This window comes from Pseudomonas sp. NPDC096950 (genome assembly GCF_044762525.1).
GTDB lineage: Bacteria > Pseudomonadota > Gammaproteobacteria > Pseudomonadales > Pseudomonadaceae > Aquipseudomonas.
Window position 1 is genome coordinate 13,969 of record NZ_JBIWEL010000003.1, and the last position, 55,785, is coordinate 69,753.

The 55,785-nt window shown below is 60.1% G+C and carries 53 protein-coding genes and 1 pseudogene; 31 read left to right on the forward strand and 23 right to left on the reverse strand.

Annotated features, from left to right (window positions below):
- The first annotated feature begins 59 nt into the window (after nt 1–59).
- Nucleotides 60–2,330, forward strand: coding sequence for an ATP-dependent Clp protease ATP-binding subunit ClpA (clpA, locus tag ACIQY3_RS07040; RefSeq protein WP_054053653.1), 2,271 nt, complete (start codon nt 60–62; stop codon nt 2,328–2,330).
- Nucleotides 2,331–2,551: 221 nt separating this feature from the next.
- On the opposite strand, the gene infA is transcribed toward clpA, so the two are convergent.
- From infA to trxB, 4 genes are all read right to left on the reverse strand, one after another.
- A complete protein-coding gene (infA, locus tag ACIQY3_RS07045; protein WP_403018146.1) occupies nt 2,552–2,770 on the reverse strand; it encodes a translation initiation factor IF-1 in 219 nt (72 codons plus the stop codon).
- Between the two features lie 111 nt (nt 2,771–2,881).
- Nucleotides 2,882–3,589 (reverse strand): arginyltransferase, encoded by a 708-nt coding sequence (locus ACIQY3_RS07050; protein ID WP_403018147.1) that lies wholly within the window; start codon nt 3,587–3,589, stop codon nt 2,882–2,884.
- 58 nt (nt 3,590–3,647) lie between these two features.
- Nucleotides 3,648–4,328: a leucyl/phenylalanyl-tRNA--protein transferase gene (gene aat, locus ACIQY3_RS07055; RefSeq protein WP_403018148.1), complete on the reverse strand. Its 681-nt coding sequence runs from the start codon at nt 4,326–4,328 to the stop codon at nt 3,648–3,650.
- 64 nt (nt 4,329–4,392) lie between these two features.
- Nucleotides 4,393–5,352, reverse strand: a complete 960-nt coding sequence (trxB, locus tag ACIQY3_RS07060) for a thioredoxin-disulfide reductase (RefSeq protein ID WP_403018149.1) — start codon at nt 5,350–5,352, stop codon at nt 4,393–4,395.
- Between the two features lie 306 nt (nt 5,353–5,658).
- Between trxB and ACIQY3_RS07065 the strand changes: the two genes are divergently transcribed.
- From ACIQY3_RS07065 to cysG, 6 genes are all read left to right on the forward strand, one after another.
- Entirely contained in the window at nt 5,659–8,064 is a 2,406-nt protein-coding gene (locus tag ACIQY3_RS07065; RefSeq protein ID WP_083471288.1) for a DNA translocase FtsK, read from the forward strand.
- Between the two features lie 66 nt (nt 8,065–8,130).
- Nucleotides 8,131–8,754, forward strand: coding sequence for an outer membrane lipoprotein chaperone LolA (lolA, locus tag ACIQY3_RS07070; protein WP_054053642.1), 624 nt, complete (start codon nt 8,131–8,133; stop codon nt 8,752–8,754).
- 145 nt (nt 8,755–8,899) lie between these two features.
- Nucleotides 8,900–10,222 carry a replication-associated recombination protein A gene (locus ACIQY3_RS07075; protein ID WP_403018151.1) on the forward strand — a complete coding sequence of 441 codons (1,323 nt, stop codon included), beginning with the start codon at nt 8,900–8,902 and terminating at the stop codon, nt 10,220–10,222.
- Complete coding sequence (gene crcB / locus ACIQY3_RS07080) at nt 10,222–10,596, forward strand: fluoride efflux transporter CrcB (RefSeq protein ID WP_054053639.1); 375 nt, start codon at nt 10,222–10,224, stop codon at nt 10,594–10,596. The genes ACIQY3_RS07075 and crcB overlap by 1 nt, the downstream gene beginning before the upstream one ends.
- Nucleotides 10,597–10,612: 16 nt before the next feature.
- On the forward strand, nt 10,613–11,893 hold the full coding sequence (serS, locus tag ACIQY3_RS07085) for a serine--tRNA ligase (protein ID WP_403018152.1): 1,281 nt from the start codon (nt 10,613–10,615) through the stop codon (nt 11,891–11,893).
- Nucleotides 11,894–13,288, forward strand: a complete 1,395-nt coding sequence (gene cysG, locus ACIQY3_RS07090) for a siroheme synthase CysG (RefSeq protein ID WP_403018153.1) — start codon at nt 11,894–11,896, stop codon at nt 13,286–13,288. It abuts the gene before it with no gap.
- Between the two features lie 239 nt (nt 13,289–13,527).
- Here cysG and ACIQY3_RS07095 read toward each other — a convergent pair whose 3' ends face one another.
- The 9 genes from ACIQY3_RS07095 to ACIQY3_RS07135 all read right to left on the reverse strand — a co-directional run bounded on the left by ACIQY3_RS07095 (nt 13,528) and on the right by ACIQY3_RS07135 (nt 18,566).
- Nucleotides 13,528–14,529, reverse strand: a complete 1,002-nt coding sequence (locus tag ACIQY3_RS07095; protein WP_403018154.1) for a glutathione S-transferase family protein — start codon at nt 14,527–14,529, stop codon at nt 13,528–13,530.
- 89 nt (nt 14,530–14,618) lie between these two features.
- Nucleotides 14,619–15,620, reverse strand: coding sequence for a glycosyl transferase family protein (locus ACIQY3_RS07100; protein WP_403018155.1), 1,002 nt, complete (start codon nt 15,618–15,620; stop codon nt 14,619–14,621).
- Nucleotides 15,617–15,952, reverse strand: a complete 336-nt coding sequence (locus tag ACIQY3_RS07105; RefSeq protein WP_213940386.1) for a TusE/DsrC/DsvC family sulfur relay protein — start codon at nt 15,950–15,952, stop codon at nt 15,617–15,619. Before ACIQY3_RS07105 ends, ACIQY3_RS07100 begins: the two co-directional genes overlap by 4 nt.
- Nucleotides 15,949–16,242 (reverse strand): sulfurtransferase complex subunit TusB, encoded by a 294-nt coding sequence (tusB, locus tag ACIQY3_RS07110; protein ID WP_403018156.1) that lies wholly within the window; start codon nt 16,240–16,242, stop codon nt 15,949–15,951. Before tusB ends, ACIQY3_RS07105 begins: the two co-directional genes overlap by 4 nt.
- Nucleotides 16,242–16,604: a sulfurtransferase complex subunit TusC gene (tusC, locus tag ACIQY3_RS07115; RefSeq protein ID WP_403018157.1), complete on the reverse strand. Its 363-nt coding sequence runs from the start codon at nt 16,602–16,604 to the stop codon at nt 16,242–16,244. The genes tusB and tusC overlap by 1 nt, the downstream gene beginning before the upstream one ends.
- 1 nt (nt 16,605) lies before the next feature.
- Nucleotides 16,606–16,998: a sulfurtransferase complex subunit TusD gene (tusD, locus tag ACIQY3_RS07120; protein WP_201205314.1), complete on the reverse strand. Its 393-nt coding sequence runs from the start codon at nt 16,996–16,998 to the stop codon at nt 16,606–16,608.
- A gap of 231 nt (nt 16,999–17,229) precedes the next feature.
- The gene (locus tag ACIQY3_RS07125; RefSeq protein ID WP_403018158.1) at nt 17,230–17,934 is read right to left on the reverse strand and encodes a YoaK family protein; all 705 of its coding nucleotides are present in this window, start codon (nt 17,932–17,934) and stop codon (nt 17,230–17,232) included.
- A gap of 35 nt (nt 17,935–17,969) precedes the next feature.
- Nucleotides 17,970–18,299: a DUF6388 family protein gene (locus ACIQY3_RS07130; RefSeq protein ID WP_054053622.1), complete on the reverse strand. Its 330-nt coding sequence runs from the start codon at nt 18,297–18,299 to the stop codon at nt 17,970–17,972.
- Between the two features lie 21 nt (nt 18,300–18,320).
- Entirely contained in the window at nt 18,321–18,566 is a 246-nt protein-coding gene (locus ACIQY3_RS07135) for a hypothetical protein (protein ID WP_403018159.1), read from the reverse strand.
- A gap of 149 nt (nt 18,567–18,715) precedes the next feature.
- Between ACIQY3_RS07135 and ACIQY3_RS07140 the strand changes: the two genes are divergently transcribed.
- Complete coding sequence (locus ACIQY3_RS07140) at nt 18,716–19,066, forward strand: hypothetical protein (RefSeq protein ID WP_403018160.1); 351 nt, start codon at nt 18,716–18,718, stop codon at nt 19,064–19,066.
- Nucleotides 19,067–19,188: 122 nt separating this feature from the next.
- Here ACIQY3_RS07140 and ACIQY3_RS07145 read toward each other — a convergent pair whose 3' ends face one another.
- Complete coding sequence (locus ACIQY3_RS07145; protein WP_403018161.1) at nt 19,189–19,620, reverse strand: GNAT family N-acetyltransferase; 432 nt, start codon at nt 19,618–19,620, stop codon at nt 19,189–19,191.
- 143 nt (nt 19,621–19,763) lie between these two features.
- Between ACIQY3_RS07145 and ACIQY3_RS07150 the strand changes: the two genes are divergently transcribed.
- The 4 genes and pseudogenes from ACIQY3_RS07150 (at nt 19,764) to ACIQY3_RS07165 (ending at nt 22,840) form a co-directional block, all read left to right on the forward strand.
- The gene (locus ACIQY3_RS07150; RefSeq protein WP_403018162.1) at nt 19,764–20,201 is read left to right on the forward strand and encodes a hemerythrin domain-containing protein; all 438 of its coding nucleotides are present in this window, start codon (nt 19,764–19,766) and stop codon (nt 20,199–20,201) included.
- Between the two features lie 222 nt (nt 20,202–20,423).
- Complete coding sequence (locus ACIQY3_RS07155; protein WP_403018163.1) at nt 20,424–21,059, forward strand: lytic polysaccharide monooxygenase auxiliary activity family 9 protein; 636 nt, start codon at nt 20,424–20,426, stop codon at nt 21,057–21,059.
- 42 nt (nt 21,060–21,101) lie between these two features.
- Nucleotides 21,102–22,103, forward strand: a pseudogene (locus tag ACIQY3_RS07160) (chitinase); the annotation flags it as partial.
- 143 nt (nt 22,104–22,246) lie between these two features.
- The gene (locus tag ACIQY3_RS07165) at nt 22,247–22,840 is read left to right on the forward strand and encodes an NUDIX domain-containing protein (protein ID WP_403018164.1); all 594 of its coding nucleotides are present in this window, start codon (nt 22,247–22,249) and stop codon (nt 22,838–22,840) included.
- Between the two features lie 34 nt (nt 22,841–22,874).
- Here ACIQY3_RS07165 and ACIQY3_RS07170 read toward each other — a convergent pair whose 3' ends face one another.
- Nucleotides 22,875–23,390 (reverse strand): methylated-DNA--[protein]-cysteine S-methyltransferase, encoded by a 516-nt coding sequence (locus ACIQY3_RS07170; RefSeq protein WP_403018165.1) that lies wholly within the window; start codon nt 23,388–23,390, stop codon nt 22,875–22,877.
- A 148-nt stretch (nt 23,391–23,538) separates the two neighbouring features.
- On the opposite strand from ACIQY3_RS07170, the gene ggt reads away from it, so the two are divergent.
- Nucleotides 23,539–25,266, forward strand: coding sequence for a gamma-glutamyltransferase (gene ggt, locus ACIQY3_RS07175; protein WP_403018166.1), 1,728 nt, complete (start codon nt 23,539–23,541; stop codon nt 25,264–25,266).
- A gap of 97 nt (nt 25,267–25,363) precedes the next feature.
- Here ggt and ACIQY3_RS07180 read toward each other — a convergent pair whose 3' ends face one another.
- Nucleotides 25,364–27,649, reverse strand: coding sequence for an Ice nucleation protein (locus ACIQY3_RS07180; RefSeq protein ID WP_403018167.1), 2,286 nt, complete (start codon nt 27,647–27,649; stop codon nt 25,364–25,366).
- A 482-nt stretch (nt 27,650–28,131) separates the two neighbouring features.
- On the opposite strand from ACIQY3_RS07180, the gene ACIQY3_RS07185 reads away from it, so the two are divergent.
- From ACIQY3_RS07185 to ACIQY3_RS07195, 3 genes are all read left to right on the forward strand, one after another.
- Entirely contained in the window at nt 28,132–28,665 is a 534-nt protein-coding gene (locus ACIQY3_RS07185; protein ID WP_403018168.1) for a cysteine hydrolase family protein, read from the forward strand.
- A gap of 145 nt (nt 28,666–28,810) precedes the next feature.
- Nucleotides 28,811–29,431 (forward strand): flagellar biosynthesis protein, encoded by a 621-nt coding sequence (locus tag ACIQY3_RS07190; protein WP_403018169.1) that lies wholly within the window; start codon nt 28,811–28,813, stop codon nt 29,429–29,431.
- 113 nt (nt 29,432–29,544) lie between these two features.
- Nucleotides 29,545–30,555, forward strand: a complete 1,011-nt coding sequence (locus ACIQY3_RS07195) for a lysozyme inhibitor LprI family protein (RefSeq protein WP_403018171.1) — start codon at nt 29,545–29,547, stop codon at nt 30,553–30,555.
- Nucleotides 30,556–30,630: 75 nt separating this feature from the next.
- Here ACIQY3_RS07195 and ACIQY3_RS07200 read toward each other — a convergent pair whose 3' ends face one another.
- Nucleotides 30,631–31,272, reverse strand: coding sequence for a TetR/AcrR family transcriptional regulator (locus ACIQY3_RS07200; protein WP_403018172.1), 642 nt, complete (start codon nt 31,270–31,272; stop codon nt 30,631–30,633).
- A gap of 219 nt (nt 31,273–31,491) precedes the next feature.
- Here ACIQY3_RS07200 and ACIQY3_RS07205 point away from each other — a divergent pair, with 219 nt between their 5' ends.
- The 3 genes from ACIQY3_RS07205 (at nt 31,492) to ACIQY3_RS07215 (ending at nt 35,803) form a co-directional block, all read left to right on the forward strand.
- Nucleotides 31,492–32,235 carry an SDR family oxidoreductase gene (locus tag ACIQY3_RS07205; RefSeq protein ID WP_403018173.1) on the forward strand — a complete coding sequence of 248 codons (744 nt, stop codon included), beginning with the start codon at nt 31,492–31,494 and terminating at the stop codon, nt 32,233–32,235.
- A 76-nt stretch (nt 32,236–32,311) separates the two neighbouring features.
- Entirely contained in the window at nt 32,312–32,707 is a 396-nt protein-coding gene (locus ACIQY3_RS07210) for a cupin domain-containing protein (protein ID WP_403018175.1), read from the forward strand.
- Between the two features lie 198 nt (nt 32,708–32,905).
- A complete protein-coding gene (locus tag ACIQY3_RS07215; RefSeq protein ID WP_403018177.1) occupies nt 32,906–35,803 on the forward strand; it encodes an EAL domain-containing protein in 2,898 nt (965 codons plus the stop codon).
- A gap of 15 nt (nt 35,804–35,818) precedes the next feature.
- On the opposite strand, the gene ACIQY3_RS07220 is transcribed toward ACIQY3_RS07215, so the two are convergent.
- A complete protein-coding gene (locus ACIQY3_RS07220; protein WP_403018179.1) occupies nt 35,819–36,118 on the reverse strand; it encodes a hypothetical protein in 300 nt (99 codons plus the stop codon).
- Between the two features lie 167 nt (nt 36,119–36,285).
- Here ACIQY3_RS07220 and ACIQY3_RS07225 point away from each other — a divergent pair, with 167 nt between their 5' ends.
- The 3 genes from ACIQY3_RS07225 (at nt 36,286) to ACIQY3_RS07235 (ending at nt 40,688) form a co-directional block, all read left to right on the forward strand.
- A complete protein-coding gene (locus tag ACIQY3_RS07225; RefSeq protein ID WP_403018180.1) occupies nt 36,286–37,296 on the forward strand; it encodes a helix-turn-helix transcriptional regulator in 1,011 nt (336 codons plus the stop codon).
- 131 nt (nt 37,297–37,427) lie between these two features.
- Nucleotides 37,428–39,263 (forward strand): amidohydrolase, encoded by a 1,836-nt coding sequence (locus ACIQY3_RS07230; RefSeq protein ID WP_403018181.1) that lies wholly within the window; start codon nt 37,428–37,430, stop codon nt 39,261–39,263.
- Between the two features lie 27 nt (nt 39,264–39,290).
- Entirely contained in the window at nt 39,291–40,688 is a 1,398-nt protein-coding gene (locus ACIQY3_RS07235) for a purine-cytosine permease family protein (RefSeq protein WP_403018182.1), read from the forward strand.
- Between the two features lie 76 nt (nt 40,689–40,764).
- On the opposite strand, the gene ACIQY3_RS07240 is transcribed toward ACIQY3_RS07235, so the two are convergent.
- Together ACIQY3_RS07240 and ACIQY3_RS07245 are read right to left on the reverse strand one after the other, a co-directional pair.
- Complete coding sequence (locus ACIQY3_RS07240) at nt 40,765–41,340, reverse strand: HD family hydrolase (protein WP_403018184.1); 576 nt, start codon at nt 41,338–41,340, stop codon at nt 40,765–40,767.
- Between the two features lie 118 nt (nt 41,341–41,458).
- Nucleotides 41,459–42,016 carry a helix-turn-helix domain-containing protein gene (locus ACIQY3_RS07245; RefSeq protein WP_403018185.1) on the reverse strand — a complete coding sequence of 186 codons (558 nt, stop codon included), beginning with the start codon at nt 42,014–42,016 and terminating at the stop codon, nt 41,459–41,461.
- Nucleotides 42,017–42,164: 148 nt separating this feature from the next.
- On the opposite strand from ACIQY3_RS07245, the gene ACIQY3_RS07250 reads away from it, so the two are divergent.
- Nucleotides 42,165–42,623, forward strand: a complete 459-nt coding sequence (locus ACIQY3_RS07250) for a GNAT family N-acetyltransferase (RefSeq protein ID WP_403018186.1) — start codon at nt 42,165–42,167, stop codon at nt 42,621–42,623.
- A gap of 148 nt (nt 42,624–42,771) precedes the next feature.
- On the opposite strand, the gene ACIQY3_RS07255 is transcribed toward ACIQY3_RS07250, so the two are convergent.
- Nucleotides 42,772–43,038, reverse strand: coding sequence for a hypothetical protein (locus ACIQY3_RS07255; protein ID WP_403018188.1), 267 nt, complete (start codon nt 43,036–43,038; stop codon nt 42,772–42,774).
- Nucleotides 43,039–43,546: 508 nt separating this feature from the next.
- On the opposite strand from ACIQY3_RS07255, the gene ACIQY3_RS07260 reads away from it, so the two are divergent.
- Complete coding sequence (locus ACIQY3_RS07260; protein WP_403018190.1) at nt 43,547–44,992, forward strand: SulP family inorganic anion transporter; 1,446 nt, start codon at nt 43,547–43,549, stop codon at nt 44,990–44,992.
- 6 nt (nt 44,993–44,998) lie between these two features.
- Here ACIQY3_RS07260 and ACIQY3_RS07265 read toward each other — a convergent pair whose 3' ends face one another.
- The gene (locus tag ACIQY3_RS07265; RefSeq protein ID WP_403018192.1) at nt 44,999–45,898 is read right to left on the reverse strand and encodes a LysR family transcriptional regulator; all 900 of its coding nucleotides are present in this window, start codon (nt 45,896–45,898) and stop codon (nt 44,999–45,001) included.
- 95 nt (nt 45,899–45,993) lie between these two features.
- On the opposite strand from ACIQY3_RS07265, the gene ACIQY3_RS07270 reads away from it, so the two are divergent.
- The 7 genes from ACIQY3_RS07270 to aepX all read left to right on the forward strand — a co-directional run bounded on the left by ACIQY3_RS07270 (nt 45,994) and on the right by aepX (nt 54,231).
- A complete protein-coding gene (locus ACIQY3_RS07270) occupies nt 45,994–47,190 on the forward strand; it encodes an MFS transporter (protein ID WP_403018193.1) in 1,197 nt (398 codons plus the stop codon).
- Between the two features lie 34 nt (nt 47,191–47,224).
- Nucleotides 47,225–48,049, forward strand: a complete 825-nt coding sequence (locus ACIQY3_RS07275; RefSeq protein ID WP_403018194.1) for a hypothetical protein — start codon at nt 47,225–47,227, stop codon at nt 48,047–48,049.
- 79 nt (nt 48,050–48,128) lie between these two features.
- Nucleotides 48,129–49,367 carry an MFS transporter gene (locus tag ACIQY3_RS07280; RefSeq protein WP_403018196.1) on the forward strand — a complete coding sequence of 413 codons (1,239 nt, stop codon included), beginning with the start codon at nt 48,129–48,131 and terminating at the stop codon, nt 49,365–49,367.
- 321 nt (nt 49,368–49,688) lie between these two features.
- Nucleotides 49,689–50,918, forward strand: a complete 1,230-nt coding sequence (locus tag ACIQY3_RS07285; RefSeq protein WP_403018197.1) for a pyridoxal phosphate-dependent aminotransferase — start codon at nt 49,689–49,691, stop codon at nt 50,916–50,918.
- A gap of 54 nt (nt 50,919–50,972) precedes the next feature.
- Entirely contained in the window at nt 50,973–51,818 is an 846-nt protein-coding gene (locus ACIQY3_RS07290) for a hypothetical protein (protein WP_403018198.1), read from the forward strand.
- Nucleotides 51,819–51,906: 88 nt separating this feature from the next.
- The gene (gene fumC / locus ACIQY3_RS07295) at nt 51,907–53,295 is read left to right on the forward strand and encodes a class II fumarate hydratase (protein WP_403018754.1); all 1,389 of its coding nucleotides are present in this window, start codon (nt 51,907–51,909) and stop codon (nt 53,293–53,295) included.
- Nucleotides 53,296–53,343: 48 nt separating this feature from the next.
- Nucleotides 53,344–54,231, forward strand: a complete 888-nt coding sequence (gene aepX / locus ACIQY3_RS07300) for a phosphoenolpyruvate mutase (RefSeq protein WP_403018199.1) — start codon at nt 53,344–53,346, stop codon at nt 54,229–54,231.
- A gap of 139 nt (nt 54,232–54,370) precedes the next feature.
- Here aepX and ACIQY3_RS07305 read toward each other — a convergent pair whose 3' ends face one another.
- Entirely contained in the window at nt 54,371–55,777 is a 1,407-nt protein-coding gene (locus ACIQY3_RS07305; protein ID WP_403018200.1) for a M15 family metallopeptidase, read from the reverse strand.
- Nucleotides 55,778–55,785 lie beyond the last annotated feature (8 nt).

A 55,785-nucleotide genomic window follows, 5' to 3' on the forward strand; every position in this document is an offset into this window, starting at 1 on the left:
TACTCTGTGAAATCGAGAAGGACGGTTAATCGCCGACCACTTGGGTATGAGGTGAAGCTATGTTAAACCGCGAGCTCGAAGTCACCCTCAATTTAGCCTTCAAGGAGGCTCGTTCGAAACGTCATGAATTCATGACCGTCGAACATCTCCTGTTGGCCCTATTGGACAATGAGGCTGCCGCCACCGTTTTGCGTGCCTGCGGCGCAAACCTCGACAAACTCAAGCATGACCTGCAGGAGTTCATCGACTCCACCACGCCGCTGATCCCCGTGCATGACGAGGATCGCGAGACCCAACCCACCCTGGGCTTCCAGCGTGTTCTGCAGCGTGCTGTCTTTCACGTACAGAGCTCGGGCAAACGCGAAGTGACTGGCGCCAACGTGCTGGTCGCAATCTTCAGTGAGCAAGAAAGCCAGGCAGTGTTCCTGCTGAAACAGCAGAGCGTTGCGCGCATTGATGTCGTCAACTACATCGCCCATGGCATTTCCAAAGTACCGGGGCACGGCGATCACTCGGAAGGTGAGCAAGATATGCAGGACGACGAGGGCGGTGAGTCTTCTTCTTCAGGCAATCCTCTGGATGCTTATGCCAGTAACCTCAACGAACTTGCGCGCCAGGGTCGCATCGATCCGCTGGTAGGCCGTGAGATGGAAGTCGAGCGTGTCGCGCAGATCCTGGCGCGTCGTCGCAAAAACAATCCGCTGCTGGTGGGCGAGGCAGGCGTGGGTAAAACCGCGATTGCCGAAGGCCTGGCCAAGCGCATTGTCGACAACCAGGTGCCGGACCTGCTGGCCAACAGCGTGGTGTACTCCCTTGACCTCGGCGCCTTGCTGGCCGGGACCAAATACCGCGGTGATTTCGAGAAGCGCTTCAAGGCGTTGCTCAATGAGCTGAAAAAACGTCCGCAGGCAATCCTGTTCATCGACGAAATCCACACCATCATTGGTGCGGGTGCCGCGTCCGGTGGCGTCATGGATGCCTCGAACCTGCTCAAACCGTTGCTGTCGTCCGGCGATATTCGCTGCATCGGTTCGACCACGTTCCAGGAATTCCGCGGGATCTTCGAGAAGGACCGTGCCCTGGCGCGGCGCTTCCAGAAGGTCGATGTGTCCGAGCCTTCGGTCGAAGACACCATCAGCATCCTGCGCGGCCTGAAAGGGCGTTTCGAAACGCATCACGGCATCGAATACAGCGATGAAGCGTTGCGTGCTGCGGCTGAGCTGGCCTCGCGCTATATCAATGACCGGCACATGCCGGACAAGGCCATCGACGTCATCGACGAAGCCGGCGCCTACCAGCGCCTGCAACCGATCGAGAAACGCGTGAAACGCATCGAAGTGCCTCAGGTCGAGGACATCGTGGCGAAAATCGCGCGGATTCCGCCTAAGCACGTCACCAGCTCCGACAAAGAGCTGCTGCGTAACCTTGAGCGTGACCTGAAGCTGACCGTATTTGGCCAGGATGCCGCGATCGACTCGCTGTCGACTGCGATTAAACTGTCCCGTGCCGGCCTCAAGTCGCCTGACAAGCCAGTCGGTTCGTTCCTGTTCGCCGGTCCTACCGGTGTCGGTAAAACCGAAGCGGCGCGTCAGTTGGCCAAGGCGCTGGGCATCGAGCTGGTTCGCTTCGACATGTCCGAGTACATGGAGCGCCACACCGTATCGCGTCTGATCGGTGCGCCTCCAGGCTATGTCGGGTTCGATCAGGGCGGTCTGCTGACCGAAGCCATCACCAAGCAGCCTCACTGCGTGCTGTTGCTCGATGAAATCGAGAAGGCGCATCCGGAAGTCTTCAACCTGCTGCTGCAGGTCATGGACCACGGTACGCTCACCGATAACAACGGGCGCAAGGCGGATTTCCGTAACGTGATCGTCATCATGACGACCAACGCCGGCGCCGAAACCGCAGCCCGCGCTTCGATCGGTTTCACCCATCAGGACCACTCGTCCGATGCGATGGAAGTGATCAAGAAGAGCTTCACGCCAGAGTTCCGCAACCGCCTGGACACCATTATCCAGTTTGGTCGCCTCAGTCATGAGGTCATCAAAAGCGTGGTGGACAAGTTCCTTACCGAGCTTCAGGCGCAGCTGGAAGACAAGCGCGTGCAGCTGGAAGTGACCGACGCGGCGCGCAGCTGGCTGGCAGCGGGTGGCTACGACTCGGCGATGGGCGCTCGACCAATGGCGCGTTTGATCCAGGACAAGATCAAGCGTCCACTCGCCGAAGAGATCCTCTTTGGCGAACTGGCCGACCATGGCGGTGTGGTTCACATCGACCTCAAGGACGGCGAGCTGACCTTCGAGTTCGAGACCACGGCAGAAATGGCCTGACGTTAACCGCAACAAAGCAAAAGGCGCCGAAAGGCGCCTTTTTGCTGTCTGGAGAACACCGAAGATCAAATGTGGGAGCGGGCTTGCTCGCGAATGCAGTTGCACATTCAACATGGATGCAAGCTGACCCATCGCTTTCGCGAGCAAGCCCGCTCCCACAGTAGACAAATCCCACGCACACAAAAACGCCCGGCATAACCGGGCGTTTTGTATTGACTTGATTAGCGAGCGCGGTAAGTAATGCGCCCTTTGCTCAAGTCATAGGGCGTCAGCTCGACGCGCACTTTGTCACCGGTAAGAATACGAATGTAGTTCTTGCGCAACTTGCCGGAAATATGCGCGGTTACGACGTGCCCATGTTCCAACTCCACACGAAACATGGTGTTGGGCAGTGTTTCGACGACATTGCCTTCCATTTCGAAGCTGTCTTCTTTCGACATGCAGTAAAGCCCTCGGTATCCAATGAATGGCCCGGTGCAACTGCGCCAGGCAAAAGCGGCGTGCATTGTGCCCGAAAAATGGGGTTTACGCCAAGGGGTTTACGGATTGCCTTAGTTCAGGACAACCCAGCGCTGATTAATCAGCAGTTCGATGGGGCGATACTGGGTCTTGTAGTTCATCTTTTTGCAGTTCTTGATCCAGTACCCGAGGTAGACCGCTTCCAGTCCCAGTCGCTGGGCTTCGGCGATTTGCCAGAGGATGGCATAGCGCCCGAGGCTGCGATGGTCCTCGGCAGGCTCGTAGAAGGTGTAGACCGCCGACAGCCCGTTAGGCAGCAAATCGGTCACGGCCACCGCCACCAACCGTCCGTCGAGACGAAACTCGTAGAACCGGGAAAACGGCAGGTCGCGTACCAGAAATGTCGAAAACTGATCACGGCTCGGCGGGTACATGTCGCCGTCGGCGTGGCGCTGTTCGATATAGCGCTGATAAAGATCGAAGTACTCTTCGCTGAACTTGGGCCTGGCCGGGCGCACCTGCAAGTCAGCGTTGCGCTTGAAAATGCGTTTCTGCTGACGGTTGGGCGAAAACTGCGCCACGGGAATGCGCGCCGGTACGCAGGCGTTGCAATTCTGGCAATGCGGGCGGTAGAGGTGATCGCCGCTGCGACGAAAGCCCATTTCCGACAGGTCTGCGTAGACATGCACATCCATGGGCTGGCTAGGGTCGAGAAACAGGGTCGTGGCCTGCTCCTCGGGCAGATAACTGCAAGAGTGGGGCTGAGTGGCATAGAACTTCAAACGCGCCAACTCGGTCATGATCAACCCTCGGGAATAAGCTTTTCAGTTAAGTGTAAGCCACGCGCGCAAAAGTCGCTCAGCAAACCCAAGTGGCGCGATTGGGTTGATCCAGGTGTCCCGCCAGGTAACCGGCAAACTCGTTGCGCGGTATCGCCCGGGCGCCGAGGCTGTGCAAATGGTCGGTGGGCATCTGGCAGTCGATCAGCACAAAGCCTGAGTCTTTCAGATGACGCACCAGTGTGGCAAAGCCATATTTGGAGGCGTTGTCGGCGCGGCTGAACATGGATTCGCCAAAAAACAACTGGCCCATGGCCAGGCCGTACAAGCCGCCGACGAGTTCGCCCTGGTCCCAGACCTCCACCGAATGGGCGTAGCCGCGCCGGTGCAGCTCCAGGTAGGCGTCCTGCATGGCTTCGGTGATCCAGGTGCCGTCGGCGTATTCCCGCGGTGCAGCACAGGCGCTGATGACTGAGGCAAAATCCTGATCGAAGGTCACTTGGTAGCGTTGCTGGCGCAGCAGTTTGCCCAGGCTGCGGGACACATGCAGTTCGTCGGGAAACAACACTGTGCGCGGGTCCGGCGACCACCAGAGGATTGGCTGGCCTTCGGAAAACCAGGGGAAGCAGCCGTGGCGATAGGCCTGGACCAGCCGATCGGCGGACAGATCACCGCCGGCCGCCAACAGCCCGTTGGGGTCGCGCATGGCTTTTTCCAAAGGCGGAAAAGTCAGGGTGTTGCGTTGTAACCAAGTCAGCATGGCATCCGGGCTTGCAGTAGGGGAGGGCGGTGGCGGGCATCGGGGCCCGCCGTGAAGTGCAGCGTCAAACGGTTGGAATATCGTCGAGGTATTTTTCGGCGTCCAGCGCGGCCATGCAGCCGGCTCCGGCGGAGGTCACGGCCTGGCGGTAAACATGATCAGCCACGTCGCCGGCGGCAAACACGCCCGGAATCTCGGTGGCGGTGGCATCGCCTTCATTGCCGCCCCTGATCAGCAGGTAGCCGTCACGCATGGGCAACTGGCCCTGGAACAGGTCGGTATTGGGTTTGTGGCCGATGGCGATGAACACGCCGGCCAGCGGCAATTCACTGGTTTCACCGGTATGGCTGTCGCGCAGGCGGGCGCCGGTCACGCCGCTGGCATCGCCCAGCACCTCGTCGAGGTTCTGGTTCCAGTGCAGGCGGATATTGCCGTTGGCGGCTTTCTCGAACAGTTTGTCCTGGAGAATCTTCTCCGAGCGCAACTTGTCCCGCCGGTGCACCAGATGCACTTCCTTGGCGATGTTCGACAGGTACAGCGCTTCTTCAACCGCCGTGTTGCCGCCACCGACCACGGCGACCACCTGATTGCGATAGAAGAAGCCGTCGCACGTCGCGCAGGCCGAAACCCCTTTGCCGGCAAAGGCTTCTTCCGAAGGCAGGCCCAGGTATTGCGCCGAAGCGCCGGTGGCGATAATCAGTGCGTCGCAGGTGTAGGTGCCGTTGTCGCCAATGAGTTCGAAAGGGCGCTGCTGCAACTTGGCGGTGTGGATGTGGTCGTAAACGATCTCTGTGTCAAAGCGCTCGGCGTGTTTTTGCATGCGTTCCATCAGCACCGGGCCAGTGAGGCCTTCGACATCGCCGGGCCAGTTGTCGACTTCGACGGTGGTGGTGAGCTGGCCACCTGCCTGTATGCCGGTAATGACCACGGGTTTGAGGTTGGCGCGGGCGGCATAAACGGCGGCGCTGTAACCGGCGGGGCCGGAACCCAGAATGATCAGGCGTGAATGCTTAGCTTCGCTCATAAAAACACCTCATAAGCCTTTGTCACAAAAGAGAATGCGTGCTCAAATTGAACCGTGTGTCATTTGCTTTTGGCTATGCTACACCCAAGGGCCGCAAGCATGGCATCGGGCGAACAAACCCGTACAATGCCTGCTTGTAACAGCGCTTGTAATAAAAAAGCAGTGCCTGCCCTGTTTTGAAACACCGGGGTGCAGTGTTAAAAGTAGTCCCAGTTGCACCTGTTAACTTTTTTACCTGCCTGGATTGGGCAGTTTTTATAGTCATTCAACAGATGGACGCGCCATTGGCGCAGGAAAAGTAGCGTTTTGAAGAAATCCACCGCAGCACCTAAACCAGCCGTCGTTCCGCTCTGGCGCCAGCATTTGCACTACCGACTCAAGGAAGGTGCATTGATCGCCATCGGCGCCCTGTGCCTGTTCCTGATGATGGCCCTGTTGACCTATGGCAAGGACGATCCGGGCTGGAGCCATAACAGCAAGATCGACGATGTGCAGAACTTCGGCGGTCCGGTTGGCTCCTACAGCGCCGATATCCTGTTCATGGTGCTGGGTTACTTCGCCTACATCTTCCCGTTGCTGCTGGCGGTGAAAATCTACCAGATCTTCCGTCAACGCCACGAACCGTGGCAGTGGAGCGGCTGGCTGTTCTCCTGGCGCCTGATCGGCTTGGTTTTCCTGGTGTTGTCGGGCGCGGCGCTGGCGCATATCCATTTCCATGCGGCGACCGGTCTGCCGGCCGGCGCGGGCGGCGCGCTGGGCGAAAGCCTCGGCGACCTGGCCCGCAATGCCCTGAACATCCAGGGCAGCACGCTGCTGTTCATCGCCCTGTTCCTGTTCGGCCTGACGGTGTTCACCGACCTGTCGTGGTTCAAGGTGATGGACCTCACCGGCAAGATCACCCTCGATTTGTTCGAACTGTTCCAGGGCGCGGCCAATCGCTGGTGGGCCGCCCGTGTCGAACGCAAACAACTGGTCGCCCAGTTGCGTGAAGTCGACGACCGCGTCCACGACGTAGTGGCGCCGACCGTGACCGACAAACGCGAACAGGCCAAGGTCAAGGAACGCCTGATCGAACGCGAACAGGCCCTGAGCAAGCACATGTCGGACCGCGAGAAGCAGGTACCACCCGTGATTGCCCCCGCGCCGTCCAAACCGGCCGCGCCGAGCAAGCGCGTAGAGAAAGAGAAACAGGCGCCGTTGTTTGTCGACAGCGCCGTGGAAGGCACCTTGCCGCCGATCTCGATTCTCGACCCTGCGGAAAAGAAACAACTCAATTACTCGCCCGAATCCCTGGCTGCGGTTGGCCACTTGCTGGAAATCAAGCTCAAGGAATTCGGCGTCGAAGTCACCGTGGATTCGATTCACCCCGGCCCGGTGATTACCCGTTACGAAATCCAGCCGGCGGCCGGGGTCAAGGTCAGTCGCATCTCCAACCTGGCCAAAGACCTGGCGCGTTCCCTGGCCGTGACCAGCGTGCGGGTGGTGGAAGTGATTCCCGGCAAGACCACCGTCGGTATCGAGATCCCTAACGAAGACCGGCAGATCGTGCGCTTCTCCGAAGTGCTGTCATCGCCCGAGTACGACAATTTCAAATCGCCGGTCACGCTGGCCCTGGGCCACGACATCGGCGGCAAGCCGGTCATCACCGACCTGGCGAAAATGCCCCACTTGCTGGTGGCCGGTACCACCGGTTCCGGTAAGTCGGTGGGTGTGAACGCGATGATCCTGTCGATTCTGTTCAAGTCCGGCCCGGAAGACGCCAAGCTGATCATGATCGACCCGAAAATGCTTGAGCTGTCGATCTACGAAGGCATCCCGCACTTGCTCTGCCCAGTGGTTACCGACATGAAGGACGCGGCCAACGCCCTGCGCTGGAGCGTGGCGGAGATGGAGCGTCGCTACAAACTGATGGCGAAGATGGGCGTGCGTAACCTGTCCGGCTTCAACCAGAAGGTCAAGGACGCGGAGGAGGCCGGTACGCCGCTGTCCGATCCGCTGTACAAGCGCGAAAGCATCCACGACGAAGCGCCGCTGCTGCACAAGCTGCCGACCATCGTCGTGGTCGTCGACGAATTCGCCGACATGATGATGATCGTCGGCAAGAAGGTTGAAGAACTGATCGCCCGTATCGCCCAGAAGGCCCGTGCCGCCGGTATCCACTTGATCCTCGCGACCCAGCGTCCGTCGGTTGACGTGATCACGGGTCTGATCAAGGCCAACATTCCGACGCGCATGGCGTTCCAGGTATCGAGCAAGATCGACTCCCGGACCATCATCGACCAGGGCGGCGCCGAACAACTGCTGGGCCACGGTGACATGCTCTACATGCCGCCGGGCACCAGCCTGCCGATCCGGGTTCACGGCGCGTTCGTGTCCGATGACGAAGTTCACCGTGTGGTTGAAGCCTGGAAACTGCGTGGCGCACCGGAATACAACGACGAGATCCTGGCCGGTGTCGAAGAGCCGGGTAGCGGCTTTGAAGGCGGCAGTGGCGGCGATGAAGACAGCGAATCCGACGCGCTCTACGACGAAGCCGTGCAGTTCGTGCTGGAAAGCCGTCGGGCTTCCATCTCGGCGGTTCAGCGCAAGCTGAAAATCGGCTACAACCGCGCCGCACGCATGATCGAAGCCATGGAAATGGCCGGGGTCGTGACGTCCATGAACACCAACGGTTCGCGCGAAGTCCTGGCCCCTGGCCCGGTGCGCGACTGAGTTGAATTTAAAAAGGGTGGCGCAGTGACGCGCTGCCTGAACCCCACGAATATCAAGAGGACTCCCATGCGTCTTATCCGCATGCTGTTGCTGCCGGTACTGGCTTTGACCACGCTCTCGGCCCACGCCGATGACAAGGACGTGGCGCGTCTGACCCAATTGCTGGAAACATCCAAGACCCTGACCGCGCGTTTCTCGCAGCTGACCCTCGATGGCAGCGGCACCCAATTGCAGGAAACCGCTGGCGACATGTCGCTGCAGCGCCCGGGCCTGTTCTACTGGCACACCAATGCGCCGGCTGAGCAAACCATGGTTTCCGACGGCAAGAAAGTCACCCTGTGGGACCCGGATCTGGAACAGGTCACCATCAAGACCCTCGACCTGCGCCTGACCCAGACCCCGGCGTTGCTGCTGTCCGGTGACGTGTCCAAGATCAGCCAGAGCTTCGACATCAGCGCCAAGGAAGCCGGCGGCGTGATCGACTTCACCCTGAAGCCGAAAACCAAGGACACCCTGTTCGACAGCCTGCGCCTGTCGTTCCGCAATGGCCTGGTCAATGACATGCAACTGATCGACAGCGTCGGTCAGCGCACCAACATCCTGTTCACCGGCGTGAAGGCCAACGAGCCGATCCCGGCGTCCAAGTTCAAGTTCGACATCCCTAAAGGGGCGGACGTGATCCAGGAATAACCGCCGGACCTGTGGGAGCGGGCTTGCTCGCGAATACGGTGTGTCAGGCAACAATGATGGCGACTGACACTCCCTCTTCGCGAGCAAGCCCGCTCCCGCAGTGATTGACCGGCACCAAGACTCAGTGAGGTTTCAGAAAGTTGTGATGGATCTGTTTCGCAGTGCCCCGATTGCTCAACCCTTGGCCGCTCGCCTGCGCGCAGCCAATCTGGATGAGTACGTCGGTCAGGAACACCTGCTCGCTCGCGGCAAGCCTTTGCGTGAAGCGCTGGAGCAGGGTGCCCTGCACTCGATGATCTTCTGGGGCCCGCCGGGCGTGGGCAAAACCACCCTGGCGCGGCTGCTGGCGGAAGTCTCGGATGCGCACTTCGAAACGGTGTCGGCGGTGCTGGCCGGCGTGAAGGAAATCCGTCAGGCGGTGGAAATCGCCAAGCAACAGGCCGGGCAGTACGGCCGCCGGACCATCCTGTTCGTTGACGAAGTGCATCGCTTCAACAAGTCCCAGCAGGACGCGTTCCTGCCGTATGTGGAAGACGGCACGCTGATTTTCATCGGCGCGACCACCGAAAACCCGTCCTTCGAACTCAACAACGCCTTGCTCTCACGGGCGCGCGTCTACGTGCTCAAAAGCCTCGACGAAGCGGCCCTGCGCAAACTCGTGCACCGCGCGCTGACCGAAGAGCGTGGCCTGGGCAAGCGACAACTGACCCTCAGCGATGAAGGCTTCCAGATGCTGCTGTCCGCCGCCGATGGTGATGGCCGGCGTTTGCTTAACCTGTTGGAAAACGCTTCCGACCTGGCCGAAGACAACAGCGAGATCGGCATCGATCTGCTGCAAAGTCTGCTCGGCGACACCCGCCGGCGTTTCGACAAGGGCGGCGAAGCGTTCTACGACCAGATTTCCGCACTGCATAAATCCGTGCGCGGCTCCAACCCCGACGGCGCGTTGTACTGGTTCGCGCGCATGATCGACGGCGGTTGCGATCCGCTGTACCTGGCCCGGCGCGTGGTGCGCATGGCCAGCGAAGACATCGGCAACGCCGACCCCCGCGCCCTGAGCCTGTGCCTGGCGGCGTGGGAAGTGCAGGAGCGCCTCGGCAGCCCCGAAGGCGAGCTGGCGGTGGCCCAGGCCATCACCTACCTGGCCTGTGCGCCGAAAAGCAACGCGGTGTACATGGGTTTCAAAGCCGCCATGCGCAGCGCCACGGAGCACGGTTCGCTGGAAGTGCCGCTGCACCTGCGCAATGCGCCGACCAAGCTGATGAAACAATTGGGTTATGGCGATGAATATCGCTATGCCCACGATGAGCCGGACGCCTACGCTGCTGGCGAAGACTACTTCCCGGAAGCGCTCGAACCACAGCCGTTCTACCAGCCGGTGCCACGAGGCCTGGAATTGAAGATCGGCGAGAAGCTCAACCACCTCGCACAACTTGATCGTCTGAGCCCCCGGCAGCGGAGAAAATAGTGCTTCCATTGATCGTTGCGGTTTCCGTTGGCGGGATCGCCGGCACGCTGTTGCGCTTTGCCACCGGCAACTGGATCAACGCTAATTGGCCGCGGCACTTCTATACCGCGACGCTGGCCGTTAATATCGTCGGCTGTTTGCTGATCGGCGTTCTATACGGTCTGTTTTTGATACGCCCGGAGGTGCCGATCGAGGTGCGCGCCGGGTTGATGGTCGGCTTCCTCGGGGGGCTGACGACTTTTTCATCCTTTTCACTGGATACGGTGCGCCTGCTCGAAAGCGGGCAAGTGCCGCTGGCCCTGGGCTATGCTGCCATCAGCGTATTCGGCGGGCTGCTCGCCACCTGGGCTGGCCTGTCCTTGACCAAACTTTGATAAACGAGAGACCGACATGCTCGATTCCAAACTGTTACGTAGCAACCTTCAGGACGTAGCGGACCGCCTGGCATCCCGTGGCTTCACGCTGGATGTTGCGCGCATCGAAGCGCTGGAAGAACAGCGCAAGACCGTCCAGACCCGCACCGAAGCACTGCAGGCTGAACGTAATGCGCGCTCCAAATCCATCGGTCAGGCCAAGCAGCGCGGCGAAGACATCGCACCGTTGATGGCTGACGTCGAGCGCATGGCGAACGAATTGAGCGCCGGCAAGGTAGAACTGGACCAGATCCAGACCGACCTGGACTCGATCCTGCTCGGCATCCCGAACCTGCCACACGAATCCGTACCTATCGGTGCAGACGAAGACGGCAACGTCGAAGTGCGTCGTTGGGGCACCCCGACTGCATTCGATTTCCCGATTCAGGACCACGTGGCCCTGGGCGAGAAGTTCGGTTGGCTGGACTTTGAAACCGCCGCCAAGCTGTCCGGGGCACGCTTTGCTTTGCTGCGTGGCCCGATCGCCCGCCTGCACCGCGCCCTCGCGCAGTTCATGATCAACCTGCACACCAGCGAACACGGTTACGAAGAGGCCTACACGCCTTATCTGGTCCAGGCGCCGGCCCTGCAAGGCACTGGCCAGTTGCCGAAGTTCGAAGAAGACTTGTTCAAGATCAGCCGCGAAGGCGAAGCCGATCTGTACCTGATCCCGACCGCCGAAGTGTCGCTGACCAACATCGTTGCCGGTGAAATCGTCGATTCGAAACTGCTGCCGATCAAGTTCGTTGCCCACACCCCGTGCTTCCGCAGCGAAGCCGGCGCATCGGGTCGCGACACTCGCGGCATGATCCGCCAGCATCAGTTCGACAAGGTCGAGATGGTCCAGATCGTTGAGCCATCGACCTCGATGGAAGCGCTGGAAGGCCTGACCGCCAACGCTGAAAAAGTCCTGCAATTGCTGGAACTGCCGTATCGCACCCTGGCGCTGTGCACCGGCGACATGGGCTTCAGCGCGGTCAAGACCTACGACCTGGAAGTGTGGATTCCGAGCCAGGACAAGTACCGCGAGATTTCGTCGTGCTCCAACTGCGGTGATTTCCAGGCCCGTCGCATGCAAGCGCGTTTCCGCAACCCGGAAACCGGCAAGCCTGAACTGGTTCACACCCTGAACGGTTCCGGCCTGGCGGTCGGTCGTACCCTGGTGGCGGTGCTGGAAAACTACCAGCAGGCCGACGGTTCGATCCGTGTGCCCGCCGTACTGAAACCGTACATGGGTGGCCTCGAGGTCATTGGCTAAATGGACTATCTGCCGCTGTTTCATAACCTGCGCGGCAGTCGTGTGTTGGTCGTCGGCGGCGGGGAGATTGCCTTGCGCAAGTCCCGCCTGCTGGCCGAAGCCGGTGCGCTGCTGCGGGTGGTCGCACCTGAAATCGAACCGCAATTGCGCGAACTGGTGACCGGCAGCGGTGGCGAGTGCGTGTTGCGTGGCTACGTCGAAACGGATCTGGACGGTTGCGGGCTGATCATCGCCGCCACCGACGACGAACCGTTGAACGCGCAAGTCTCCGCTGATGCTCATCGGCGTTGCGTGCCGGTCAATGTGGTGGATGCGCCAGCCCTGTGCAGCGTGATCTTCCCGGCGATTGTCGACCGTTCGCCACTGATTGTTGCCATCTCCAGCGGCGGCGATGCGCCGGTTCTGGCGCGGCTGATCCGCGCGAAAATCGAAACCTGGATTCCTTCCACCTACGGTCAACTGGCCGGCCTGGCGGCGCGTTTCCGCAACCAGGTCAAAGGCCTGCTGCCGGATGTTCAGCAGCGTCGTTCGTTCTGGGAAGATGTTTTCCAGGGCCCGATTGCCGATCGGCAACTGGCCGGGCAGGGCGCTGAAGCCGAGCGCTTGCTGCTGGCGAAAATCGCGGGCGAGCCGCCGAAAAAAACCGGTGAGGTGTATTTGGTCGGTGCCGGGCCGGGCGATCCGGACCTGCTGACCTTTCGTGCCTTACGCCTGATGCAACAAGCCGACGTTGTGCTGTACGACCGTTTGGTGGCCCCGGCAATCCTCGATTTGTGCCGTCGCGATGCGGAACGGATCTACGTCGGCAAGCGTCGCGCCGATCACGCCGTGCCGCAGGATCAGATCAACAAGCAGTTGGTGGATCTGGCCAAGGCCGGCAAGCGCGTGGTGCGGTTGAAGGGCGGTGATCCGTTTATCTTCGGCCGTGGCGGTGAAGAGATCGAAGAGCTGGCGGCCCATGGCATCCCGTTTCAGGTCGTGCCGGGCATTACGGCGGCCAGTGGTTGCGCGGCGTATGCCGGGATTCCGCTGACGCACCGTGATTACGCGCAGTCGGTGCGATTTGTTACCGGGCACCTGAAGGACGGTTCCACCGATTTGCCGTGGGCCGATCTGGTCGCGCCGGCGCAAACCCTGGTGTTTTACATGGGGCTGGTCGGCTTGCCGATCATCTGCGAGCAATTGATCAAGCATGGTCGCGCCTCCGATACCCCGGCGGCGCTGATTCAGCAGGGCACCACGGTCAATCAGCGGGTATTTACCGGCACGTTGGCCGATCTTCCACAGATGGTGGCGGAGCATGAAGTGCATGCACCGACGCTGGTAATCGTTGGGGAAGTGGTGCAACTGCGCGAGAAACTGGCGTGGTTTGAAGGGGCTCAGGCGCAGGTCTGATAGACCGAGTCGCCCCTTTCGCGAGCAAGCCCGCTCCCACATTTGATTTGTGTCGTTCACAAATCCCCTGTGGGAGCGGGCTTGCTCGCGAAGAGGCCCGCAAATCCACCCAATACTTAACCGATCGTTCCCACGCTCTGCGTGGGAGTGCCGCCAGGGACGCTCCGCGTTCCGCTTACGGAAGTGACGCAGAGCGTCACGGGATGCATTCCCACGCAGAGCATGGGAACGATCGTCTATCAGGCCCTGCGCCAAACCCCTTTCCCACTCAACCGCGCCCGATCATGGGCCGCTGTGAAATCCTGCGCCGGACCTTTCGGCACGACACCCGTCGGGTTGATGGTCTTGTGGCTGCCGTAGTAGTGATTCTTGATGTGCTCAAAATCCACGGTCTCGGCAATCCCCGGCCACTGATACACCTCCCGCAGCCAGTTCGACAAATTCGGATAATCGGCAATCCGCCGCAGGTTGCACTTGAAGTGCCCGTAATACACCGCGTCAAAACGAATGAGCGTGGTGAACAACCGGATGTCCGCTTCGGTCAGGTATTCACCAACCAGATAGCGGTTCTCGCTCAACAGCAATTCCAACCGATCCAGCTCGGCAAACACATCATCGAACGCTTCTTCATAAGCCTGCTGCGACGTGGCAAACCCGGCGCGGTACACGCCGTTGTTCACCGCCGGATAAATCCTTTCGTTCAACGCATCGATCTCTCCGCGCAACGGCGCCGGATAGAAATCCAGGTCATTGCCGGTCAGGTCATCGAACGCGCTGTTGAACATGCGGATGATCTCCGCCGATTCATTGCTGACAATGCGCTGCTGCTGTGTGTCCCACAGCACCGGCACGGTGACGCGGCCGGTGTAGTTGGCGGTGTCGGCGGTATAGCGCTGGTGCATGAAGTTGAAATGATCGAGCTTGTCGCCGGTGGAGCCGAGGCTCTGGTCGAAGGTCCAGCCGTTTTCCAGCATCAACCAACTGACCACGGACACATCGATCAGGGATTCGAGGCCTTTGAGTTTGCGCAGGATCAGCGTGCGGTGCGCCCAAGGGCAGGCGAGGGACACGTAGAGGTGATAGCGGCCGGCCTCAGCGGCAAAGCCACCGTCACCACTCGGGCCGGGCTGACCGTCGGTGGTCACCCAATTGCGGCGTTGCGCCTGTTCGCGCTGGAATGCGCCGTCCTTGCTGCTTTCGTACCACTGGTCGTGCCAGCGGCCTTCAACTAACAAACCCATTTCAAGACTCCTCAACCGATAAGCGTTGGAGAGGAGTCTATGCGCATAGGTTCGATAAAATAGCGCAAAGGTTGGGCAGTTATGATCGGTTAAATCGATCTATCCCGGGCATCCCAGTAGTGCTGGGCGGTTTCGAAGGCTTGCTCACGGGTCTGGCCGAGGCCGCGCAAGGCCAGGGCCATGGTCGAGATCAGCGCCATTTGCGGGTAGCTGTCGACCACATCGCCGCGCCACACCGCTTTCAAATGTTCAGGATCAAGGCTGGCCGGTTTGACGTGGCGCTGAGCCGACAGTTGCGGCCATTCTTCATCCCAACTCTCGCCGCCGGTGGTGCCGTACAAATGACTGTCGGCGTCCGGGTTGATCTCGATTTCGCCGCCATCGCCCTTGACCACAATCGCAGTGTCGCCGAGCAAGCCGCTGGCATCGCGGTGCACCGCTTGGTAACCCGGATGGAAAATACTTTGCAGGCCGCAGCGTGCGCCTAGCGGATTGAGAATCCGCGCCAGGGAGTGGATCGGCGAACGCAGGCCCAATGTGTTGCGCAGGTCGATCATGCGCTGAAGCTGCGGTGCCCAATCCACCAGCGGCATGAACGCCAGACCGCCGTTATCCAGCGCCTCACCCACCTGTTGCCAGTTGCGACACAGCGGGATCTTCAATTCTTCCAGCAGTTGCTCGCTGTACAGCCGACCCGCCGTGTGCGCGCCGCCACCGTGCATGAAAATCCGCACGCCGTTTTGCGCCAGGCACTTGGCCGCCAGCAGATACCACGGCAAATGGCGCTTTTTGCCCGCATACGTCGGCCAATCCAGATCGACCTTCAATGCCGGCGCTTTCAGCCGTTCACGCAACGCTTCGGTGAACCCGGCCATCTCCTCGGCGCTTTCTTCCTTGTGCCGCAACAGCATCAGGAATGCGCCGAGCTGAGTGTCCTCGACCTTGTCGTCGAGCACGAAGCCCATGGCCTCACGCGCTTCGACGCGGGTCAGGTCACGGGCGCCGCGCTTGCCTTTGCCGAGGATCCGTACGAACTGGGCGAACGGGTGCTCGGCGGGCGTTTCGAGGGTCAGTGCAGGGAAATCGGTCATAAGCAATTCGTCGGTTTGGGCAGGCCCGCCAGTTTTGCGGCGAGTTTGGCAGGGGTGCCTTTGAACAGTCGGTTCAGGTGCAGGCTGTTGCCTTTTTCCGGGCCGAGCTTCAACGCGGTGTACTTGATCAGCGGGCGCGTCGCCGGGGACAGCTGGAACTCGTCGTAGAAACGGCGCAGCAGTTCGAGGATTTCCCAGTGTTCGGGGCTCAGCTCGATGTCTTCGGCAGCGGCGAGGGCGCTGGCCACGTCGGTGGACCAGTCGCTCAGTTCGACCAGGAAGCCATCCTTGTCCAGCTCGATGGCGCGGGCGCCGACGGTCAGGGAATTCATAGCCAACTGTTGACCTTGTCGTAGTGGATCGACAGTTCGACGAAGGCCGGGTAATCGATGGCTTCGGCCCAGTCCGGAACATTCAGCGCACGGGCCTGGGCGTCTTCGGCCAGCACGAACAGTTTGAGGCCACGGGCATTCAGCGCGTTGAACGGCGCGGTGGCCGGTTGCAAGGCATACGCCGCGTCGCCAGAGAGCAGCAGCGCGTCGTCGGTGCCGATCACCCGCAGGCAACTGGTCAGGCGATCGTCGCCGAACGGGGAATGAGACAACACATGCAAAGTCGACATCAGAGGGTGATCACCTGGTCGTAACGGTCGATAAGGGCGGTGATTTCGGCGGCGGTCAGCACCTGGGCTTCTTCCAGCGCGAATCCGCTCGGGTCCAGGCCTCGTTCGGCGGCGCTGTCGGCGCAGACGAACAGGTCCTCGACACCGAACATCGGCAGCGCTTGCAGGTTGGCGCTCAGGTCCTTTTGTTGCAGGGCCTTGGCGTCCTGTTTCGCGGCGAGCTGGAACACCCCGTCATCGAGAAACAGCAGGCCGATCGGCAGGTCGAACGCGCCGCCGGCCAGCACGATGTCCAGTGCTTCCCGCGCGCTCGGCCCGGACCACGGCGCCTGACGGCTGATAATCAGTAGGGACTTAGGCATGTCACGCGCCTCCGAAACAGATGAGGCGGTCGGCGTCTTGCACTGCGTCATGCAACTGACCGAGACCGGACAATTCCCATGGCGCACCGACGGCTACGGCTTCGCGCTGATAGCGCTTGGCTTCTTCCTCGTTCAACACGCCCCGACGCAGGGCGGCGGCGATGCACACCACGCCGTCCAGTTGATGCTCGGCGACAAAGGCGCGCCATTGTTTGGGCAAGTCCTGCTCGTCCTGGGGCGTGACCACGCTGCCGGAGGCGTTGTAGACACCGTCCTGATAGAAAAACAGCCGGACAATCTCATGCCCGCCGGCCAGCGCCGCCTGGGCGAACAGCAAGGCACGGCGCGAGGAGGGCGCATGGGCGGCGGAAAACAGCGCGATGGCGAACTTCATGACGGACTCGATCAGCAAAACTGCGGCCATGATAATGCTTTATCGGTGAGGCGGCGAAGGGCGTTTGCTCGTGGACCGAGGCTGACGGGTGAAACTGGCCGGCATGGACACCAACGGCCCAGTGTGGGAGCGGGCTTGCTCGCGAAGAGGGTGTGTCAGTCGCCATCATTGTTGCCTGACACACCGCATTCGCGAGCAAGCCCGCTCCCACAGTAGATCGGTGTCTGGCCATTAGCGCGGCATGTAACCCAACTGCCAGCGGCGCGGTATTTTCAGCGATAGCAACCCCACCACCCCGGCCAGCAACCCGCTGACAAACAACGCCTTGAGCCCCAGATGATGTTCCAGCACCGCACCCAGCACCGCGCCAGCGAACATGCCGCTCCAGGGAATCAACTGCACCCGCCAGCCATTTCGCCGTTCGCCCAGCATCCACCGCCCCAGCCCCCTGCCAAAGCGCGACAGGGCACCGGTGACGTAGGTCAGGCCGACGGGCAAGCCATTCACTTCTTCCACGGCGGCATTGAGCATGCCCATGCCGATGATTGCCGCGAGCAGCGCCGGCAGTTGTTCGTCATAAGGCCACGCGGCAGCGCCGCAGAGCAGGGTGGCGATGCACAACAGCAACGGCAGCGCCCGGCGTCCGCCGAGGCGGCTGACGACAATGCCCAGCGCATTACCGACGATGAAGGTCGCGACAAGAATCAACAGGCGCAGGGTCAGCCCCAGGTCGCCATCGCTGATCGCCACGGCGAGGCGGGTGGTGTTGCCGCTCATAAAGGACACGAAGTCGCCGCTGGCCATGAAGCCGATGGCGTCGGTCATGCCGGCGAGCACCGACAGCGTGGCCACCAGCGTCATGCCGATGCGTCCGCGCCATTTCTGGACATGCAGATGACCCGGGCTGGCCCGGTGAGTCGAGGCGGATGGCAGCATCGGCGTAAATCGTCCTCAGATAGTGACCGCAGTGGTCACTTACTCAAACCATATAACTCGCAATACTCCAGCCAGTCCATGCCGGCCATTTCCGCCACCTCCTTGTGCACTTCCATGCGCTGGGCCTGGTAGTCCTCGGCGGTGGCGGCGGTCAGTTGCAACGTCAGCTCCCAGGCAAACAGGTCCAGGCGCTCTGCCTCGGCTTCGAAGGCTTCGTGCAAGCGCTCGTCGCGGTACTGGGCCGGGGTTTCACCCTTGGCCTGGGCGAGCAGCGGGTTGAGGTTATCGAGTTCGTGGCGCAGTTCCGGGCGCTCATCGAGAAACTTTTTCAGTGCCTGCTCGTGTTGCTGTTCGGTGGCTGCCATGGTCGCTCCTTGCAGGTCAGATTACGTAGACTGCTTCTTGGCCTTGGCCGCGGCGGCCAGGCATTCGAGGGCGAACTGCTCGGGGTAGGTCATCTGGATCGGCGTGGTTTCGCCCTTGACGGTCCGCTCGCCGTCGAGGATGTAGCGAATCCGCTTGTCGGTGACGCCGATGCGCTTGGCGATCCAGGAAGGGGTCTGGCCGATCTGGCTGATCAGCTTGTCGGCGTATTCGGCGGTTGGTTTGTAAAATTCGGCGTTGGGTGTCATGTGGCTTTCCAGAAAAAGAGGTGATGCGCTGTTAATTGCGCGACAGGGTGCGCGAATCGTCACGCGGTGTCGCGGTATAAATGAAGTAAAGCAGAACGATACGCCGCGCCACGGTGATACAGTCCGCTTTTTCTTGAAGAGCGAACACGATGCGAATTCTGATGGTGGCGCTGGCCGCAACCCTGCTGGCGGGCTGCGCGGGCTCGGTGATGGACGACTCCCGCACCAAATCCCCGACCAAGGTCCTGAACTCGGACAAACCGGAAAAAGTCGTGGCCCAGTGCGTGCAATTCGCCTGGCAGGACGAAGCGGTATTTGGCGTGGACGCCGGGGCTTATCTGCAACCGGGCAAGAAGGGTGGTTCGACGGTGTACACCCGGTCGGCGGAAGTGTTTGTGGACTTGAGCAGCGATGCGTCCGGGACGCAGTTGAGTTTCTACTCGCAGCACGACGATTTTGTGACCAAGCGCCGGTTGGCGGCGTTGGCGACCTGCCTGTAACGGCTTGCGCATTCCCCCTGTGGGAGCGGGCTTGCTCGCGAAGGCGGTTTATCATTCAGCATTGATGTCGGCTGACACACCGCCTTCGCGAGCAAGCCCGCTCCCACAGGGGGATTTGTGTTTTAAAGGGTATGAATCAGGCGCTTTTGAAAGAAGTGCCGCGTATGCCCCGGCGGGTAATCAACAATCTGGCCGAACTCGCTGTAACCCAGCTTCTTGTAGAACTCCGGCGCCTGGAAACCAAAGGTGTCGAGCCAGATCCCCACGCATTCCTTCTCCTGCGCCAGTTCTTCGGCCATCTGCATCAGCTTCGTGCCCAGCCCCTGTCCCCGGCCTTGTTCCGGCACTGACAGCAACTCGATAAACAGCCATTGGTAAAACACCCGGCCATAGAGCCCGCCGAGAATCTCGCCGTTGTCGTCGCGCACCAGCAAGGCAACCGGTTCAGGCTTGGCGAGCCCCGCTTGCGCCGCGTTATAGATCCGCAACGGTGCAAGGATGGCCTCGCGCTCTTCGTTGGTAGGGTCTTGTGAGCGTTCGATACGCAATGTCATGGCGATGTCCCTATGGCAGTGACCCCGGAGATTATCTGGCTCGCCGACTTTGTTCCATCCCCGAACGCCGGTGGAACCGTCGCTTGCGCGCAGCTGTCTAGCCTCTAGAGCGTCAATTCAGAACGCGGCCATGAGGATAGCCAATGAACATTTTCGAAGCCTTGCGCGAAAGCCACGACCGCCAGCGCAGCTATGCTGATGCGTTGGTCAAGACCAGCGGTGATACCCCGGAACGGGTCGAAGCCTACAAACAGCTCAAAGCCGAACTACAGGCCCACGAAACCGCAGAAGAACGGCATTTCTACATCCCGCTGATGGAGTTCGACAACGGTGTCGACCTGAGCCGCCACGCCATCTCCGAACACCACGAGATGGATGAAATGATGGAGACCCTGGACGAAACCGAAATGTCGGATCCGACGTGGCTGGTGACGGCGAAAAAACTTTCCGAGAAGGTCCATCACCACCTGAAGGAAGAAGAACAGAAGTTCTTCCAGATGGCCGGCAAGTTGCTCAACGAAAAGCAGAAAGAGTCCCTCGCCGGCCAATATGAAAAGGAATACAAGGAACAACTTTCTTGAGGTGAGAATGGTTCCGATTGCTGCCTCGCACTGTAGGTCTTCGCCTATAGAAGCTGTAGGACTTGGCTCAAAGCACTGGTTGTATATCCAGTATTTACTGGCGATCGACCAGGCAGGCAGCATCGGCAACGAAAATCCGGTCGGTGGACAAAAAAAGCAGCTCCGTTAGGTTGAAGGCCTCTCCTCAGGAAGGAGAGTTCTTAAATCAATGGAGTGAAAAAGATGAACAAACCACAGACTCAACCCGAACTTCGACACGGTCGTGTCACATCCCCTTCCAGCCGCGGTGCGGTCGCTGTCGAACTGGGGTTGCTGGGCAACTGGCAGGTCAACGAAATGGAAGGCGGCAAGAACTTCCCATCCCTGGTTGCCGGCCCGTTCCCGGCGCCGTATCAAACCGACAGTGACAGCGTCACCCCTCCGGCCGATGGCTATATCCTCAGCGGCGGCAAGACCGATGCCCGTGACTGCATCAACTTCACCAACGAAGAGTTGAGCCAGAAACTCAGCCGTCCGTTCGCCTGGCCGCTGCTGAACGTCGACCCGGGCCAGACCTTCAAAGTCACCTGGGAATACACCGCGCCCCACGTCACCCGTGGTTATCGCTGGCTGATCACCAAGGATGGCTGGGATTCGAAGCAGCGCATCTCCCGCGCGCAACTGGAAGCCAAGCCATTCGCCGAGGATTTCTACACTCAGGTCCCGTACTACAGCCATTCCGCCGAGATGAAGGCCAAGGTCAACCACGAAGTGAAGTTGCCGGCCAACAAAAAAGGTCATCACGTGATCGTGCTGATGTGGATCGTCGCCAACACTGGCAACGCCTTCTATCAAGCGTTCGACGTGGACTTCAAGTAAGCCCCCGGCGTTAACCCTCCACACGTTCTGAAGGAATAGAACATGTCGAAATTCGACTTTACGTTATTGAAATCCACCGTCAGCGACGCCGCGTCGTTGATGCCGAGCATTGCTGGCAAAAAGATCCTCATGGGTTTCTGGCACAACTGGCCCGCCGGCCCGAGCGATGGTTACCAGCGCGGCCAGTTCGCCAATATCGCGCTGCAGGATGTGCCCAAGGATTACAACGTGGTGGCCGTGGCCTTCATGAAGGGCAACGGCATCCCGACCTTCAAACCGTACAACCTGTCCGACGCCGAATTCCGTCGCCAGGTCGGCGTGCTGAACAGCCAGGGCCGTGCGGTGCTGATTTCACTTGGTGGCGCCGATGCGCACATCGAGTTGCACAAAGGCAACGAACAGCCGCTGGCCAACGAAATAATCCGCCTGGTGGAAACCTACGGCTTCGATGGCCTGGACATCGATCTTGAACAGAGCGCGATTGATTTCGCCGACAACAAGACCGTCCTGCCTGCCGCGCTGAAACTGGTCAAGGACCATTACGCCGGTGAAGGTAAACACTTCATCATCAGCATGGCGCCGGAGTTTCCCTACCTGACCACCGCCGGCAAATACGTCGGCTACCTCCAGGCCCTGGAAGGTTATTACGACTTCATTGCCCCGCAGTATTACAACCAGGGCGGTGACGGAATCTGGGTCCAGGAAGCCAATAATGGCAACGGCGCGTGGATCGCCCAGAACAACGATGCGATGAAAGAGGACTTTCTGTTTTACCTGACCGAAAGTCTGGTGAGCGGCACTCGCGGCTTCACCAAGATCCCGGCGGACAAGTTCGTGATCGGCCTGCCGGCCAACGTCGATGCGGCGGCCACCGGTTACGTGATCAACCCGGCGGCGGTGGTGAATGCCTTCAAGCGCCTGGACGCCAAAGGGCTTTCGATCAAAGGCCTGATGACCTGGTCGGTGAACTGGGACAACGGCGTCAACAAGGACCACGTGCCGTATAACTGGGAGTTCAGTCGTCGCTACGGGCCGTTGATCAACGGCACGCGGCTGTCCTCCCACGAGGAAGCGCTCGCGGCGCCTGAAGTCGCCAGCCAAGTGTAAAAAAGAAGCCCGGCAGAGATGCCGGGCTTTTTGGTTTTCGCCTACCATGGGCTCTTCTGACGAAAAAAGGATGCGTTGTGATGGCGAATACAGCCGATCGGGTCAACATCATTGAGTCCCAAGTGTTGTCCCACGACTGGTACCTGTTGAAGAAAATCACCTTTGACTATCAGCGTAACAATGGCGATTGGCAGCGCCAGACCCGTGAGGTCTACGACCGTGGCAATGGCGCGGCGATTCTGCTGTTCAACCGCGAGAAAAGAACTGTGGTGCTGACACGCCAGTTTCGGCTGCCGGTGTTCGTCAACGGTCATGATGGTTTGCTGATTGAAGTGGCAGCGGGATTGCTGGAGGGGGCCGATCCCGAAGAACGCATCCGCGCTGAGGCCGAAGAAGAAACCGGCTATCGCGTGCACCATGTGCAAAAAATCTTTGAGTCCTACATGAGCCCCGGCTCGGTCACCGAAAAACTGCACTTCTTCATCGCCGAATACGACGCCGCGTCGAAAGTCAGTGCTGGCGGCGGTCTGGAAGAAGAGACCGAAGAGATGGAAGTGCTGGAGTGGAAGTTCGACGAGGCACTTGAGGCGTTTTATCGCGGGGAGATCTGCGATGCGAAGACGATTATGTTGCTGCAGTATGCGGCGATGAAAAACCTCTTCGCCGTTACCTGAGAGAGCTGGGCTTTTGTGGCGAGGGTGAATCAGTTCAAAACAAATCACCCGTCCGGTTGGTCCCCGACCACTCGCAACCCTCCAGCGTCAACAACCGTTCCTTCGCCTCAAGCCCTCCCGCAAACCCGGTCAACTTCCCCGACGCCCCGATCACCCGATGGCACGGCGCCACAATCGAGATCGGGTTCTTGCCATTCGCCGCACCCACCGCCCTGACTGCGCTGGGATTGCCGATCTGTTCGGCAATCTGGCTGTAACTGCGGGTCTCGCCAAACGGAATGGTCAGCAGCGCCTGCCAGACCCTTTTCTGAAAGTCGGTCCCGGCAAAATCCAGCTCCAGGTCGAAGCGGTTTCGCGTGCCGGCAAAGTATTCCTGCAACTGTTGAGCGGCGCGCAGCAGGATCGGATTGTCCGGCGCTTCAGTCATCGGCCCGAGGCGTACCCGGTTCGGTTTGTCGTTTTCCCAGAGGATGGCCGCCAGTCTTGAACCGTTCGCGACCAGCTTCAACTCGCCGACCGGGGAGGCCATGGTGGTGAAGGTGTAACTCATGCCCGCGAACTCCGAAAACGGCTGAATAGAGCGCAAGCATACTGCCTGATCGGGGAGGCGCAATACGTAATCCCAGCCATACTGGCTACTGCTCTTGAAGCGTTCCCTCTGTTATTGCAGAGCCTAAAAACAAAAAAGAGACCGAATCATGAAGTTCGAACCTTTTGCCAAATCGCTGATTGCGACCTCATTGGCGCTCAGTTGCCTCAGTGCCTACGCAGCTTCCGTGGCCCCGGTCGCGGCCGAAAACGGCATGGTGGTCACGGCCCAGCATCTGGCCACTCATGTGGGCGTGGATGAGCTGAAGAACGGCGGCAACGCGGTGGATGCCGCGGTGGCGGTCGCCTATGCGCTGGCGGTGGTCTATCCCGCGGCGGGCAACCTGGGCGGCGGCGGTTTCATGACCATTCAACTGGCGGACGGGCGCAAGACCTTCCTAGATTTCCGCGAAAAAGCCCCGTTGGCCGCTACCGCCAACATGTACCTGGACAAGGACGGCAACGTCGTTCCTGACCTGAGTACCCGTGGCCACCTGGCCGTTGGCGTGCCGGGCACCGTATCCGGCATGGAACTGGCCCTGAGCAAATATGGCACCAAGCCGCGCAAGGAAGTCATCGCCCCGGCAATCAAACTGGCGGAAGACGGTTTTGCGCTGGAGCAGGGTGATGTTGATCTGCTGGAGTACGCCACCGATGTCTTCAAAAAAGACATGCGCGACTCCGGCTCGATTTTCCTGAGCAACGGCGAGCCGATGCAGGTCGGCCAGAAACTGGTGCAAAAAGACCTCGCGAAGACCTTGCGGGAAATTTCCGAGAAGGGCGCCGACGGTTTCTATAAAGGTTGGGTGGCCGATGCCATCGTTACCTCCAGCCAGGCCAACAAAGGCATCATCACCCAGGCCGATCTCGACAAGTACAAGACCCGCGAACTGGCCCCGGTGGAATGCGATTACCGTGGCTATCACGTGGTCTCGGCGCCACCGCCAAGCTCCGGCGGGGTGGTGATCTGCGAGATCATGAACATCCTCGACGGCTACCCGATGAAAGATCTGGGCTACCACTCGGCCCAGGGCATGCACTATCAGATCGAAGCGATGCGCCACGCCTATGTGGACCGCAACAGCTACCTCGGCGACCCGGATTTCGTGAAGAACCCGATCGCTCACCTGCTGGACAAAAACTACGCGACCACGCTGCGCACCGCGATTCAACCGCAGAAGGCGGGGGTGTCCCGGGAGATCAAACCCGGCGTAGCGCCCCATGAGGGCAGCAACACCACGCACTTCTCCATTGTCGATAAGTGGGGCAACGCGGTGTCGATGACTTACACCCTCAATGACTGGTTTGGCGCTGGCGTCATGGCGAGCAAAACCGGGGTGATCCTCAACGACGAAATGGACGATTTCACCTCGAAAATCGGCGTGCCGAACATGTACGGTCTGGTGCAAGGGGAGGCCAACGCCATCGCGCCCGGCAAGGCACCGCTGTCGTCCATGAGCCCGACTATCGTGACCAAGGATGGCAAAGTGGTGATGGTGGTCGGCACGCCGGGTGGCAGCCGCATCATTACCGCAACCTTGCTGACCATCCTCAACGTGATCGACTACGGCATGAACATCCAGGAAGCCGTGGATGCACCGCGTTTCCACCAGCAGTGGCTGCCGGAAGAAACCAACCTGGAGACCTTCACCACCAGCCCGGACACAGTGAAGCTGCTCGAAAGTTGGGGGCATAAGTTTGCCGGGCCGCAGGATGCCAACCATGTGGCGGCGATTCTGGTCGGCGCGCCTGCGCTGGGCGGCAAACCGGTGGGCAAGAACCGCTATTACGGGGCGAATGATCCGCGCCGCAATACCGGGTTATCGCTGGGTTATTGAGCCGCACGCTCCAGGGCCACCTTCAACCGAGGGTGGCCCTTGTGTAGCAGCTGCCTCGCGCTGCTCGACAGCTGCTACAGCACTACGGAGTTCGAGGTTATTCGTCGGGTTTGGCGACGATGTTATCTGCCTCATCCACCTGATACGGCACATGCGCTTCCACGCCGTCCTTGCCGGTGTGCGCCACGACATTTTTGTAGCGCTTGCCGTTCCAGCATCGGAAGATCAGCGTCGAGTTGTCGCCGCCGGTCAGCGTCGAACCCAGGCTGCCAATCAACTTGCTGCGGGCACCGCCCACCAGAATGCAGTTCTTGCCCGCTGTCAAAACGCTTTTGTCGCCGCCCATCAACGTACAGTCATCCCCTGCCGTCAGCTTGCTGCGATCACCCGCCGTGAGGTGACTGTTGCTGCCCGCCAGCAGTTTGCTGCGGTCGCCGGCGATTTGCGTGGTGTCCTTGCCCGCGATCAATTTGCTGCGATCACCTGCGGTCTGCACGCTGCCAGCACCAGCAATGAGCGTGCTGCGATAACCGGCGGTTTGTGAACTGTCCTTGCCGGCGATCAACATGCTTTTGTGCCCGGCAATCTGCGTGCTGTCGGGGCCGGCGATCAGTGAGCTTTGATGACTGGCGATCTGGTTGCTGCCGTAGCCTGCGGTCAACGTGCTTTCGTACCCGGCGGTTTGCGAGCTGCCATAGCCGGCAGTCAATACGCTGCGCAATCCGCTGATCAGCGTGCTGCCGTATCCCGCCGTAAGGAAACTGCGGATGCCGCTGGTCAGGCTGCTGCCGTAACCGGCGATCAACGAACTGTCCTGGCCGGCGGTTTCGGTGCTGCCATAACCGGCGGTGAGGGTGCTGTTGTGTTGGGCGGTCAGGGTGCTGCCGTAGCCGGCGATCAATGTACTGTCGTAGCCGGCGGTTTCGGTGCTGCCGTAACCGGCGGTGAGGGAACTGCTGTCCTGAGCGGTGAGGGTGCTGCCGTAACCCGCTGTCAACGTGCTGTCATAGCCGGCGGTTTGTGTGCTGCCATAGCCAGCAATCAACGAACTTTCGTAGCCGGCGGTTTCGGTACTGCCGTAGCCGGCGGTGAGGGTGGAGTTGTCCTGAGCGGTGAGGGTGCTGCCATAGCCCGCCGTCAACGTACTGTCGAAACCGGCGGTTTGCGTGCTGCCATAACCGGCGATCAGCGAACTGTTGAAGCCCGCCGTCGCGGTACTGCCATAGCCGGCCGTGAGGACGCTGTTTTCTCGAGCGGTCTGGGTGCTGCCATAACCGGCGGTGAGGGTACTTTTGAAACCGGCGGTCTCGGTGCTGCCGTAGCCAGCCGTGAGTGAACTGTGTTCCCGAGCGGTGAGGGTGCTGCCGTAGCCTGCCGTCAATGTGCTGTCGTGACCGGCGGTTTGCGTGCTGCCGTAGCCGGCGATCAGCGAGCTTTCATGCCCGGCGGTTTCCGTCGTGCCATAACCGGCCGTGAGGGAACTGCCGTCCTGGGCGGTGAGGGTGCTGCCATACCCGGCTGTCAGGCTGCTGTCATAACCGGCGGTTTGCGTACTGCCATAACCGGCGATCAATGAACTGTCGCCGCCGGAGGTTTCCGTGCTGCCGTATCCAGCCGTGAGGGAACTGCTTTCCTGGGCGGTCTGGGAACTGCCGTAACCTGCGGTCAGCGTACTTTTCTGGCCAGCGATCTGCGTGCTGCCATACCCGGCGATCAACGCACTGTCATTCCCGGCCATTTCCGTACTGCCATAGCCTGCGGTCAGTGAGCTGCTGTCAGCGGCGGTCAAGGTGCTGCCGTAACCGGCAATCAGTGAACTCTGGCTGCCCGCCGTTTCCGTGCTGCCATAGCCCGCCAGTAAATAACTGTGATGCCCTCCCGTCAGGGTGCTGCCATATACAGCGGTTTCAAACTTTTGTGAGGCGTCGATTTTGGCGCCAATACGAGAAGGACTGTAACCTTGGTCTCGTCGGCTTTCGAATTCACGGTTGGATATTTTATTGGGGGAATCAAGTGCTGTGTCGGCAGGTGTAATATTTGAGCTTTGATAGTGTGCTATATGTTCTGCGATGTAATCGATCGAACTTTCTTGTGTGCCGGTATGCACAACTTCCGCTTCCGGAAATTTGATCAGGCCGTCTTCTTCAAGTTTGAGGATGTGCTCAGTATGAACTTCACAGACAATCCATTTGGCATCGGTCCGCAAACTTAACTGGGCAGAGGAGCCTTCGCCCCACAACAGGCCGATCAGGCCATTTTCGAGCGTCTTGCCGGGCTTCCAGTGTTTGCACACCACCAGGCCGGCTTCCGGCCAGACCTGGCCGGCATGGTCCGACATGTCATTGGCGCAAGTGCGCAAGACCAGGACTTTGTTGTCATTCATATCAAGTGTACTCAATGGATATAACGGTATCAGCGGGATTGAGGAACATAAGTGTCCATCAAGTTCAAAAGAACGATCAGGCAATTACTCACACGTCACTGGCTGAAGTCCATTAATAACCAGCGGCAAGCCGCAGGCCTGTTGTTGAACAGGTCGCGGTCCTGGCGAAACTTCTCGATATCGATGATTTACCCTAAAGCAAACTACCAGTGTTGACTACACTTATTGCTGTTGTTATGTGAATGATATTGCCGGTTACAATAGAGCAACAAATTATTGTCATGGTTAATATGGTTTAATGCTTTTTTAATTCAAATTAGCGGCGTTGGGGCCGCAGTCACGCTCTCTGAAAACTCTGGCAGGAAGCAGTTCTATCAGGGAGCGATTTACGGCATTATCGATTGCACGCGATCACGCTCGGCCCACCCAAGGGGCTGGTTGCGTACCCCTTAATCTGATGGACTACTTTAAGGCCCTCCGCCATGACTACCGCACTGCTGATCATCGACGTCCAACAAGCCCTGTGCACCGGCGAGTACGAATGCTTTGAGATCAAGCGCGTCATCGAAAACATCAATGGCCTGAGTGCCAAGGCCAGGGAAGCCGGGCGCACGGTGGTCCTGATCCAGCACGAAGAAAAGGGTGACCTGCTGCAACACGGTTCCAAGGGCTGGCAACTGGCCGACAGCCTGGAGACGTCATCCCAAGACTTGCGCGTGCGTAAAACCACCCGGGATTCGTTCTACCAGACCCACCTGCAAGCATTGCTGCAAGACCAGGGCACCGATCGCCTGATCATCTGCGGCCTGCAAACCGACTATTGCGTCAACGCCACCGTGCGCCAGGCCCTGAACCTGGGCTACGACGTGGTCCTGGCCGCCGACGCGCATTCCACCGTCGACAACGGCAACGTCGCGGCCCAGGACATCATCGCCGAACACAACGCCGACCTGGCCCACTTGACCGGGCCTGTGGCGCGTATCGACGTCCTGCCGACCGCTGACATTCGCGTTTAAGCCGCGTCAGCTTTCAGCCAGAAAAACACCTGTGGCGACTCATGATTGTCGCCTCGCGGCCGATCTTTAGTGATCGCGCAGGTGCGCGAAACCCGCCTGTTTTCCAGAATCGAATAGTGGACTGATCACAATGACCGGAGTCGTCATGAAACACCTCAAACTCGCCTGCCTGTTACTGGCAACCACTGCGCTGTTTGGCTGCGCAACCAGCCGTTCGGTGGTGGACATCAATACGCCGCCCGCCGCGAATGGCAATGGCCAGAAAGTCGTTATCAGCGTGTTGGACGAACGCCGTTTCGAACTCAAGCCTGAACTCCCCGAGATCCCGTCCCTCAAGGAAGGCGAAATCAACGATAAATCCATCACCGAACGCGCCATCGCCCGTAAACGCAACGGCTACGGCAAAGGCCTGGGCGACGTGTTGTTGCCAGAAGGCACCAAGCTCAGCGACCTGATCGCCAAAAGCATCGCCGCCGCTTACGGACAGGCGGGTTATCGGGTGGTGCCGAGCAGCGAAAAAACCGTCGATACCCAAGCGGTGACCGTGCATGTCATCGAATTCTGGTCGTGGATGTCCCCAGGCTTCCTGACAGTGGGCGTGAACAACAAAGTGCACCTGAAGGTGGATACCGGCACCTCGAAGCCAATGGTCGAAATCTTCGGTCAGAATCGCGAAGGCGTTCAGGCCGTGACCGACAACGACTGGAAGGAAAGCACCGAACAGGCGCTGAAAACCGTCACTGACACCATGGCCAAGAATCTGTAAGCCATGCTGTAAGCAAAACGGGCGCCGGTGAAGCGCCCGTTTTTATTCGAGTCTAAAAATACCCCTGAGAGCACCGATATCCCGGTTCGCCTGAAGAATGGAATCTGTCCCGTATGCCCCTAACGTTCTCTCGCTTTATCGCCATAGCTGCCTTTGTGTTGATGTCCGATGTTGCCCACGCCAGCAGCTTCGACTGCACCAGCGCCGCCAGCCCCAGCGAAAAAGCCATTTGTGCCGACCCTTACACCTCAAGTCTCGATCAAAAACTGGGTGAACTGTGGAGCGCCACGCTGCCGAAAGTCGTCGATCCCAAGGCGCTCAAGTCGGACCAGCGTCAGTGGCTGAAACAGCGCAATCAGTGCTCGGATAACCTCAGTTGTTTGCGTACGAAGTACCAGATGCGCATCACCGAACTCGGCCACATGGCCACGCCGTTCTCGTGGGACGCCACGTGGCAAATGATTCCGTGGGGCGTGTCGATCGGTGGTGAATTGAAAACCAAGCGCAAGGATTCGACTCACATCACGTTCGACGTCTTGGGTGCGAGTGGCGCCAACATGGGCAATCTGGACGGTATCGCCACGATCAAGGGCACGACGGCGCGTGCCGACGACGCGTGTGGGCTGACCTTCACCGCCATGAACGGTGTGCTCGATGTTACGCAGGAAGGCACTGATAGTGATTGCGGAGCCGGTATGGGTGTCTTTTATTCCGGGCGATACGTGGCTTCTGAACAGTCTTTGGCATTGGAAAACGATTTGCTCAGCGTAGGGCTGGTCCGTACGCAGCAGGAAGACGACGTATTGCGCACGTTGCTCAAGGATGATTACCAGACGTTGGTAGACAGCAGCAGCTCGCGCACCATCGGCGATGCATCCAGCGACGTACCGGGTGCCGATATCGATGAGATGTGGGTGCGCGGACTGGCCAACACCAACGCCGCCATCCTCATGCACAAAGCCGATGCCCGATTCTGGCTGGTGCTGCTCGTAACCGATCAGCAGAGCAACACCCGAGCCCGCTACTACACCAACGTCCCTAGCTGGAAAGGGCGGCTACCCGATTCGTTAAAACGTTGGCATGAAGAACGAGCGGCAAACACACCGCTGGACCTGATGCCTTAAACCAGTGGCGGGTGGCTCACCTGTGGCGAGGGGGCTTGCCCCCGTTGGGCTGCGCAGCAGCCCCCCCAAAAAAACTCAAGTAGCAAACAACAACCCCCCAATCGCCCCAACCCGCTCCGGCACCACACCCCCCAACACCAACCGGGTAATCGTCGCCGCCGCATTCTGATAATCCCCATCCTCCGGCACTTGCCGCCCGGTGATATGCGCCATCTGCCAGCCCAGGTTGGTATAGGTGCGCGTCGCCGACCAGATGAACAACATCAAGTGCTCCGGGTCCACCGGCGCCAGCAACCCGCGCTCGATCCAGCTGCGCAGGCAGTCGACGTTGCGCTGCGCCTCGGCATACAACAAATCCCGACACTCCCCAGGCAACTGCCGTCCCCCCAGTAGCAACTCGCCGCTGAACACCTTGGCGATATGCGGATGCTCCCGCGCGATGCGGATCCGCGCCGTGATGTAGGCCTGCAAACCCACCACCGGATCATCGCTCTCGCGCAGCACCGCCGACGCTTCCAGCAATGGCTCGACAAACCCGAGCAGCACCTTGGCGTAGAGGTTTTCCTTACTCTGGAAGTAGTAATACAGATTCGCCTTCGGCACCCCCGCACGCGCCGCGATGTCCCGGGTCTGGGTGGCGTCGAAGCCTTTGGCGGCAAATTCTTCGCTGGCGGCGGCCAGGATCAAGTGCTGATTGCGTTGGCGAATGCTGGTCATGGGGCAGGAACAAGGGAGGAGGGCATGGGGGCGTCTTGAAAAATTGGTTTCGTAATATACAAAACTATACAGCGAATGAGCCAGACGCGAATCGTCGGATTGCACAGGCGGTTGCCCAAATCAAAGGGGCGGCCCGGCATTCGTGTCCTAAACTGAATGGGGCTTCGGCCCTGCATAGTCAATCGCCGACAGATGCACCATCCAACTGGAGGCATTCCCATGAAAATTGTCGTCATCGGCGGAACTGGCCTGATTGGCACCCAGCTCTGCAATAACCTTCGCCAGCGCGGACACGATGTCCTCGCCGGCTCACCCAGCACCGGCATCAACGCCCTGACCGGCGAAGGCCTCGAAGCGGCGCTGGCCGGCGCCGAAGTGGTGGTCGACGTCGCAAACTCGCCATCCTTTGAAGACGCCGCCGTGCTGGACTTCTTCGAAACGTCCGGTCGCAACCTGTTCGCCACCGAGAAAGCGGCCGGGGTGAAACACCACGTCGCCCTGTCCGTCGTCGGTACGGAACGCATGCTCGATAGCGGCTACTTCCGCGCCAAAATGGCCCAGGAAAAACTGATCAAGGCCTCGGGCATTCCCTACTCGATCCTGCGGGCCACGCAATTCTTCGAGTTCATCGGTGCCATCGCCCAATCCGGCGAGCAGGGCAACAGCACTCGCTTGCCTGCGGCGGACCTGCAACCGATCGCTTCGGCCGACGTTGCGGCGGCACTGGCCGACATCGCCGAGCAGCCGCCCACGAACCAGACGCAAGAAGTGGCCGGGCCTGATCGATTGCCGATCGCCTCGTTCGTCAAAACCTACCTGAAACACAACGATGATCCGCGAGAGGTGATTTCAGACGCCGAGGCCACCTACTTCGGCGCGCCCATCGACGACCGGTCACTGACCCCCGGCGCCCATCCGATCATCGGCGCAACGCACTTCGATGCATGGCTGAAGAACACTTAGCGAATAAACGGCTGGCGATTCCACGTACCGGATCGCCACCCCTCTGCGCTTAGCCCTCCCAGATGAGGAAACCCTCATGCACCTCCATCCTCTTTTAGCCTTGTTGCCGCTGGTGTGCACCGGACTGGTAATGGCTGCTCCCGAGCCCCCCGTCGTCAAACCCGTAATGGAACAGGCACTTGCCGACTACCCCGGAAAAGAAGTGCTGATGATCACCGTCGAGTACCCGCCCGGCGGCGCCGATCCGGTGCATCGTCACGATGCGCATGGCTTCATTTATGTCCTCGAAGGTTCCATCGTCATGGGCGTGAAGGGCGGCAAGGAGGTCACGTTGATGCCGGGACAGAGCTTCCATGAAGGGCCGGACGACGTGCACACCGTGGGACGCAATGCCAGCCAGGACAAGCCCGCGAAGTTTTTGGTGTTTCTGTTGAAGGAGAAGGGCAAGCCGGCGGTGATCCCGGTTGAGTGATTGAAAGTGCGGCCGATAAAGGGATTGAAGCCTGCCAAATTCGCGGCGGGCACCGTGTCGATGGATCCGTCGCCTGGTTGGCATAAAGCGAATAAAACGATTGATAAAAATTCCCATAAGCTTTAAACGAGAAGATCGCTGGTACATCGCTAGTGTTCAATAAGAAAGTATCGCCAATTATTGGCTCAGGGAGCGCTGATGAGTGTTCGTCCATTGACCGACGCCCCGCGGCAATCGAACGATTGCGACGTTGTCGCATCACAACATAAAGGGAACGTGGATACGGTCGGCATGGCTTACGCTGGCAATGGGGACACCATCGAACACTTGCTGGATTCAGCGCGCAACTGGGCGCATACCACGTCGTGGGTGGTTTATCGCGCCGGTGAACAAATGCATCTGGTCGGGCAGGGCGACCCTCGGGTGCAGTGGCCGTCAAGCGTTGCGAATGAAGATTTTGAAGCCTTTTGCCTGACCTGGAAGTTGCACCGCTGGCCGACCGGTCAAGGCGAAAGTGTGCTGGGTTGGCTGCTTGCGCCCGTCGACGATGCCAAGGAACCGGCCCTCGCCGAATTTGCCCGGCGCCTGGGCATTCAGGTCCAGACCAATACCCTGGCCCGCGCGCAGATTACCCAGCGTGTGTTGTATGAAATCACCTACCTGGCCAGTTCGACCCGCGACCGCTCGGTGTTTCTGGTGGGGGTTCACCAACTGCTGGCCAGCCTGATCGATGCCGAGAACTTCTATCTCGCGTTGTATGACCCGCACACCGGCAAGATGGATTATCCGTATTACGTCGACATCATCGATGTGGAAGCCCTGGAGTCCGAGAACTACGAATACCTTGACCCTTCGCACCTGTCGTTGACCGCCTACGTGTTGACCACGGGGCAGCCGTTGCTGATCGACTCCGCCGGCATTCTCGCGGCTCAGGCCGAGGGCCGGTTCTACTGCGTGGGTGATCGTCCCGAGTTCTGGATGGGCGCACCGTTGAAGAATGCCTCGGATGACGTGTTTGGCATGCTGGCGATGCAGGTCTACGACGTGTCCCGAACCTACAGCGCTGAAGACCGCGCGCTGTTCCTGGTGGTGGCCCGCCACGTAGCGATGGCGCTGGACCGAATCCTGCACCGGGCCGATCTGGAAGAAACGGTGATGCGTCGCACCCTGGAGCTTTCGGCACTCAATGACGCCTTGCGCCAGGAAGTGGCTGACCGTGAGCGCGCCGAACATCTGCAAAGTGCGCTGTTCCAGATTGCGGAACTGTCGAGCCAGCCCGGCGACATGGCGGAGTTGTTTAAAACCCTGCATGGCATCGTCGGTGATCTGCTGTTCGCGCAGAACTTCTACATTGCGCTGTTCGACGACGCGACCACGGAAGTGACCTTTCCGTATTACGTGGATGAGCGGCAGACGGTTCGCCCGGTGGCACGGCGTGGCAGCCGTGGCTTGACCGAGTACGTGATCCGTCAGCGTCGGGCGTGCCTGATCGATTCCGACGAGGCCGATCGACTGACCGAGCACGGTGAAATCGAACCCGCCGATCTGTATTACCGATCTTATTCCTGGTTGGGCATCCCGTTGTTCGATGGCGATGTGGTGCGTGGCGTACTCGCGGTGCAAAGCTATACCTCGCAGGTGCGCTACACCCTGCGCGACCAGGAACTGCTGACGTTTGTGTCGCGGCACATCGACACCGCGTTGTCGCGCCGCACCGCCGCCGAAGCGATCCATGCGGCCAACCTCAAGCTCGAAGCCCGGGTGCAGAACCGCACCCGCGAACTCGATCACGCCAACGCCAAGTTGCAACACGAAAACTCCCACGATGCGTTGACCGGGCTACCGAATCGCACCTACCTGCAACAGCGCCTCAATCAGGCCTGGTCGCAGTTTGGCAGCGACGGCGGGCACCTGGCGGTGATGTTCATCGACCTCGACCGTTTCAAAATGGTCAACGACAGCCTCGGCCATCATTTTGGCGACCTGCTGTTGATGCAGGCCGCCCAACGTCTGCGCGGTTGCCTGCGCGACACCGACATGCTGGCGCGTCTGGGCGGTGATGAGTTTTCCGTACTCGCACCCGAAGCGCCGCTGGAGGTGGTGATCGAAATCGCAGAGCGGATTTTGGTGGCGTTTGACCTGCCGTTTGTCATCAATGGCCATCAGGTTTTTTCGTCCTGCAGTATCGGCATTGTCAGCGCCGACAATCAGTTCCATCACGAGCCCGCCGATTTGCTGCGCGACGCCGATGCGGCGATGTACCGGGTCAAGAGCGCCGGGCGCGACAGCTACGCGGTGTTCAACCAGGAAGTGCGCCGCGAAGTCTCGGACCAGGTCGAGCGGGAAGGGGCCTTGCGCAACGCGCTCAAGCGCACCGACGAACTGCTGCCGTATTTCCAGCCGATTGTCAGCGTCGAAACCGGCGAACTGCTGGCCCTCGAAGCGCTGATCCGTTGGCAGCAACCGGGCGGCCGGGTGATCGCGCCGGGCGAGTTTCTACCGGATGTCGAGGGTTTGCGCCTGATCGGTCGCCTGGACCTCTACATGCTGACCAGCATCGCCGTGATCCTCGCCCAACCCGAACACGGGAATTGGCCGCCGGTGCACGTCAATTGCTCGAGCTACAGCATGACCCGCCCGGACTTCGCCAGTGACGTGCTTGCCCTGCTGGCGCGGCACGGGGTCGAGCCGTCGCGGATCTGCCTGGAGTTGACCGAAGGTGCGCTGGTGGCGGAGCCGGCGATTGCCCGGCTGACCATGCAGCAATTGGCCGACAACGGCATGTCGGTGGTGCTCGATGACTTTGGCGCCGGGTTCTCCTCCCTGAGCTATGTGCACCAGTACCGTTTCAGCGGCTTGAAGATCGACAAGTCGTTCATCCTCGAACTGACCGCCAGTGCCCGCAGCCGCGCGATCGTGCGGGCGATTGTGCGCATGGCCGAATCCCTGGACCTGAGTGTGGTGGCAGAAGGTGTCGAGGACGAAGCGACCCTGGACTTGCTGCGGGAAATGGGCGCGGGGCAGGCCCAAGGTTATTACTTTGCCAAACCGATGGGGTTGGCGGCGTTGTTGGAGAGTTCGTTGATCGGTCGCTAGGGGTTACCCGCTCACTTAATGTTTGCACTCCGACAGCACCACCTGGCAAGTATCCGGCGTGCCACCGGAGCGGCCGGCATAGCGCATGCAGTTATCCAGGGATTTCTTGCGCGCCATGCTCAAGGTGTCGCCCCAGGCCAGACCGCCCTCGCCGGCGGTGGGGAGCGCTTTGGCATAGCAGCTTGAGCCTATGCTTGAAGCCGAATAACGGGCCTTGGCCGATTTGCCTGCACATCCTGCGGTCAGCGCCAGGCTGATGGCGAGCAGAGTGAGCAGGGTCCATGACGAGCATTGGCGTGCTGTTTGTCCGGTCATCCCGTTTCCCCTGTAGCAAGAGGCTGTGGCATGTTGGCGCGGGTGCTCTACTAAGATTAGACGCTGTACGGGGATTGCCTTCCCTTTAACAGCCCCGTGCTGGACGGGATTACGGCGCCTATGGCATGGTCGAATGAATACGCCATGTAGCCAACAGGATAAGAACAATGGGGGAGGGTAACGACGTTACTTCCATGGCCACGCTCAACGCATTCAACCGCTGCGTGTTGCACCTCGGGCGCCTGGCCCGGGAGCGCGGCGCCTCGCAATTCATCGACGAGGGCCTGCAGGCCTTTAGCGAACTGGTCCCGTTTGCCTCAGCCTGGTGGGGCGAAATGTCTGCCTCAGCCGCCGATGCGCCGCCCAAGAGCTGGATGCACGGGCGCATCAATCTGCCGGAATCGTTTGCCGCCGAATGGCACAAAGGGGCCGACAGTGACAGCTTCTCCCATGACACCTTGAGTCAGCCCGGCGAGGTCGTGCGCGAAAGCGGATTCGACAATCTGAACGATGTGGTGGACGCGTTTGCGCGGCGCCACGATCTGTACCACGCCATGTGCATCACCTTTGAATTGCCCGAAAGCGGCTTGATGTTTTTCGTCTGTTTGTATCGTGGCGAGCAGGCGCCAGCGTTCAGCGACGGCGAGGCCGATTTGTTTTCGGCGTTCTGCGATCACTTGCTGCAACTGTGGCGATTCCAGGTGCAGGACATGATTCGCTTCAACACGGGCAGCGGGGCGACCGACTTCGGGATCGCCCGACTCGACGGTAGCTTGCTATATGTCGGCGCCAGTCTGTGCGCTGCCATCCAGCGAGAGTTACCGGGATGGAGCGGCTCGACGCTGCCCTTTGAGGTGATCGCGCAACTGCCGAAAGCGCCGTGCGTGATTCGCCTCGGTCGCTGCGCGTTGACGCTGAGCCCAAACGCCGAGCACGTGATTCTGTCCCTCGAAACGCAATCACGCGGCGCAGCGCTGGCGCCACGGGAGCGCACGGCGGCGATGCTGTTCGCTGCCGGCCATTCCTACAAAGAGATCGCCAAAACCCTCGGGCTGAGCCCGGCCACCGTGCGCACTTATCTGCGCAACTGCTACTTGCAACTCGGCGTGAAGAGCAAGGTGGAACTGGGTTCTGTCCTGCGTTCACCGTCGCACGACACCCGTCGCATTTCCCACTAATTGCCTGACCCCTCCTCATTTGTGGAGGTCCGGATTTCGACTGCGCGCTATAGGGTAGGCCCTGCCTGCCACGGGCTGGCGCGACAGTCTGTTCGGGCACTTCCAGAACTATAAAAACAGAGGTGAGGCAGTTGAAACTTTCCAGGCTATTTATCGCGGTTGCCGCGACGACGGCGTTTGCCAGTGTGGGGTTGGTGGGGTGTCAGACCCAGGGTTCGAGCGGCGCCGACATGGTGATGCGCAACGGCTATGTCTACACCGTCGATGGCAAGAATTCGGTGCAACAGGCGATCGCCGTGACCGGCGGCAAGATTGTCTATGTCGGCAGCGATGAGGGCGTTTCTTCCTACATCGGCAAGCAGACCCAATTGATCGACCTGGCCGGGCGCATGCTGATGCCGGGCTTCATCGATGGGCACATGCATCCGGGCGATGGCGGCCGCGCGATGACCTTGTGCGACCTGAAATACCAGACCATGACCCGCAAGGTCTTCCAGGAAACCATTCAGGCCTGTCTCGACGCCGAAAAAGACAAGGGCCCCGACGTGTGGCTTGAAGTCGGCAGTTGGGATCGCATGGGCATGGATGGACTCGACGGCGACCCGGACAAATCGACCCTGGACGCGCTCAAGACCAAACGACCGATTCAGGTGCGCTCCACCGATTTTCACACCGTGCTGACCAACTCCCGTGGCCTGGAAGTGGCCGGCATCACCAAGCAAACACCCAACCCGAGTGACGGCAAGTACGTGCGTGACAAGGCCGGCAACCCGAACGGGATCTGCGAAGACGGCGCCGCCGACACCATGGCCGCCGTGGTGCCGCCCGCCACCGACGCTGAGAAACTGACCCAGACCCGCGCCGCCCTCGACGCCATGCGCCAGCAGGGCATCACCAGTTTCTTCGACGCCTTGTCCGGGCCGGAGAATGGCAAGGCCTTCACCACGTTGCAGCAGTCGGGCGAACTGACCGCCCGGGCCTTGCTGGCGATCAAACTCGACCCGGCCGCCGCCGCAGCAGACCCGACGAAAACCATCGCCGAGGCCAAGGCCCTGGCCAACACTTACGACCAGGGCGAAACCAAAGTCGCGCCGGGCGTGAGCATGCGCCACGTCAAATTGTTCATGGACGGCATCATCAACGCGCCGGCGGATACCGGGGCAATGTTGACGCCGTACCTGCACAACGCCGGCACCGACAAGGCACCGAAGTGGACGCCGGGCAAGAACGTCGGCGAGCTGTATTTCCCGCCGCAAGTGCTCAATCCGCTGCTGCTGAAAGCGGTGGAGGCCGGTTTCGATCCGCACCTTCACGCCACCGGCGACCGCGCGGTGCGGGATTCGCTGGACAGCATCGAATACGTGCGCCATCAACTGCCGGGCAACGCATTCCGTCCGACCATTACCCACAACGAATCCGTGGACCCGGCCGACTATCCGCGCTTCAAGGCGCTGGACGTGACCGCCAACATGTCGTTCCAGTGGGCCCAGCAAGCGCCGTCCACCGTGGATGGCACCAGTGATCACCTCGGGGCCGCGCGTTTTGCGCGCATGGAACCGTCGGGCAGCATCGCCCGTGCGGGCGGTCGCATCGCCTATGGCAGCGACTGGCCGGTGGACCCGCTGGATGAATTCCTCGCGTTGAAGGTCGGCGTCACCCGCTCGGGCGATCCGCTGAACCCGCACAGCTACGGCCCAAAATACGCAGGCAAGGTCAACGGCGACCCGGGGTTGTCGCGCTCGGAAGTACTGCGTGCCATCACCCAAAACGCTGCCGAGCAATTGAAACTGGATGCGGTGGTCGGTTCGGTCGAGGTCGGCAAGTTCGCGGACTTGATCGTGCTGGACAAGAATTTCATGCAGGTGCCCGAGGATGAACTGGCGCGCAACAACGTGTTGTTGACCATGGTCGGCGGCAAAGTGGTGTGGGTCAAGGCGCCGTTCGTGGGCGTTGTACAACAACAATAAAAACTGTCCTCAGAAGAGCACGTCGCAATGACTCAACAACGAAGTCCTCTGATCGAGACCCGTTCGATCGATTACATCCCCGAGGCCGAGCGCCATGGCAGCCTCTACAGCCAGTTCACTTTGTGGCTCGGCGCCAACCTGCAAATCACCGCCATCGTCACCGGCGCGCTGGCGGTGGTGCTGGGCGGTGATGTGTTCTGGTCGCTGATTGGTTTGCTGCTCGGCCAGTTGCTCGGCGGCGCGGTGGTCGCCCTGCATGCCGCGCAAGGACCGAAGCTCGGGCTACCACAGATGATCTCCAGCCGGGTGCAGTTCGGCGTCTACGGCGCGGCGATCCCGATTGTGCTGGTGTGCCTGATGTACCTCGGTTTCAGCGCGACGGGCGCGGTGTTGTCGGGGCAGGCGATTGCGCAGTTGATCCATGTCAGCGACAGCACCGGCATCCTGATTTTCGCTGCGTGCATCACGTTCCTGACGATCTTCGGTTATCGGGTGATTCACTGGGTGGGCCGGGTGGCGAGCGTGCTGGGCATCATTGCCTTCGCCTATCTGTTTACCCGGCTGATGACCGTCAACGATATCGGCCTGCTGCTGGAAAACCGCCACTTCGGCTGGAGCACGTTCCTGCTGGCGGTGTCGCTGTCGGCGTCCTGGCAGATTGCGTTTGGGCCTTACGTGGCCGACTACTCGCGTTACTTGCCGAGCAAGACTTCATCCTGGAAAACCTTTGCCGCTGTGGGTTTGGGCACGGTGCTGGGCGCGCAAGCTTCCATGGTGCTCGGGGTGTTCGCGGCGGCGTTGGCCGGTGCGAACTTTCGCGGTCATGAGGTGGCGACCATCGTCGGGCTGGGCAGCACCGGCGTGATGGCATCGCTGCTGTATTTGAGCGTGGTGTTCGGCAAGGTCACGGTGTCGACGCTCAACGCCTACGGCAGCTTCATGTGCGTGGCGACGATTATCAGCGGCTTCCGCAGTCGCCTGGAAATCACCGCCCGCCAGCGCATGGTATTTGTGCTGCTGATTGTCGCCGCGTCTACCACGTTGGCACTGTTGGGGCAGTACTCGTTCCTGAACTCGTTCAAGTACTTCATCCTGTTTCTGCTGACGTTCTTCACACCGTGGAGCGCGATCAACCTGGTGGATTACTACTTCATCAACAAGGAGCGTTATGACATCCCGGCGCTGTCCGACCCGGCGGGGCGATATGGTCGCTGGAACGGGCGCGGGATCGGCGTGTATGTGATCGGGGTGTTGATCCAGTTGCCGTTTGTGGACACGCATTTCTACTCCGGGCCGATGGTGGCGCAGCTCGGTGGCGTGGACATTTCGTGGATTGTGGGGCTGGTGGTGCCGGGGCTGCTTTACTACGGGTTGGCGAGGAATTCGGTGATGGCGGTGTCTGCTGAACAGCAGTCGAAAGCCTGATCCTTGCACTCCTTGCTGAACGAGTAACCTGTGGCGAGGGCGCTCGCCACAGGACGGACCTATGAAAATAGCCCCGTCACTTCCTGTCCCTGTCGATTTTTGCTTTCGTATCCTGATCGATGATGTTGCGCAGAGCCTCAAAAATCGGTTGGGCACTGGTGTGTTTTTTGCCGTACGCCAGATTGAACGCGTAGTCGAATCCCGGCGGGTTCAGGCCTTGATTGTGTTGTAGCAGGGTCTCCAGTTTGTCCAGTGCCTTGACCGCCTGCGCCTCGGGGGACAACGCGTTTTCGTAGTCATCCCAGAGCGCCAATATCTCTGTTTTCAGCGCGTCATCAAGAGTGCTGGTCAAGAGCAAAAGATCGCGTCGTTCATGCTCGCTCTTGTCGGGGAACGAGGCTTGGCTGACGGCCGGAATGTCGCCGTTGATGGCTTCGCCCAGGTCATGAATGACACACATCTTGAGGACTTTCAGAAGGTCGAGGCTGGCCAGTTCGTCCGCGAACACAATGGCCATCAGGCACAGGCGCCAGCTATGTTCAGCCGTGCTTTCGGTGCGCCCGGAGGTGGTATGCGCACTCCTGAGTACATCCTTGAGCTTTTCCGCTTCGCGCAGAAAGTCGAGGCGTCCTTTGATTTTTTCGATATCCATACATCCGCCCAGTAGGTTGACCGGCGTTTTGCCTGGCAGCATAACGTCCCGGTTACTGGCGCCAGACTAGGCCCGGCGAGGCACATCGTCCACGCATAAAATATGCGCGGCCGTGCTGTCAGAGTGTTTCCACCAGACGTGCCGCTGAGCCGTCGGAGAGGGGGATGCGCGTCCAGCGACACAGGCTCTGGCGGATGGGGACGAGCGCGGAATCATTGCTGCCGGTGACAAACTCCAGAGCGGGTGGGGCGAGGGTTTCCCGCCAACCCGACTCATCGAGCGCGGCCTCAGTGCTCAGGATTTCTGGCGTTGCGAAGCGCCAGAGCGAGTGCCCCAGAAGATCGCCCAGCGGGCTGGCAAACTCGGCGGCACGAGACGGGGAGCAGGCCAGCAGACGATGGGTCAAGTCGCAAATGAGATGAACCGGCCGCGGGCTTTCCGCGACCAGCCTGGCGAGGACGTGATCGGCGGCGGAATCGAGACGAGCGGCCAGCAACCGTTCAAGTTGCTGGTGTGCGGCGCGATCCATTGCTTGTACGCCACTCTCCCATCGGGAAATCGTCGATTGGGTGACGCTGAACATCTGCGCGGCATGGGCTTGTTTGACGCGGTGCAGCAAACGCCATCGCCGGAGCGCAATGCCGGGCAGGGCTGGCTTCAGCAATAGGTCAGGCATTTTGGGTTCCGAGGGGGCGGCGGGCGAGTTGTCCAGTTTGATGAGTGCGGGAGCACCCTGCAAATTGGCTGGATAAATGGGCGTACGTGAAACACCAGGCATGATGGCGGCCCGCTACACTCGGACCAAATCCTAAGGAGGGAACAGCATGACCATCCAGGCCCAACGCGCCGACGCCAGCCACCTCGACCCAGTCGCCCGACTCTTCGACGCCTATCGAGGTTTCTACGGCCAGCCTTCGAACCTGCAGCAATCCCGAGACTTCATCGCCGAGCGCATCGCCCTGGATGAATCCGCGATCTTCCTCGCCCTGGACGACAACGGCGACGCGCTGGGCTTCGTCCAGCTCTACCCGACGTTTTCCTCCATCGACGCCCACCGCACCTGGCTGCTCAGCGACCTCTTCACCACGCCTGCCGCTCGGGCCCGCGGGGTAGGGACGTTGCTGATGAACACCGCCCGCGCTTTTGCACTGTCGACGGGCGCGAAGGGGCTGGTGCTGGAAACGGCGACGGACAACTTCGGGGCGCAGCGCTTGTATGAGTCACTGGGGTATGTGCGGGATACGGGTTATTACACGTATTGCCTGGATTTGAAGCAGGGTTGATGAATCTGTAGGAGCAAATCCTGTGAACAACACCCAACCAATGTGGGAGCGGGCTTGCTCGCGAAAGCGGTGTGTCAGGCGACATTGTTATCGACCGCGCCACCGCCTTCGCGAGCAAGCCCGCTCCCACAAGGGATGTGCCTGGCGACTACCCAGGCTTGTGATTATCCAGTACGCGATTGACCGCTAATTCATTTAACTTGATGACCTGTTGCAGGATCAGCAACGTTTCGTCATCCACCGCAGGGTCGATGAGGTAGAGGCTGCTGCGGGGCGGTATCGGCTCTTTCTGTGCCCCGGGGTTGAGGTAGAAGTTGAGCGCGCGGTCTGCCGCCTCTTTCAGTTTCTTGGGGTCAAGAGAGGCGTCGTGGGGTACTGGATGGGTGGTCGGGGGGTTGGGCGTTACTTTGAACATAGATGGAACTCCAGATGAGAAATAAGGAGCCATCACCCTCGCTACCAAACGAAGGGTGGCGGCCATACGAAGGTTGGTAGACCGGTCACCTGGAAACCCGGCGCGCTCGAAAGCGCCCTGCGCATGGCCACCATAAAAGCAGAGTGAAAACAAACCCTGCAACAAGGTGGCGTGCGTCGAGGTGAACGGGCTACCAAACCCGATCGCTGTTTTTCAGCGACGGGGAAACGATAAATTCCGGAGCCTGGACGCACAAGCCGGCGGATTCTGGCGTACCTGTAGGCAACGACGCAAGGCGTTGTAGCCTTTGATGGCGTAACACGGGGTGTCTTTAAACGCTGGGTGTTTAACTTCAAAAAAACGAAGAAATATCTGGCTTCCGTTTAGAGACGTGTCAGCGGGAACTCCTCAACCACTGGCCCCAAACGCCCCAATTCCGTAACATCACCACCCCTCATTCCCCGCAACTCCCGCGGCCAGTTCCATCGGTCTGCTTTTCAGGTAAGTCATGAAACCCAAACATCTGCGCGCCGATGCCCTGGCCGGGCTCACTACATCTTTTGCGTTGCTGCCCGAATGCATTGCCTTTGCCCTGGTCGCTCATCTCAATCCGCTGATGGGCTTGTACGGCGCGTTCATCATTTGCACGTTGACCGCGCTGTTCGGCGGGCGGCCGGGGATGGTGTCCGGTGCGGCGGGGTCGATGGCGGTGGTGATTGTGGCGTTGGTGGTGCAGCACGGCGTGCAGTATTTGCTGGCGACGGTGTTGCTGGGCGGGTTGATCATGATGGCGTTCGGGTTGTTGCGGCTGGGCAAACTGGTGCGCATGGTGCCGCACCCGGTGATGCTCGGTTTCGTGAATGGCCTGGCGATCATCATTGCGCTGGCGCAACTGGAGCACTTCAAAAGCGGCGACACTTGGCTCAGTGGCACGCCGCTGTATGTGATGAGCGGGTTGGTGGCGCTGACGATGGCCATCGTGTACCTGTTGCCGCGCCTGACCCGCGCGGTGCCGCCGGCATTGGTGGCGATTCTCGGTGTCGGATTGGCGGTGTATCTGCTGGGCTTGCCGACTCGCACTCTGGGCGACATGGCGCACATCGCCGGTGGCTTGCCGAGTTTTGCGTTGCCGGATATTCCGTGGAACCTGGACACCCTGCGCATCATCGCGCCCTACGCGATTTTGATGGCGCTGGTCGGCCTGCTGGAAACCTTGCTGACCCTGAACCTCACCGACGAAATCACCGAAAGTCGCGGCTACCCGGATCGCGAATGCGTGGCGCTGGGCGCGGCGAATATGGTGTCGGGGGTGTTCGGTGGCATGGGCGGTTGCGCGATGATCGGCCAGACCGTGATCAACCTCAGTTCCGGCGGGCGTGGCCGACTTTCAGGCGTGGTCGCCGGGGTGATGATTCTGCTGTTCGTGCTGTTTCTGTCGCCGCTGATCGAGCGCATTCCGCTGGCGGCACTGGTCGGCGTGATGTTCGTGGTGTCGCAGCAGACCTTCGCCTGGGCCTCGCTGCGGGTAATAAACAAAGTGCCGCTCAACGATGTGCTGGTGATCATCGCCGTGACCACCATCACTGTGTTCACCGACCTGGCCACCGCCGTGCTCTGCGGGATCATCATCGCCGCGCTCAACTTCGCCTGGCAGCAGGCCCGTGAGCTGTACGCCGACACCTATCTGGAAACCGATGGCAGCAAACTCTATCGCCTGCACGGCACGCTGTTCTTCGCCTCGACCACACCTTTTCTCGACCAGTTCGACCCCGCCAACGATCCCGCCCAAGTGACCCTCGATTGCCGTCACCTGAGCTTTGTCGACTACTCGGCCATCGCCGCGTTGAAGACGTTGCGCGAACGCTACGCCAAGGCTGGCAAGCACCTGCGGGTGTTTCACTTGTCGGAACGTTGCAAGCAAATGCTCAAACGCGCGGGCGGGGATTACCACTGATGAACTTCAGCGCTCCCGCAGCAGTTCATCGACCACGCCCATAAAGGCTTCGACGAGCAGCGTGCGTCCTTGGGTTCGCGTGAGTATCAGCAATTGTGCGCACGCTTCGGGGTCGGCCAGTGGTCGGTAGGTCACACCCTTTTTGGCCAGGGTCTTGGTGCATTGGGGCACGAGGGCGACGCCTCGGCCGGCGGCCACCAGGGCGATGATCGAGGTGATCTGTCGGCCAGACGGACCGGGTCGCATCGGCAGGCCATTGCGTCGGTACAGATGCTCGATGGATTCATTGAGCCCGGAGCCATAATCCGCCGGAAACTGAATCAACGGGTGTGCACTGAGCTCCTCCAGGGTGACTTCGTCCTGGCTGGCCAGCGGGTTGTCACTGGACAGGGCGGCCACCAAAGGTTCTCCCCCCAGCGACAAGACCTGCACCTCGGTTTGTCCACTTTCAGGCAGCAGGCGGCTCATGCCGATGTCGATGCGGCCATCGATCACTTGCGAATACAGACTGCTGGACGCGCTTTCCACCAGCGTCAGTTGCACGTCCGGGAAACGCTGGGCGAAGGCCTGGATGGTTTGGCTGAACAGATCCGAGAGCGCAATCGAACTGGCGTACCCCAGCGCCAATTGCCCGGCCGATCCGGCGGCCAGCTTGCCGGCGATGACTTCGGTCAGGCTGGCCTGGTCCAGCACGGCGCGGGCGTACGGCAGGAAATGCCGGCCTTGTGCGGTGAGCGTGACCGTGCGGCTGGTGCGATCGAACAGGCGAAAGCCCAGCTCGGATTCCAGGGCCGAAATCTGGCGGGTCAGGGGTGGCTGGGCGAGGTGCAGGCGCAAGGCTGCGCGGCCAAAGTGCAGCTCTTCGGCGACCGTCAAAAAGTAACGTAGCTTGCGTAGGTCGAGCATCCTGTTCCTTGGGTATTGATCGGTCCGAATTCGGTATTGGTGTTCGGCGGGCTGCGTATTCTATAAAGACCTCCGAGGAGAAAACGAGAGGTCTCATGAATTCGCGCCTGCACAGTGCTCGCGTCGCCCTGTTCCTGTGTGGCTGTGCGGCTTTTCTCAACCTCTATTCAACCCAGAGCATCCTCCAGGAGTTTGCCCTGAGTTTTCAGGTGAGCGCCCGCCAGGCGGGATGGAGCATCACGGTCACCACCCTGGCGGTCGCCATCACCGCTCCCTTTATCAGTCGCCTGACCGGTCGCTTCGAGCAACGCTCGGTAATTGTCGTCGCGTCGCTGTTGTTGGCGGTGCCGGCGCTGCTGACCGCGCATGCCGGCAGCTTTGCCGAATTGCTGGTCTGGCGCTTCGTTGAAGGCATGCTGATCCCGGTGGTTTTCGCCACCAGCGTAGCCTACATCGGCGACCGCTGGAGCGGGGGCACCGTCACGGAAATTACCAGCCTTTACGTAGCAGGCACGGTGCTGGGCGGTTTTGCCGGGCGCTTCGTGTCGGGGATCATGACGCAATACGTGGGTTGGCGTGAGGCCTTCGAGCTGTTGACCGCGATGAGTTTGCTGGTCGGCGTGGCCATCCACGTCCTGTTGCCGGCCAATCCGGTGCGGGTGACCAAGGCCTCGTCGATGCGTCTGCACGGGTTTCGCGAACTGTGCAGCAAACCTTTGCTGGCCGCTTATGGCGTCGGTTTTTGTGTGTTGTTCTCCCAAGTGGCGACCTTTACTTACGCGGGGCTGCACCTCAGTCAGGCGCCGTTCAACCTGGGTGCGGCGGCGCTGGGGACGATTTATGCGGTGTTCCTGTTGGCGCTGGTGGTCATCCCGATTGCCGGACGCCTGAGCAAATCCCGACCGCAATCCGAATTGCTGACCGGTTCGGTGTTGCTCGGTGTCTGTGGCTCGATCCTGACCTTGCTGCCGTCGCTGTGGCTGATTGTGCTGGGCCTGGCCTTGAGTTCGACCGGGGTGTTTCTCGCCCAGGCGTCTGCGAATGCCTTCATCACGGCAACGGCCCGACACAACAAGGGCGGGGCGGTGGGGCTGTACCTGACGGGTTATTACCTGGGCGGCAGTTTCGGCGCCGTCGTCCCCGCGATGATCTGGAGTCGTTGGGGCTGGCAAGGCTGCGTGGTGCTGATCATCGGCTTCCAGTTGTTGTCGTTGCTGATCGCCTTGACTGGCTGGAAACCCCTCAAACCCGATACACCGGTCGCGCGCGGCCGGAGCGGTGAACCTGCCTGATTCATCATCCAATAACGGAATATAAGAGGTGACCATGAGTAACGTAATAGCCCGGCACAGCCAGTTGTTGAAGATTGTCGAGCCGGTGTTGAACGACATGCCGGCCAGTGTCTTGAAGCATGCGCTGTTCGAGGCGTTCTGGAGTGAAGAAGAGGCCCTGGTGGACATCGAGGATGCTTTCGAACAACTCACCTCGCGTCGTCATTCACCGGTGGCACTGCGCAAGTTTTTCGCCAGTTGGTCCAAGACCAACAACTCGGCCACCAGTGTGTCCGGCCTGGCCAATCGCATTACCTTGCTGGCGCGCTCCGAACAGGGTTCGGAGGCTGCCGAGCAGCTCTATCGCGCCTGCGGCAGCCTGCAACGGATTACCGATGAAGACCTCGGTGCGCTGGGCAATACGCTGCACTCGGACCTGTTCTACAACATGGCGACGCCGTTGTGCGGCGGCGACCAGTGGCTGTTGAAGGAAAATTGCCTGCCATCGGCCCAGGCCTTCAAGGACTGGACTGACACCCGTCGCCTGCGCGATCGCGATTTGTTGCAAGGCCTGCTGACCACCTTGATCCATGAGGTCTACACCCACGGTGAAGTGGAGTTTATCCACCCGTTGTACAAGCAATGGTTCGTCCGCGACATGGGCGTGCCAGAGTCCAAGGCCCGCGCTACGGTGGCCTGGGTGACCGTGCACACTGGCGGCACCGAGAGCAATCATTTCGCCCATGCCGTGGCGGCGGTCAGTGAGTTTGTCGAGGCAATGCAGATTGCCGTCGACCACGACACCGCGCGGGAGATTTTCGCTGAATACCTGCGCCGCAAAGCCAGTGTGATGAAGGATTGCGCGCACGTACTGCAGTGATCGGGGACTTCGCCGGCCGGTGCAACCCCGAGGCGATCCTGCTTAACTATCCACGTCAACTTCCCAACTGCTCAAGCCAATGAACGATCTGAAACACGAATCAGCTTCCTTGCCTGCGGTGCCACCTGCCGACACTTCTGTACGTCGCCGATCCCTGTTGGCGGGTTGCGGTGCCCACGCCGTTCACGACGGGCTGACCGACGTGATCTATGTGCTGTTGCCGATCTGGCAGGCGCAGTTCGGCTTGAGTTTCGCCCAGATCGGCCTGTTGCGCGGTGCCTATGCAGGGATGATGGCCGGGTTTCAACTGTTGGCGAGCCGGGCCGCCAAACGCTGGGGCCGCGAGCGCCTGTTGGTGGGCGGCACGGCACTCGCCGGCCTGGCTTATTTGCTGGCGGGGCAGGCGGGCGGGTTGACGGTGTTGTTGCTGGCACTGCTGTTGGGCGGATTGGGCGCCAGTACCCAGCATCCGCTGGCCTCTTCGTTGATCACCGATACCCACGAGGCCGGCGGCGGGGTCAAGCAAGCGTTGTCGCAGTACAACTTCTCCGGCGACATCGGCAAAACCTTGATTCCGGGGTTGATCGGTTTGTTGCTGACGGTCATCAGTTGGCGCGCCAGTGTCACGCTGCTGGGCCTGCTCGGGCTGGCCGCCGCCGGTTTGCTGTGGTGGCTGGTTCCGGCGCGTTCGGAGTCTTTGTCCAGCCAGGGCAAAGCCTCCAGGGCGATCACGGGCAGCGGTTCTGCCAGTGGGTTGCGCGCGTTGATCCTGACAGGAACCCTGGACAGCGCAGTGCGCATGGGCTTTCTTACGTTCTTGCCGTTTCTGTTGAAAGACAAGGGCGCCGGGACGGCCGGTATCGGCCTGGCGCTGACGATGCTGTTTGTCGGCGGTGCGTTCGGCAAGCTGTTGTGCGGCTATCTGGGCGCGCGCATCGGCATGGTCAAAACCGTGTGGCTGACCGAGTTCACCACAGCGGTGTTGATCGTCATGGCGGTGTACCTGCCGTTTCTCGGTCTGATGGTGATGTTGCCGCTGCTGGGCCTGGCGCTTAATGGCACCTCGTCGGTGCTGTACGGGGCCGTGCCGGATCTGGCGGGGCCGGGCAAGCGCGAGCAGGCGTTTGCGGTGTTCTACACCGGCACCATTGGCGGTGGTGCACTGGCGCCGGTGTTGTTTGGCAGCCTCGGCGATGTCACCGGCGTACCCGTCGCGGTGATCCTGTTGGCCGCCACGCTGTTGCTGACGCTGCCGCTGTCCTGGCTGGTGCAACGAGGCCTGGACGCAGACGCACGGCTTTATCAGAGCGCGAGTTGATCGCCGGGGTTTTCACCCCGTGATCCATCCCTGAATACCTATTCCATTCTGACAAGTTGCGGCTGCTGATTTCGCAGGCGTAATGCTGCGCGCCCGACGTGCAACTCATCGGCGAAAGTCACGAAATAACGCAAGTGGCGCAGGCCCGGCATTTGTTGTTTTTCCAGTATCAATAACGACGTAAACGGTATTGGCCGGTGTTTCTGCTGGTAGTCAGAATGTGAGAAGACCCGTTCGGTAAAGGTGCCCGGTTTTGGACTTGCGGGGGAACTGCACGTCACCCGGTCACCTGGTTTTCAAATCGTTTTCGCAGGTAAAACAATGAATAACAGCGAGACCTCTGCAATCCGATTGTCGTTATCCCATCGTGCGTTGAACCTCAGTGCACCGGGAACTTCCAGCATGCGCAGTAAAGCCAATGCGTTGAAGGAACAGGGCATCAAGGTCATCAACTTTGCGGCCGGCGAACTATCATTCGACGCTTGCCAGGAAATGAAAGCGGGCGCCATCGAGGCCATTGAAGGCGCACGCAATCGTTATACCCCGCCTATTGGCTTGCCCCAACTTCGTGAAAAACTGGCGCAACAGGTCACTCAGCGTTGCGGTGTTTCATACGCCGCCAATGAAGTGGCCGTAACGGCGGGGGCCAAACAGGCGCTTTATAACGCGGCCATGGTGCTGCTCAATCCCGGTGATGAAGTCATTGTCGCGACGCCTTACTGGGAAACCTTTCCAACGCAAATCCTGCTGGCCGGTGCCATTCCGGTGCTGGTCGATACCAAGGCCGATGACTACCGCCTGACTTGCAAGGCCGTCGAAAGAGCCTTGACCCCGCGCACTAAAATGATCGTGATCAATACGCCCAATAACCCGACGGGCACGGTCTATCAACGGGAACAGTTACTGGGGATTGCCCAACTCGCGTTCGATCATCAACTCTGGGTGGTGTTCGACGAGTGCTATCGCAAACTGGTGCGCCAGTCCCATGAGCATCACAACATCGTGTCGCTGTTTCCGGCGCTGAAACAACAGACCGTCCTGGTTGATTCGTTCTCCAAGAGCCAGGCCGTCACCGGGTGGCGCGTAGGTTACGCCTGCGCTCCGGCGCACGTGATCGCGGCCATGCATAACTTGCAAGGGCACACGACGTCCAACCCCAGCAGTCTTTCGCAATATGCCGCGCTGAATACATTGATCGCCGATTCGCCGGACTTTGCCCGCAAGGTAAATACCTTTCTCGATCAACAACTGGTCGCGGCGTGTACGTGCCTCGGTTATGTCGACCGCATTACCTGTGCGCCACCGGAAGGTGCGTTCTATCTCTTTATCGATGTGTCCCGTCAGTTGGGTTGCCGTTACCTCGGCACAAAGATTCGCGACGTCGATCATCTCGCCGATTTGTTATTGACCGAAGCGCATATTGCGGTGGTTCCCGGTTCGGGTTGCGGCGATCCGAACAGCATTCGTATTTCATACGCCGTCGAGCGTGAAGAGTTGATCGAAGGGCTGACGCGCTTCGCGCAATTCATGTCGGAAGTCGTCGCGGATTGACGGCAGTTATCCATCTTGTTGTAGCGCAGTGACCCACTAAACAAGGAGAACAATGTGGAGAAGTTAAGCCGGAATTTCATCGAGTACGTCAATCAGGCCCTGGTTGATGTCGAGGACAGGAATCTTGTTGAAGCACTGCTGAGTGGTTTTCACAGCCACCCCGACAAGTTGGATAAGTACTGCGAGACCTATGTCGAGATGACGTCCAGCAACTGGACCGAGTCTTCACTGTGCACATTCTTTTGTGGCTGGCGCAGCCCCGACGGCGCGGCCCATGCGGTCTCCAGCATCATCGTGCGGATCCTCCAGGAGTCCGAGTCGCTGACCGACGATGCCAAGTTGAAGATGCTGGAAGCGGCGCGGCATTGTGGCGAGATCATCATTGAAGATGTAGGCCTGGGTGAGATGCACGGGCATCCGCATCATTCGAAGTTGTATTACCGCATGGCGTCGGCCATTTGCGGTTCCGATGACTGGCGTCTCCAGGACCGGTACCTGGACCCGCTCACCAAAGAGTTTTCCAGTTGGGTCGGGGAAACAAGACCCCTGGCACCGAACCTCATCGAAGCCCTTGAAATGATGGCCATGACCGAGTTGTTCAACACCGGGGAATACAACTTGATGACCCCGATGTGGAAGCAATGGCTGCGGGAGGTTCGTGGTTACCCGTCGGGTGAAGCCAACCGGGTCGCCGCGTTCCTCAGTGTGCATTGCGGCAGCGTCGAGGCGCGTCATTTCAAGCACGCGGCAGAGGCGTTGAAACTCTATGCCAGTGCGACTCGGCAACCGATCAACTATTTGCGTATCGAGCGTCTGTCCAAGGACTACGTGGCCAGGGCCTGCGTGCACCTCGGCAAAATGGCATCGGTGTTGAAGAGCGAAGTCCCTGCCTGGGACTGACAGGATTTTTGCGGCGGACAACAGGCCCCGGGCCCTACCTTTCCAGGCTGACGGATCCCGCCGTCAGCCGTTTTCTACAGGTTGAACAATCATGCGTGTCGAGTCTGATTCAATGGGGTCCATCGAGGTGCCTTCCGACAAGTATTGGGGCGCCCAAACCGAACGTTCCATTCACAACTTCCCGATTGGCCGGGCGCGTTTTCAATGGGGCACGCCGATGATCAAGGCGATGGGGATCCTGAAGAAATCCGCGGCGCTGGCCAACCTCAAACTGGGTGAATTGCCCGAGTCCATCGTGCTGCCGATTGTCGCGGCGGCGGATGAAGTGATTGCCGGGCAGCTCGACGAGCATTTTCCCCTGGTGGTGTTCCAGACCGGCTCCGGCACCCAGTCCAACATGAATGCCAACGAAGTCATTTCCAACCGCGCCATCGAGATCGCCGGCGGTGTGATGGGCAGCAAGGCGCCGGTCCATCCCAATGACCATGTGAATCGCGGGCAATCCTCCAACGATACCTTTCCGACCGCGATGTACATGGCGGTGGTCAGCGAGGTCTTCGAAACGTTGCTGCCCGGCGTCTCTCGGCTGCGCGACACCCTGGCCGACAAATCGGTGCAGTTTTGCGAGGTGGTGAAAGTCGGGCGCACCCACTTGCAAGACGCGACGCCGATTACCCTGGGGCAAGAGATCGGCGGCTGGGTCGAACAGATTGATTATGCGTTGGCATCGATCCAGCACAATTTGACCGGCCTCTATGACCTGGCCATTGGCGGCACGGCGGTCGGCACCGGATTGAACGCCCACCCGCTGTTTGGTGACGAGTGTGCCAGGGTGATTGCCGAGTTGACCGGTCACCCGTTCAAGTCCTGCACCAACAAGTTCTTTGCCTTGTCGGCCCACGATGCGCTGGTGAACACCTCGGCCGCGATCCGCACGCTGGCCATGGCCTTGCTCAAGATCGCCAATGATGTGCGCTGGCTGGCCAGCGGACCTCGATGTGGCATCGGCGAAATCGACATTCCGGAGAACGAACCGGGCTCCTCCATCATGCCGGGCAAGGTCAACCCGACTCAGTGCGAGGCGCTGACGATGGTCTGCACTCAAGTCTTCGGCAACGATGCGACCGTGGCTTTCGCCGGCAGCCAGGGCAACTTCCAGCTCAATGTCTATAAGCCGGTGATGGTCCACAACGTGCTGGAGAGCATCACGTTACTGGCGGACGCGTGCCGAGCCTTCAACGATAACTGCGCGGTGGGCATTGAGCCGAACCTGGGAAAAATCCACGAAAACCTCGAAAAAAACCTGATGTTGGTCACCGCACTCAATCGGCATATCGGCTACGACAAGGCCGCCGTCATCGCCAAGACCGCTCACCACAATGGCAAGTCGTTGCGGGAAGTCGCCGCGGAGTTGGGCCTGGTTTCCACCCAGGATTTCGACCGATACGTGGTGCCGCTGGACATGACTCATCCTTAACTGCCGCGCCGTTGCTCGCCTAATTATAAAAATGGAGCCTGGATTTGTATGGATACTGAAACCCGCCGAACCCATCTGGCCACGCTGTTCAACAGCAAACGTTGCCTGCGCGTCCTCGAAGCCCACAGTCCGATATCCGCGTTACTGGCACAGCGGGCCAAACTTGAAGTGGCTCCGGGGCAAAGCGTGTCGTACGACGCCATTTGGTCGAGTTCGTTGACGGACTCGACCCAACGCGGCTTGCCGGACATTGAAATTCTCTCGCCGAGTAACCGGTTGCACGGTATTCGCGAGATTTTTGATGTCTGCTCGATGCCGTTGATCTTTGATGCCGACACTGGCGGCAAGTCCGAGCATTTTGCGATTCATATCAAAATGCTCGAGCGGGCCGGTGTCTCGGCGGTGGTGATCGAAGACAAATGCGGGTTGAAGAAGAACTCGCTGTTTGGCACTGCGGTCAGCCAGGAGCAAGAGTCCATCGAAGAGTTCTGCGAAAAGATTCGGGCCGGTTGTGCCAGTCGCGACAGCCAGGGGCTGATGATTATTGCGCGGTGTGAAAGCCTGATTCTCGACAAGGGCATGCAAGACGCCCTTGAGCGTTGTCTGGCTTACGTCGACGCGGGGGCCGACGGGATCATGATTCACAGCCGCAAAAAGGACGGTCTGGAAATCCTCGAGTTTGCCCGGTTGTTCCGTCAGCAATGCCCGCAGGTGCCGCTGATTTGCGTGCCGACCAGCTATTCCCATCTGCGATTCGAGGTCTTGGAGAGCGCCGGGTTTAACGCGGTGATTTACGCCAATCACATGTTGCGCAGTGCGTACCTGGCGATGCGCGATATCGCGGACGGCATCCTGGCGAATGGGCGAACCCTGGAGATGGAGCCGCGCTGCCTGGGGATCGATGAAATACTCGATCTGGTTCCCGGCACCCGGTAGTTCAACCAGGTTGTGCTCCATCCTGTAGTGAGGGGGCTTGCTCCCACTGGACTGCGCAGCAGTCCCATTTTGTTGGGGCCGCTTCGCAGCCCAGCGGGAGCAAGCTCCCTCGCCACAGGTTTAGTGTCAGGCTATGGATTTAGCGTTCGGGAAGGCCCCAGCTGTCACGAAGCTGCGCATATTCCGATTCCGGCAATTGAACCAGCAACGGCCCCTGGCGAGGGTCCAGCCAGCCCAATAGCCGATTGATATCCGCCGGATCCATCGCCGTGCACCCCAACGTCCCCGACGTCGGCCCGCGCCAGATATGGAAGAAAATGCACGAACCTGCACCCGACACCGCTGGGGTGTTGTGCTCGATGAATATGCCGTTGCGGTACATGTCATCGTCCCGGCGCATGCGCTCGGAGCTGTTCCAGTCCTTGGTCACCGTGGCCCCATCCACCAGTTCGTTGTAGCGTTTGGACTGGCTGTCGTCGACGCATTCGATGGTCGGGGTCAGCGGCTGGTAGGGCAGTCGGGTGTCGGCGCTGTTGGCGTAGCCGAAGGCTGTTCCCAGTTTGAAGATCCCGGCCGGTGCTTTGCCGTCGCCTTCGCGTTTGACCGGTCCTTCGCGTTGCTCAACCACCGTCAGCCCCTTGCCCCAGGCCAGTCCGCTTTTACCCACCACTATCGCAAACGGCTCGCCGATTTTTTCAAAGGTTTTGCCGTGGCGCTGATAGCGCTGGGCGCTGCCCTGGATGTCGGTCCAGTTTTTGGTGGTGACGATGATCAACTGGTGACTGGTACTGAGCGCCAGCGGGGTGATGGGAAAATCCATCACTTGGTTCAACGCCGGATTGCCGGTGTAGGTGAAGTGCCACCATTCTTTCGAATAGCCGACAAACCCCTCTTTTTCCATGGCGCTGGTCAGTCGCTGGCGATTGGCTTTGGCGGTCGCGTTGATCGCCGTGCTGTCGGCGTGGGCCGGCTCGTCGAAGCAGTCGAAACCGGTGCCCATGTCCAGCGCGCCATCCTTCCAGCGCTGGCCATAAGGAGCGGTGCAGTCCACGGGTTTGAGCGAGGGCGTCCGGATCTCGGCAGGCAGGGCTTTTGGACCGGTCAGGGTCAGGTCCATCGTGCTGCCCTTGGAGTGACCCGAGACGCGGGCCACGTAACCCAGGCGCCAGAAGTCTTGTTTGTCCACGCGAGGATAGAACTCGGCTTTGGTGGGATCGCCCGGCACCTTGGCGAAGTTGCCCATGTCAGCGACCGCGCGGGCCGGTCGATAGCAGTCGAATACTTTCAAACCGTAGCCTTGCGCTTGCAGTGCGGTTTGCACTCGGGCCAGGGCCTTGGCCGCGTCCACGGACAGCAGGCATTCGGGTGCTTCGTAACCGTTGAGCGGGTGACCGGTGAAGTTATGGGCGGTGGCGTAGCGCATGTCTTGCTGGATGCTCGGGTCAATCGAACGCAAATAGACCATGTGTTCGGGCCGTGGCTCGGCGCTGGCCATGCACGGCACGACAACGCACAGGGTCGCCAGGGTTTTGCTCAGAACGTGCATGGGATGCC

Excerpts from the sequence above, each read along its gene's own strand:
- ACIQY3_RS07305 (WP_403018200.1), bottom strand. The coding sequence starts at position 55,777 with ATGCACGTTCTGAGCAAAACCCTGGCGACCCTGTGCGTTGTCGTGCCG.
- ACIQY3_RS07185 (WP_403018168.1), top strand. The coding sequence starts at position 28,132 with ATGACTACCGCACTGCTGATCATCGACGTCCAACAAGCCCTGTGCACC.
- ACIQY3_RS07195 (WP_403018171.1), top strand. The coding sequence starts at position 29,545 with ATGCCCCTAACGTTCTCTCGCTTTATCGCCATAGCTGCCTTTGTGTTG.
- ACIQY3_RS07235 (WP_403018182.1), top strand. The coding sequence starts at position 39,291 with ATGACTCAACAACGAAGTCCTCTGATCGAGACCCGTTCGATCGATTAC.
- ACIQY3_RS07155 (WP_403018163.1), top strand. The coding sequence starts at position 20,424 with ATGAACAAACCACAGACTCAACCCGAACTTCGACACGGTCGTGTCACA.
- ACIQY3_RS07225 (WP_403018180.1), top strand. The coding sequence starts at position 36,286 with ATGGGGGAGGGTAACGACGTTACTTCCATGGCCACGCTCAACGCATTC.
- ACIQY3_RS07265 (WP_403018192.1), bottom strand. The coding sequence starts at position 45,898 with ATGCTCGACCTACGCAAGCTACGTTACTTTTTGACGGTCGCCGAAGAG.
- ACIQY3_RS07105 (WP_213940386.1), bottom strand. The coding sequence starts at position 15,952 with ATGAATTCCCTGACCGTCGGCGCCCGCGCCATCGAGCTGGACAAGGAT.
- aepX (WP_403018199.1), top strand. The coding sequence starts at position 53,344 with ATGGATACTGAAACCCGCCGAACCCATCTGGCCACGCTGTTCAACAGC.
- ACIQY3_RS07220 (WP_403018179.1), bottom strand. The coding sequence starts at position 36,118 with ATGACCGGACAAACAGCACGCCAATGCTCGTCATGGACCCTGCTCACT.
- ACIQY3_RS07210 (WP_403018175.1), top strand. The coding sequence starts at position 32,312 with ATGCACCTCCATCCTCTTTTAGCCTTGTTGCCGCTGGTGTGCACCGGA.
- ACIQY3_RS07285 (WP_403018197.1), top strand. The coding sequence starts at position 49,689 with ATGAATAACAGCGAGACCTCTGCAATCCGATTGTCGTTATCCCATCGT.
- aat (WP_403018148.1), bottom strand. The coding sequence starts at position 4,328 with ATGCTGACTTGGTTACAACGCAACACCCTGACTTTTCCGCCTTTGGAA.
- ACIQY3_RS07130 (WP_054053622.1), bottom strand. The coding sequence starts at position 18,299 with ATGGCAGCCACCGAACAGCAACACGAGCAGGCACTGAAAAAGTTTCTC.
- ACIQY3_RS07150 (WP_403018162.1), top strand. The coding sequence starts at position 19,764 with ATGAACATTTTCGAAGCCTTGCGCGAAAGCCACGACCGCCAGCGCAGC.
- clpA (WP_054053653.1), top strand. The coding sequence starts at position 60 with ATGTTAAACCGCGAGCTCGAAGTCACCCTCAATTTAGCCTTCAAGGAG.
- serS (WP_403018152.1), top strand. The coding sequence starts at position 10,613 with ATGCTCGATTCCAAACTGTTACGTAGCAACCTTCAGGACGTAGCGGAC.
- lolA (WP_054053642.1), top strand. The coding sequence starts at position 8,131 with ATGCGTCTTATCCGCATGCTGTTGCTGCCGGTACTGGCTTTGACCACG.
- ACIQY3_RS07145 (WP_403018161.1), bottom strand. The coding sequence starts at position 19,620 with ATGACATTGCGTATCGAACGCTCACAAGACCCTACCAACGAAGAGCGC.
- ACIQY3_RS07050 (WP_403018147.1), bottom strand. The coding sequence starts at position 3,589 with ATGACCGAGTTGGCGCGTTTGAAGTTCTATGCCACTCAGCCCCACTCT.
- ACIQY3_RS07135 (WP_403018159.1), bottom strand. The coding sequence starts at position 18,566 with ATGACACCCAACGCCGAATTTTACAAACCAACCGCCGAATACGCCGAC.
- tusD (WP_201205314.1), bottom strand. The coding sequence starts at position 16,998 with ATGAAGTTCGCCATCGCGCTGTTTTCCGCCGCCCATGCGCCCTCCTCG.
- ACIQY3_RS07180 (WP_403018167.1), bottom strand. The coding sequence starts at position 27,649 with ATGAATGACAACAAAGTCCTGGTCTTGCGCACTTGCGCCAATGACATG.
- ACIQY3_RS07215 (WP_403018177.1), top strand. The coding sequence starts at position 32,906 with ATGAGTGTTCGTCCATTGACCGACGCCCCGCGGCAATCGAACGATTGC.
- ACIQY3_RS07270 (WP_403018193.1), top strand. The coding sequence starts at position 45,994 with ATGAATTCGCGCCTGCACAGTGCTCGCGTCGCCCTGTTCCTGTGTGGC.
- tusB (WP_403018156.1), bottom strand. The coding sequence starts at position 16,242 with ATGTCGACTTTGCATGTGTTGTCTCATTCCCCGTTCGGCGACGATCGC.
- ACIQY3_RS07200 (WP_403018172.1), bottom strand. The coding sequence starts at position 31,272 with ATGACCAGCATTCGCCAACGCAATCAGCACTTGATCCTGGCCGCCGCC.
- ACIQY3_RS07140 (WP_403018160.1), top strand. The coding sequence starts at position 18,716 with ATGCGAATTCTGATGGTGGCGCTGGCCGCAACCCTGCTGGCGGGCTGC.
- ACIQY3_RS07275 (WP_403018194.1), top strand. The coding sequence starts at position 47,225 with ATGAGTAACGTAATAGCCCGGCACAGCCAGTTGTTGAAGATTGTCGAG.
- ACIQY3_RS07075 (WP_403018151.1), top strand. The coding sequence starts at position 8,900 with ATGGATCTGTTTCGCAGTGCCCCGATTGCTCAACCCTTGGCCGCTCGC.
- ACIQY3_RS07100 (WP_403018155.1), bottom strand. The coding sequence starts at position 15,620 with ATGACCGATTTCCCTGCACTGACCCTCGAAACGCCCGCCGAGCACCCG.
- trxB (WP_403018149.1), bottom strand. The coding sequence starts at position 5,352 with ATGAGCGAAGCTAAGCATTCACGCCTGATCATTCTGGGTTCCGGCCCC.
- ACIQY3_RS07165 (WP_403018164.1), top strand. The coding sequence starts at position 22,247 with ATGGCGAATACAGCCGATCGGGTCAACATCATTGAGTCCCAAGTGTTG.
- ACIQY3_RS07260 (WP_403018190.1), top strand. The coding sequence starts at position 43,547 with ATGAAACCCAAACATCTGCGCGCCGATGCCCTGGCCGGGCTCACTACA.
- ACIQY3_RS07095 (WP_403018154.1), bottom strand. The coding sequence starts at position 14,529 with ATGGGTTTGTTAGTTGAAGGCCGCTGGCACGACCAGTGGTACGAAAGC.
- ACIQY3_RS07240 (WP_403018184.1), bottom strand. The coding sequence starts at position 41,340 with ATGGATATCGAAAAAATCAAAGGACGCCTCGACTTTCTGCGCGAAGCG.
- ACIQY3_RS07205 (WP_403018173.1), top strand. The coding sequence starts at position 31,492 with ATGAAAATTGTCGTCATCGGCGGAACTGGCCTGATTGGCACCCAGCTC.
- ACIQY3_RS07255 (WP_403018188.1), bottom strand. The coding sequence starts at position 43,038 with ATGTTCAAAGTAACGCCCAACCCCCCGACCACCCATCCAGTACCCCAC.
- ACIQY3_RS07280 (WP_403018196.1), top strand. The coding sequence starts at position 48,129 with ATGAACGATCTGAAACACGAATCAGCTTCCTTGCCTGCGGTGCCACCT.
- ACIQY3_RS07245 (WP_403018185.1), bottom strand. The coding sequence starts at position 42,016 with ATGCCTGACCTATTGCTGAAGCCAGCCCTGCCCGGCATTGCGCTCCGG.
- ACIQY3_RS07190 (WP_403018169.1), top strand. The coding sequence starts at position 28,811 with ATGAAACACCTCAAACTCGCCTGCCTGTTACTGGCAACCACTGCGCTG.
- ACIQY3_RS07250 (WP_403018186.1), top strand. The coding sequence starts at position 42,165 with ATGACCATCCAGGCCCAACGCGCCGACGCCAGCCACCTCGACCCAGTC.
- ACIQY3_RS07170 (WP_403018165.1), bottom strand. The coding sequence starts at position 23,390 with ATGAGTTACACCTTCACCACCATGGCCTCCCCGGTCGGCGAGTTGAAG.
- tusC (WP_403018157.1), bottom strand. The coding sequence starts at position 16,604 with ATGCCTAAGTCCCTACTGATTATCAGCCGTCAGGCGCCGTGGTCCGGG.
- cysG (WP_403018153.1), top strand. The coding sequence starts at position 11,894 with ATGGACTATCTGCCGCTGTTTCATAACCTGCGCGGCAGTCGTGTGTTG.
- ACIQY3_RS07125 (WP_403018158.1), bottom strand. The coding sequence starts at position 17,934 with ATGCTGCCATCCGCCTCGACTCACCGGGCCAGCCCGGGTCATCTGCAT.
- ggt (WP_403018166.1), top strand. The coding sequence starts at position 23,539 with ATGAAGTTCGAACCTTTTGCCAAATCGCTGATTGCGACCTCATTGGCG.
- infA (WP_403018146.1), bottom strand. The coding sequence starts at position 2,770 with ATGTCGAAAGAAGACAGCTTCGAAATGGAAGGCAATGTCGTCGAAACA.